General features: G+C 48.8%; 43 protein-coding genes, 2 pseudogenes and 1 other annotated feature. Of the genes and pseudogenes, 24 read left to right on the top strand and 21 right to left on the bottom strand.

Going from position 1 to position 43628, the window contains the following annotated elements:
* Positions 1 to 307: 307 nt before the first annotated feature.
* From Q320_RS0109525 to Q320_RS20800, 3 genes are read left to right on the top strand one after another with little or no spacing between them, the layout of a single operon-like run.
* Complete coding sequence (locus Q320_RS0109525) at positions 308 to 604, top strand: IS3 family transposase (RefSeq protein WP_027468801.1); 297 nt, start codon at positions 308 to 310, stop codon at positions 602 to 604.
* Positions 605 to 660: 56 nt separating this feature from the next.
* The gene (locus tag Q320_RS20805; protein ID WP_051534641.1) at positions 661 to 846 is read left to right on the top strand and encodes a hypothetical protein; all 186 of its coding nucleotides are present in this window, start codon (positions 661 to 663) and stop codon (positions 844 to 846) included.
* Positions 847 to 891: 45 nt separating this feature from the next.
* On the top strand, positions 892 to 1239 hold the full coding sequence (locus tag Q320_RS20800) for a DDE-type integrase/transposase/recombinase (protein WP_169734446.1): 348 nt from the start codon (positions 892 to 894) through the stop codon (positions 1237 to 1239).
* 9 nt (positions 1240 to 1248) lie between these two features.
* Here the strand turns inward: Q320_RS20800 and tnpC are convergent, their stop codons facing one another.
* The 13 genes from tnpC to Q320_RS19320 all read right to left on the bottom strand — a co-directional run bounded on the left by tnpC (position 1249) and on the right by Q320_RS19320 (position 18233).
* Entirely contained in the window at positions 1249 to 2826 is a 1578-nt protein-coding gene (gene tnpC / locus Q320_RS0109515) for an IS66 family transposase (protein ID WP_027468800.1), read from the bottom strand.
* Positions 2827 to 2909: 83 nt separating this feature from the next.
* Positions 2910 to 3251 carry an IS66 family insertion sequence element accessory protein TnpB gene (gene tnpB, locus Q320_RS0109510; RefSeq protein ID WP_027468799.1) on the bottom strand — a complete coding sequence of 114 codons (342 nt, stop codon included), beginning with the start codon at positions 3249 to 3251 and terminating at the stop codon, positions 2910 to 2912.
* The gene (tnpA, locus tag Q320_RS0109505) at positions 3248 to 3673 is read right to left on the bottom strand and encodes an IS66 family insertion sequence element accessory protein TnpA (protein ID WP_027468798.1); all 426 of its coding nucleotides are present in this window, start codon (positions 3671 to 3673) and stop codon (positions 3248 to 3250) included. The genes tnpB and tnpA overlap by 4 nt, the downstream gene beginning before the upstream one ends.
* A 126-nt stretch (positions 3674 to 3799) precedes the next feature.
* Positions 3800 to 4579 (bottom strand): transglutaminase-like domain-containing protein, encoded by a 780-nt coding sequence (locus Q320_RS19340; protein WP_051534639.1) that lies wholly within the window; start codon positions 4577 to 4579, stop codon positions 3800 to 3802.
* Between the two features lie 483 nt (positions 4580 to 5062).
* Positions 5063 to 6295, bottom strand: a complete 1233-nt coding sequence (locus Q320_RS0109495) for a DUF1302 domain-containing protein (protein ID WP_027468797.1) — start codon at positions 6293 to 6295, stop codon at positions 5063 to 5065.
* An 8-nt stretch (positions 6296 to 6303) separates the two neighbouring features.
* Positions 6304 to 9459 carry an outer membrane lipoprotein-sorting protein gene (locus Q320_RS19335; protein ID WP_051534638.1) on the bottom strand — a complete coding sequence of 1052 codons (3156 nt, stop codon included), beginning with the start codon at positions 9457 to 9459 and terminating at the stop codon, positions 6304 to 6306.
* Positions 9460 to 9540: 81 nt separating this feature from the next.
* The gene (locus Q320_RS0109485; protein ID WP_027468796.1) at positions 9541 to 10593 is read right to left on the bottom strand and encodes a flavin-containing monooxygenase; all 1053 of its coding nucleotides are present in this window, start codon (positions 10591 to 10593) and stop codon (positions 9541 to 9543) included.
* Positions 10594 to 10956: an acyl carrier protein gene (locus Q320_RS19330; RefSeq protein ID WP_035853359.1), complete on the bottom strand. Its 363-nt coding sequence runs from the start codon at positions 10954 to 10956 to the stop codon at positions 10594 to 10596.
* Positions 10953 to 12734, bottom strand: a complete 1782-nt coding sequence (locus Q320_RS19325) for a fatty acyl-AMP ligase (RefSeq protein ID WP_051534637.1) — start codon at positions 12732 to 12734, stop codon at positions 10953 to 10955. Before Q320_RS19325 ends, Q320_RS19330 begins: the two co-directional genes overlap by 4 nt.
* Positions 12712 to 13917, bottom strand: coding sequence for a cysteine desulfurase family protein (locus Q320_RS0109470; protein ID WP_027468795.1), 1206 nt, complete (start codon positions 13915 to 13917; stop codon positions 12712 to 12714). Before Q320_RS0109470 ends, Q320_RS19325 begins: the two co-directional genes overlap by 23 nt.
* A 10-nt stretch (positions 13918 to 13927) precedes the next feature.
* The gene (locus Q320_RS0109465; RefSeq protein ID WP_027468794.1) at positions 13928 to 14293 is read right to left on the bottom strand and encodes an iron-sulfur cluster assembly scaffold protein; all 366 of its coding nucleotides are present in this window, start codon (positions 14291 to 14293) and stop codon (positions 13928 to 13930) included.
* Positions 14294 to 14305: 12 nt separating this feature from the next.
* Complete coding sequence (locus tag Q320_RS0109460) at positions 14306 to 15481, bottom strand: LuxE/PaaK family acyltransferase (RefSeq protein ID WP_027468793.1); 1176 nt, start codon at positions 15479 to 15481, stop codon at positions 14306 to 14308.
* 520 nt (positions 15482 to 16001) lie between these two features.
* Positions 16002 to 18233 (bottom strand): heavy metal translocating P-type ATPase, encoded by a 2232-nt coding sequence (locus tag Q320_RS19320; protein ID WP_084282537.1) that lies wholly within the window; start codon positions 18231 to 18233, stop codon positions 16002 to 16004.
* A 137-nt stretch (positions 18234 to 18370) separates the two neighbouring features.
* Between Q320_RS19320 and Q320_RS22255 the strand changes: the two genes are divergently transcribed.
* From Q320_RS22255 to Q320_RS0109420, 8 genes are all read left to right on the top strand, one after another.
* Entirely contained in the window at positions 18371 to 18634 is a 264-nt protein-coding gene (locus Q320_RS22255; protein WP_211251215.1) for a MerR family DNA-binding protein, read from the top strand.
* Positions 18582 to 18749 carry a hypothetical protein gene (locus Q320_RS21850; RefSeq protein ID WP_211251216.1) on the top strand — a complete coding sequence of 56 codons (168 nt, stop codon included), beginning with the start codon at positions 18582 to 18584 and terminating at the stop codon, positions 18747 to 18749. Before Q320_RS22255 ends, Q320_RS21850 begins: the two co-directional genes overlap by 53 nt.
* A gap of 273 nt (positions 18750 to 19022) precedes the next feature.
* On the top strand, positions 19023 to 20702 hold the full coding sequence (locus Q320_RS0109445; protein ID WP_027468792.1) for a TnsB C-terminal domain-containing protein: 1680 nt from the start codon (positions 19023 to 19025) through the stop codon (positions 20700 to 20702).
* 2 nt (positions 20703 to 20704) lie between these two features.
* Positions 20705 to 21613 (top strand): TniB family NTP-binding protein, encoded by a 909-nt coding sequence (locus Q320_RS0109440; RefSeq protein WP_027468791.1) that lies wholly within the window; start codon positions 20705 to 20707, stop codon positions 21611 to 21613.
* Positions 21610 to 22830: a TniQ family protein gene (locus tag Q320_RS0109435; RefSeq protein ID WP_027468790.1), complete on the top strand. Its 1221-nt coding sequence runs from the start codon at positions 21610 to 21612 to the stop codon at positions 22828 to 22830. Before Q320_RS0109440 ends, Q320_RS0109435 begins: the two co-directional genes overlap by 4 nt.
* A gap of 60 nt (positions 22831 to 22890) precedes the next feature.
* On the top strand, positions 22891 to 23505 hold the full coding sequence (locus tag Q320_RS0109430) for a recombinase family protein (RefSeq protein ID WP_027468789.1): 615 nt from the start codon (positions 22891 to 22893) through the stop codon (positions 23503 to 23505).
* Positions 23506 to 23648: 143 nt separating this feature from the next.
* Positions 23649 to 24290, top strand: coding sequence for a recombinase family protein (locus tag Q320_RS0109425; RefSeq protein ID WP_027468788.1), 642 nt, complete (start codon positions 23649 to 23651; stop codon positions 24288 to 24290).
* Positions 24283 to 24558: an HU family DNA-binding protein gene (locus tag Q320_RS0109420; protein WP_027468787.1), complete on the top strand. Its 276-nt coding sequence runs from the start codon at positions 24283 to 24285 to the stop codon at positions 24556 to 24558. The genes Q320_RS0109425 and Q320_RS0109420 overlap by 8 nt, the downstream gene beginning before the upstream one ends.
* A gap of 243 nt (positions 24559 to 24801) precedes the next feature.
* Here Q320_RS0109420 and Q320_RS0109415 read toward each other — a convergent pair whose 3' ends face one another.
* Both Q320_RS0109415 and Q320_RS19310 read right to left on the bottom strand, forming a co-directional pair.
* Positions 24802 to 25200 carry a hypothetical protein gene (locus tag Q320_RS0109415; protein ID WP_027468786.1) on the bottom strand — a complete coding sequence of 133 codons (399 nt, stop codon included), beginning with the start codon at positions 25198 to 25200 and terminating at the stop codon, positions 24802 to 24804.
* Positions 25201 to 25254: 54 nt separating this feature from the next.
* Positions 25255 to 26407 (bottom strand): annotated as a pseudogene (locus tag Q320_RS19310) (IS3 family transposase).
* Positions 26083 to 26172: a sequence feature (AL1L pseudoknot), on the bottom strand. Its footprint overlaps the pseudogene before it by 90 nt.
* 494 nt (positions 26408 to 26901) lie before the next feature.
* On the opposite strand from Q320_RS19310, the gene Q320_RS0109400 reads away from it, so the two are divergent.
* The 5 genes from Q320_RS0109400 to Q320_RS0109375 all read left to right on the top strand — a co-directional run bounded on the left by Q320_RS0109400 (position 26902) and on the right by Q320_RS0109375 (position 31751).
* A complete protein-coding gene (locus tag Q320_RS0109400) occupies positions 26902 to 27699 on the top strand; it encodes a ParA family protein (RefSeq protein WP_027468785.1) in 798 nt (265 codons plus the stop codon).
* The gene (locus tag Q320_RS20795) at positions 27692 to 28648 is read left to right on the top strand and encodes a ParB/RepB/Spo0J family partition protein (RefSeq protein WP_051534635.1); all 957 of its coding nucleotides are present in this window, start codon (positions 27692 to 27694) and stop codon (positions 28646 to 28648) included. Before Q320_RS0109400 ends, Q320_RS20795 begins: the two co-directional genes overlap by 8 nt.
* A gap of 199 nt (positions 28649 to 28847) precedes the next feature.
* On the top strand, positions 28848 to 30071 hold the full coding sequence (locus Q320_RS0109385) for a replication initiation protein (RefSeq protein ID WP_051534634.1): 1224 nt from the start codon (positions 28848 to 28850) through the stop codon (positions 30069 to 30071).
* Positions 30072 to 30161: 90 nt separating this feature from the next.
* Positions 30162 to 30536 (top strand): hypothetical protein, encoded by a 375-nt coding sequence (locus tag Q320_RS0109380; protein ID WP_156939035.1) that lies wholly within the window; start codon positions 30162 to 30164, stop codon positions 30534 to 30536.
* 297 nt (positions 30537 to 30833) lie between these two features.
* Positions 30834 to 31751, top strand: coding sequence for a DNA-binding protein (locus Q320_RS0109375; protein ID WP_027468782.1), 918 nt, complete (start codon positions 30834 to 30836; stop codon positions 31749 to 31751).
* 604 nt (positions 31752 to 32355) lie between these two features.
* Here the strand turns inward: Q320_RS0109375 and Q320_RS0109370 are convergent.
* The gene (locus Q320_RS0109370) at positions 32356 to 33276 is read right to left on the bottom strand and encodes a LysR family transcriptional regulator (protein WP_027468781.1); all 921 of its coding nucleotides are present in this window, start codon (positions 33274 to 33276) and stop codon (positions 32356 to 32358) included.
* 42 nt (positions 33277 to 33318) lie between these two features.
* Between Q320_RS0109370 and Q320_RS0109365 the strand changes: the two genes are divergently transcribed.
* From Q320_RS0109365 to Q320_RS0109345, 5 genes are all read left to right on the top strand, one after another.
* A complete protein-coding gene (locus Q320_RS0109365; RefSeq protein ID WP_245590991.1) occupies positions 33319 to 34254 on the top strand; it encodes an NmrA family NAD(P)-binding protein in 936 nt (311 codons plus the stop codon).
* A gap of 1120 nt (positions 34255 to 35374) precedes the next feature.
* Complete coding sequence (locus tag Q320_RS19295; RefSeq protein ID WP_051534633.1) at positions 35375 to 35827, top strand: plasmid mobilization protein; 453 nt, start codon at positions 35375 to 35377, stop codon at positions 35825 to 35827.
* A complete protein-coding gene (locus Q320_RS20790) occupies positions 35817 to 38042 on the top strand; it encodes a relaxase/mobilization nuclease domain-containing protein (protein WP_051534632.1) in 2226 nt (741 codons plus the stop codon). The genes Q320_RS19295 and Q320_RS20790 overlap by 11 nt, the downstream gene beginning before the upstream one ends.
* 47 nt (positions 38043 to 38089) lie before the next feature.
* Positions 38090 to 38392: a hypothetical protein gene (locus tag Q320_RS19285; protein ID WP_035853351.1), complete on the top strand. Its 303-nt coding sequence runs from the start codon at positions 38090 to 38092 to the stop codon at positions 38390 to 38392.
* A 14-nt stretch (positions 38393 to 38406) separates the two neighbouring features.
* On the top strand, positions 38407 to 38673 hold the full coding sequence (locus Q320_RS0109345) for a BPSL0761 family protein (RefSeq protein WP_027468779.1): 267 nt from the start codon (positions 38407 to 38409) through the stop codon (positions 38671 to 38673).
* Between the two features lie 206 nt (positions 38674 to 38879).
* Here Q320_RS0109345 and Q320_RS21845 read toward each other — a convergent pair whose 3' ends face one another.
* From Q320_RS21845 to Q320_RS21555, 3 genes are all read right to left on the bottom strand, one after another.
* Positions 38880 to 39119 (bottom strand): hypothetical protein, encoded by a 240-nt coding sequence (locus tag Q320_RS21845; protein ID WP_211251213.1) that lies wholly within the window; start codon positions 39117 to 39119, stop codon positions 38880 to 38882.
* A gap of 67 nt (positions 39120 to 39186) precedes the next feature.
* Positions 39187 to 39576 carry a type II toxin-antitoxin system death-on-curing family toxin gene (locus tag Q320_RS0109335; protein WP_027468778.1) on the bottom strand — a complete coding sequence of 130 codons (390 nt, stop codon included), beginning with the start codon at positions 39574 to 39576 and terminating at the stop codon, positions 39187 to 39189.
* A complete protein-coding gene (locus Q320_RS21555) occupies positions 39573 to 39737 on the bottom strand; it encodes an acetyltransferase (RefSeq protein ID WP_156939034.1) in 165 nt (54 codons plus the stop codon). The genes Q320_RS0109335 and Q320_RS21555 overlap by 4 nt, the downstream gene beginning before the upstream one ends.
* A gap of 381 nt (positions 39738 to 40118) precedes the next feature.
* Here Q320_RS21555 and Q320_RS0109325 point away from each other — a divergent pair, with 381 nt between their 5' ends.
* Positions 40119 to 40931: a DUF6216 family protein gene (locus Q320_RS0109325; protein ID WP_027468777.1), complete on the top strand. Its 813-nt coding sequence runs from the start codon at positions 40119 to 40121 to the stop codon at positions 40929 to 40931.
* 84 nt (positions 40932 to 41015) lie between these two features.
* On the opposite strand, the gene Q320_RS0109320 is transcribed toward Q320_RS0109325, so the two are convergent.
* Together Q320_RS0109320 and Q320_RS21550 are read right to left on the bottom strand one after the other, a co-directional pair.
* Positions 41016 to 41903, bottom strand: coding sequence for a hypothetical protein (locus Q320_RS0109320; RefSeq protein ID WP_156939033.1), 888 nt, complete (start codon positions 41901 to 41903; stop codon positions 41016 to 41018).
* An 83-nt stretch (positions 41904 to 41986) separates the two neighbouring features.
* A complete protein-coding gene (locus Q320_RS21550; protein WP_156939032.1) occupies positions 41987 to 42418 on the bottom strand; it encodes a hypothetical protein in 432 nt (143 codons plus the stop codon).
* Between the two features lie 87 nt (positions 42419 to 42505).
* Here Q320_RS21550 and Q320_RS19275 point away from each other — a divergent pair, with 87 nt between their 5' ends.
* Both Q320_RS19275 and Q320_RS21305 read left to right on the top strand, forming a co-directional pair.
* Positions 42506 to 42790, top strand: a complete 285-nt coding sequence (locus Q320_RS19275) for a helix-turn-helix domain-containing protein (RefSeq protein WP_156939031.1) — start codon at positions 42506 to 42508, stop codon at positions 42788 to 42790.
* 65 nt (positions 42791 to 42855) lie between these two features.
* A pseudogene (locus tag Q320_RS21305) lies at positions 42856 to 43538 on the top strand (IS3 family transposase); the annotation flags it as partial.
* Positions 43539 to 43628 lie beyond the last annotated feature (90 nt).

Genomic DNA, 43628 nt, shown 5'->3' with positions numbered 1-43628 from the left:
CAAAGGCTGGATGATGGGAGCCGGATGAGTCGAGAGGCTCACGTCCGGTTCTGCGAGGGGCCGCAGGTGAAATTCCTGCGGTCTACTCACCCCTATAGTACGCCCAGCCAGCGTAGCCTGCATTGATTGGGGTGATGCTGCTTGAGCATGTTTGGAATGCAGTATCCCAGCAAGTCGTGGATGTTACGCTGGGGGAATGCCCTTCTTCTGCTGCAAGAGGGAGTGAGCCGAAGCGGCGGTGACTTGTAGTGGTCTAATCCTAGCAGACACCTCGATAGGGTATTATTCATCCTAACGAGGAAAAAACATGGCTTCTAAACGTACTGATTACGATGCCAGTTTTAAGCTGGAAGTCGCCCGCATGGTGGTCGATCAAGGCCTGACTGTTGCCCAAGTGGTGAAGGATATGCGGGTTGGGCGCACTTCGGTTGATCGCTGGGTGGCGCAATATTTGGCGGAAAAAACGGGCTCACCTGGTATTGGTAAACCACTCACCGCCGAGCAGCAGCGCATCCGCCTGCTTGAATCCGAAAATCGCCAGCTTCGTTCGGATAACGAACTATTAAAAAAAGCGTCGGCCTTCTTTGCCCGCGAGCTGAAATAGCCTACCGCTTGGTAGATCAGTGGCAACAGAAGGCGTCGGTGAGTCAGGCTTGTCGTGTGTTAAATGTGAGTCGGGCTGGCTATTACGCGGCGAAAGCCAGCGCAAAATCAACGACGATTTGTGCGACTAGCGTGCATTTGAAGGCGGCATTTGCCGAGAGCCAGCAGACCTTTGGTAGCCGTCGTTTGCTGACTGAAATGCAGAGCAAAGGGTTTCAAATCGGGCGCTATAAAATCCGCTGACTGATGCGTGAAGCGCGCTTAGTGCCTGTTTGGAAACGGAAATTTTTGAGTACGACGGACAGTAAACATGCCTTACCAGTGGCTGAAAACGTGTTGAATCGACGCTTTAATCCTGAGCAACCCAATCAGGCGTGGACGGCAGATATCACATACATCCGCACGCGTTCGGGCTGGCTGTATTTGGCGGTAGTGCTGGAATTGTTCTCGCGCAAAATCATTGGCTGGGCGATGTCGGCGACGATGCCCGCTGATTTGGTGTGCCGCGCATTAAAGATGGCGATTGGTGCGAGAAAACCAGCGGCGGGGCTGATTATGCATTCGGATCGCGGCAGCCAATACGCCAGCTTTGAGTACCAAGCGCTGCTTAAACGTAAGCCCTCAGCCGCCCCATGACTGCAAAGCTTATTTTTCTGTTAACACTCGCAGTGGTAGCAGTTCATCGATTAGGCTGTTGGGCCAAGTCGGGAGTTTTTCTAGGGTGTCGCTGAGCCAGGCCTGTGGGTCGAGGCCGTTCAGTTTGGCAGTGCCGAGCAGCGTTTGAATCGCCGCCGCGCGTTGACCGGCGCGTTCGCTGCCGGTAAATAACCAGTTCTTCTTGCCAATCGCAATCGGCCGTATGCAGTTTTCAACTGTATTATTATCAATCGGCGCGATACCACTTTCGACGTAGCGCGTCAGGGATACCCAGCGTCGCAGGCTGTACAGGAGCGCTTTGGCGATGGCGCTATTGGGGGCGACTTGATTCGCCATCTCATCGAGCCAGATTTTGAATTCGATCAGCTTGGGCTTCGCAGCCTGCTGCCGTAGCCGTAAACGCTGTTCTGGATTGAGGTCTTTGCCTTGCGCTTCAATCGCGTACAGCTCGCCAATCCGTCGCATCGCTTCAAACGCCACCGGACTTTGGTTGGCTTTGTGCAGATCAACGAATTTGCGCCGTGCATGCGCCCAGCAGGCCAATTCGGTGACGCCCGCTTTGAATAGTGCTTTGTAGCCGCCATAATCATCGACCATCAATTGCCCTTGCCAATCTTGCAGGAAATCGCGCGCGTGCTGACCTGCGCGTCCGGTTTGGTAATCGAACACGATGATCGGTGCTGTGCCGCTGAGGGGCGTACTGCGGTACGCCCATAAATAGGCGGTTTTGGTTTTGCCTTTGCCCGGATCGAGCTGCCGTAGCGGGGTTTCGTCGGCATGCAACGTCTGCGCCTGCAGAAGCCGCTCAATCAAACGAACCACCAATATTTGCAGCCACCAACCCGTGGTGCCAACCCAATTTCCCAGCGTCGATTCGGCTAAATTCACACCGCTGCGCTCGGCAATCTGCCGAATGCGGTACAGCGGTAAATGATCGACGTATTTGCTGACCATCACCCACGCCAACGTGGCATTCGTCGGTAGGCCGCCGTCGATAATACTCGCCGCAACGGGCGCTGCGCTCATGGTTTGGCAACAGCGGCAAGCGTATTGCGGGCGAATATGCCGAATTACGCTAAAGGCGGCGGGTTGCACATGCAATTGCTCGCTGATGTCTTCGCTGACTTTGATCAAATCATTGCCGCATTCACCGCAAGTACAGGACTCAGGCTCGTGAACGACGTCGGTGCGTGGCAAATGCGCAGGTAAAGGCTGGCGACCGGCACGAATACGGGATTGGCGCGGTGAGGGATTCTCTTCTGCGTGCGCTGCCGCAGCGAGTTGTGCCTCGATAGCTGCCGCACTGACGTTGAACTCTTCATCAAACAGACTCCGCTGCTCGGCGCTCATCGCCTCGGTCTTGGCACCGAACTGCATGCGCCGCAAATAGGCCAGCTCAAATTCCAACTTCTCGATCAGCAGGGATTTGGCTTTAATCAGCGCCGCCTGCGCTGCGGTTTTGACGGCCAAATCGGCGTGCGCTTGATTCCATTCAAGCTGCGCCAAAATCGCCGCGCGGACAGCGGGCGACAGGTTTGAGTTGGCGAGTTCGGCGGTGAGATCCATATCGCCATTTTACCAATGTATTGCCCTGCAAGCCATACTAATCAATAGCCATAAGGCAATACATCGATGATGATAGCGAGCGTTTAATACAAACGCGAACCCAAAGTCGGAGGCGATAAACGTTGCCAATCCACGCCCATCGTCAACCATTGCCACTGCGCCGCATCGAGCACAAACGACGCTGATCCGCTTTGCGGCCAAACAAAACGCCCCTGATGCAAACGGCGCTGCAGCAGCCACACGCCCGTCGCATCCCACAGCAACACTTTGAGTCGATTGCTGCGCTGATTGCGAAACGCATACGCGGCCCCATCGCAAGGCGATCTTTGCAAAGCGGCATGCACTTTGGCCGACAAACCCTCAATGCCCAAGCGCATATCGACCGGCTCGACAATCAAATGCAGAGAAGTCAAAAGCGGCGTCATGACAAACCCAGCAACAGTGTAGTGAGCCAATCGGCGGAAATATTCAAAGGCAGCGTCAAACGCGCGCCACCTGGCAGGAGTAAACACATCGGCGGATGGGGATTCAAAGGCAACTCGGTCGCGACCAGCGTTAAGGCGGACAAAGAGGCGCAAACCACAGGCGTTGCAATGCGAGCAGGATTGGCGGTGGCGGCTGGTACTGGCGCGGTCGGTGTTGCTGTCTGTGTTGGCAATGGCGCAGAGTTTGGCACAATGAAGTCGCTCGGTTCACCGGCTGCGTGCTGCACATCCCGCTTGACCCAAGCGGCCAATGTGGGACGTTTTAAATCGTGCCACCGACAAAAATCCGCCATCGACAAACCGCTGCCACGCCAATCCCGAACCCGTCCAAACCAAAGCGCCCGACGCTGCTGATGAGTCATGATGCTGCCCCGCATTGAAAAAATGCAGGATGCCTGATTTAAAACCTCAAAAGGAGTGGGGGCGCTGGTGGCTTACGGAGTGGGTAATCAAGAGCACGATTTTGTCTCAATTTAAGGTGCACATATTTAGCGGCCTACATCATAGTGGTTACATTGTTGCTCATGAATAGGTGGTTGGGTAGAACCGCTGCGGATGTTCGATATATTTTCGTTCAAGCGCTTATAAAAGTAGTTACGATAAAGCCAGCCTTTTATTCCTTGTAGGTTTGTGCTGTGCTTTTCGTAAAAAGCATCGGGTGATTGGAATATCCCTAACTCTCTCGCAATACCATCACGTTGAATGAATGTATCGCTCCCTGTCCACTCCACTCGCGGTCTTTGTAGATTCTCTGTTGCTATAGCGTAGCCAAGAAAGGGGTGAGAACAATGAACAAATCGATGCTGGACGGCCTCAAGATAGCCGCTATCTAGAATCAATCCTTCTAATGCTACCCATTGATTCCCAAGCTTAGCCTCCGTCCAGGTATGAATGATTTCGTGCGGAGCCATAAAGTAAACAAAGGGGGTGAGTGCCCCACGTTGTAAGCTCTTTTTTATCGTGAAAGCATTCAACCGACATGGAATGCCAACTGATCGCAACAAGGCCATAAGTAAAGTTGCTTTCGTGTTGCAGTGGCCGATCCCTTCCGAAAGTACTCGCGAAGCTTGCATGTCGTCTGCGTCAGAGTTATAACCAAACAGAATTTCTTCCCTGCAAAACTCGTAGACTGCACGCGCAGCATCTACTGAATTTCTTTGCCGCCATCCTCGTTCATCCACAAGGGCGCGAATGTTTTGAGCATGAAAATCAAGAATTTTTGTAGGTTGTAAGAGTTCGTGTGAACCTAGTAAATATTCGTCCTTCATAGTTTATGCTTTTTCTCTTTAGGGGATAGGGTTTATCGAGGTTGAAGCCACATTGTTTTTTATTGAGCAACTAATTTTGGCCGCGTCGTTTATAACCAAGCCAATACCTGCGTTCGGTTTCATTTGGGGCCAGACCTCCGTTATGGTGGTGCGGCCTAAGCTAGCTGTAGCGTATTCAGTATTTCTTGCTCAGCTTGGGCAAATGAGCTGTAGCCTAGGCTAGCATTGGTTCAGTACAAGTTGTGCACATTCGATACGAAATTCAGTGCTGAATGTTGGTCTTTTTTTTTATCATGTCACCTAATTGGTTACGAGGTGCTGCGTAACACTTCTAATCAGGTGGTCAAATTCAATGTGCTACTACAGATGCACAGCAAATGTATAAATCAATGACTTAGCAATCTAGCATTCAAAGCAAACTAGGCGGACTGATTTACAGATTTATATGGATACTTCTTTATTGTTCTACTTTTTGGGTTGAAATCAATAAACCAGACTCAATTCAACGAAAGCAGTGTTGTTCTTTTTTTTGCTACCAAAGAATGTTTGATTATCTCCATGAAAATGGTCGGCTCCAACGCCGAGCTTAATTGAGTCATTGAATGCGTAGTTGGCACGCGGACGCAATACCAAGCTTTGGTTCGTAATGTCTACTATTGCTGCCAACTCTAGCTTGAGTCGATCATTGAGGACGCGGTTTGAAATGCGGAAAGTAGTACCCCACTCCTGAGCTGCAAACTCAGAATTTAGGCGATCTAAGGCTAGAGAATAAGGTTTTCGTACCGCTGGTACCCATCTAGGGTCTTGGTAGCTATTGCGAACGACAGAGAACAATTGGGCATTAATATTTGCAGTTTCTCCAAAATCACGATCGACTCCAAGAACTGCGCGTGTCACCTTGCGCCGACTTAACTCACAGGTGGTACAACTCTGCTCGAAGTGGGAATAAGAAAATTCGCCTCGCATCGTCCATGCTCCTTGTGCCCATGCGAAGTCTGTACCTAGAATCTGCGCCCGTTCGTAGGTACTATGGAACATTGGCTTGGTTGGCTGCGCGAAATCGATCCTATACCGCCCAAAGCTATCAAAACCATCGAAATAAGAAATGGACCAATCGATGCCTCCACCAGATTGATCTAACTTGAGTGCCAATTCAGGACGGCTAGGTTTAGTGGCGCGGATCAAACTCTTAGGTAAAGAGCCTTGCGGAACTTTGTTTGCCTCGAACTGCGCAACAATGGCTGTTATCGAACGTGAATGAGTGAGGTTATAGCGAACAAGCGCTGCATTAATACCGTTGCGCTGTTCATCATCATCTGGTACCAGTAGTGTTAAATCACGCGGCGATAGGTTATCAGTTGGGTTTATTCGATCCGAGCGTCCCCAAGCGATAATTTGACGTCCGACACGCCAAGTGAGTGCGCCCGACTCTATCTCTAAGAAACTTTCGCGAAGTCGCCCATTGATGCCTTCGCCATCGCCGGCGTCATGAGCCCCTAAGCGGGCATTCACCCCTAGCCGGATACTCTCGCCGAGAGAAGGGCGCCAGTTTACAAAGCATGTAGCTTTTGATAACGAACCGTTGTCATCTAAGTTACGATTTGATGACCAGTAACCTGCACGACACTCACCGAAAGGCATGCCCTGTGCAAATATGGGAAAGCTGTGAAATAGCATTGTAATACAGCCTAATTTGAGCAAATATCTGATCTGCATACCTCTGCTTACTCCTCTTTTTCAAGATAGCGTACAGAAAAATACTCGTCGCTGATTTTTGTATTGGCTTCAAATTTTTCCATCCTCACAATCGTGCTACCACCTGTTTGATGATTCTTAACTTGAACTAACATTGGTTGCCATTTTCTATTTTTTGCATCAACTTGTTTAATGTCAGAGCTATCCACTGTTTTTAGTAGTGCTCCTGCTGAATCGTAGAACTCGACTTTAAGAGCTACGAAGCTATCCCTATCAATCCAACTTACTCGCTTTGAATAACCTGAGTCTGCAGCGACATCAGGTGACTTTGGTATTGACTCAACTACGTAAGTCGCAATACCGGCGTGTTTGTCCTGGCGTATAAACTTATGAATCCAGTTCTGTGGTTTATGACCAACTAAATCACCATAAGATAGGTCAGTGCCAACGAAACTGCTTTTTTTGTTGTTACCAGCTAGTCGCCTAGGCTTCTTGAGCGTTGGTAGATAAACCCAAATCTCATCTTCATTAGTTGCATTTTCCAATAGCAATGTCGTCGTATTGCGCACATCGCTCGGGGACAAGAAACGAATTACGCGTCGGTTATCCATACCGTTAAGTTGTAGCTTTGTTGCACCGAAAGTTTTTCGCACACGTTCTTGTCCAGATGAACTAACTAAGCGAAAAGTTGCCTCCGACAGTGAGCTATCAACCCTTGTAGCCTGATAGTTGTGCTCCATTATCTCGTTACTCTTTAGTTCCTGTGCCAGAGCGGATTGGTGTGGCATTACTACAACTAAAGCCAGTAACACGACAGCAGTTGATGCAAGCGCAGGGTGAAGAGGTCTGCATACCCCACGACGGAGAAAATTAGGCGGAAAAGCTTTAAGTAGCGCAGGCACTAAGATTAGTGCTGACAATGCACTGATGATCATTGAGGTGACAATTAGGACTCCAAACCAAATATGCACATAGAAGTTGAAAGACAGTATCAACACTGAATATCCTCCAGCTATTGCAGTAGCGACATAAACTACTGCCTTCCCTGCTGTGCGTAACGTTTCACGCAGTGCTAAATCGAAGTCTCCGAGTCGCTCCAGCTCCTCCCGCATACGATATAAGATATAAATTGCGTAGTCGGCACCAATGCCGATGGCCATCGCTGAGGCGACGGAGTTGGGCGTATTTAGCGGAATTCCGGTTACACCCATGACTCCAAAGTTTACCAATACAGTTACCACTAATGGGACGATCAAGTAGATACCTGCGAGTAGCGAACGGAAGATAACCATTCCAGCCACAAATACGACGAAGATCATCTGCGCGATATTGAGGATCTTCCCATGTACAAGTGTTTCGCTTAATGCTGAAGACTGCGGAACGCTACCGCCTATTTGAATACTTATCCCCTTTGGAAGTCGTGTCTGCAAGTGATCGCGAATACTTGTAACGATGGACGCAGCGTACTTGCTGCTGTCGTTCTTCATCCACACAATAAGGTTAGCGTTGCGGTATTCATAGTCGATATAGGAATCGAAGTCAGTTGGCAGCCCAGACATTGAATACAGCAGAAGATACTGAGAAACCATGTCTTGCGAAGCTGGAAGTACATTGAACTGCGCTGCACCAGCATTCATCGACTGATTCATTTTTTTGATCAGATCGACGATAGAAACTGTTTTACCTACGTCAGGTAATGTCTCAATATAGCGTTGTGCCTCTTCGATGGACTTGAGGACGGCAGGGTCCTTCATGCGATCAGGGTGATCAGCCTGAAATATTACGTAAAGCGTGTTGGTTCCCGCCATCTTGCTATTGAGAAAGTTATCCTGTTGGCGTACCGGTAAGTTCTCACCAAAATAGCTTTTAGTGGAGTTTTCTTGGTTGATGAACAGCAGGCCAATAGAAGAGATCGCCCCTATTAACAAAAACGCCATAACAATAGTTTTTCTACGGGCAAGTACCGTAGTAGCCAGTGCATTGGATAGTCTGTCCCACAAGCGGCATGATTCTTGTGTGCTTACCTGCTTGGTTTTGGGTGGTGCAGGTAAGTAGCTGCGTAGTGCGGGAATGAAAGTCAGCTCGATTAGCAGTGCACTAAGGATACCTATCCCAGTGAAAATACCAAATGTACGAATGGTGGCCACGTCGAATGTAATTAAGGAAAAGAAGCCTAGAGCTGCCACAAAGCCTGCTGTCAGCATTACTGGAGCCACCTTCGTCAAAGATCTGATGATTGCCTTGTCGTTGGCCACGGCTGGAGTGTCATCAGGATTTGCTAGTGTAGTTCGGTCATATTCTTCATAGTAACGCTTGAGAATTTGTACGGCATGACCTGCCGCGACGGCAAGAATTAGGATCGGCGTTGTCGCGTTGAATGCATCCATTGGCACCTTGGCGGCGCCCATAATCCCCAATCCCCAGATGACAGCCAGCAACGCGGTTACTAAGGGTAATAGCAATCCTTGTACGGTGCGAAAGGCCTCGAAGTGGATGAGACCAATCAATAATAGAGCGATTGGAAATAGAAATATCATGCGCTGCGCGAATCGCTCGACCGCAGCGAAAAAAACTGGTGGGCCGCTTGAATTAATCGTGATCGTAGCGCTACTTTCTTTTTCTGTCACCGCTTGGACTTTGTCCATAATTTCGCGGAAGCCACCTTGTCCAGACTTGATCGCAAAGGAGATCGATGCTACTGACCCATCGGTCGACACCAGCGTTCCCTGATAAATAGGGTTGTCTGCAATACGCTTTTCAAGTAGAGCTGCTGCTGCTGCATTGATTGGCGAATCTAACATGGGTTCAACGCGCATTTCGGTTTCTGATCCTGAAATCGATTTAGCTCTGTCTACCGAAACGCTCATTAGCGTGTGTCTTTTTACGCCAGGAATGTCAGCTATTTGTGTCGACATTCGAGCAACTACCGATAGAATTTCTGGGCGCAACGCACTCCCCCCATCGGCAGCACTTACGCCAATCACGACAACGTGTTTAGATCCAAACAAGGACTCTGCAATATTGGTTCCAACGACGTTAGGGTGAGACTTGGGCAGCATTGTGTTCGGATCTATCACAATAGTTAGGTTTCGAATTTGAGTCCCAAAAAAAATTGTAAGTAGCGTAATAGCAGCGATTACCCAGAATTTTCGTCGAATGATAAATACAATTGAATTTCTAAGCATTGGTTTATACCTATTCGAAAATCACTACACCGGCATAATGCGTTTTGTAGTTGTTTATAGAGTCAAGTGATTATGCAAATTTCATTTTTCTTGTATGTTCTTAAGAACAAGATCAACCACCATATTTGCATCACGTTCACAGCCAAGTATTAGCTCCGATGCACGGCAAGTGAGCCATTTGCGTCCGATCACGAAAAAACCATTTTCTGACGTTTTTCCGTAGTGTTCGCTTAAGTATTTCTCACGTTCAATTGATGGTAAGTCGATCCAGTCCGTATTTTCTTGGTACCCGACACACCAGACAACAGCATCAACGCGTTCGTGTGAACCATCAGAGAAATAGATGTGGTCGTCTTGTATATCGACGGCGCGAGGTTTTAGTTTGACACCTCGAAGTGCTAGCTGTTGGTTATTGGCAGACGCCACAGGAATTGGATCGCGCTTCCTAATTATTTTGGCAACTACAGAGTCACGTTCGGCAAATAACAGACCAATTTTATCCAGCCACCAAAACACGTCGCGGCCGAACACTATATTGGGAACATGTTTGCGCACTCGACCCTGCGCAAGATAGACACGATGACGGTCGGCAAGCTCCAGCGCGATTTGTCGTCCACTAGCACCATCACCGATTACGCCAACGTTCCAGCCATCTGGAAATTGGTCGGCATCACCGAATTCTGATGCGACTATTTGTCGAACCGTAGAAGCTATTTTCTTCGCAAATACAGGGTAAGTGGGAACTTGGTTTGACCCCGTGGCATTAATTACGGTCTTGCTGTTCAATATACTGCCGTTCTCAAGTTCAGCTATAAATCCATTTCCGGATCGAAACAAGCGAACGATTCGTGTGCTAAATGACACATTGATCGCTTTGTTGATATAAAATCGCTCAACGTGATCAGCAAATTCTTCGCCTGATGGAAAGCCATTTGGATCATTGAGCATGGACAAATCAGCAAGGCGACAAAATTGGCGAGATGTGAAGAGACGCAGGTTGCGCGGTCTATTTCGCCACACATCACCAGCGCGAGCTGATGCGTCGATGACTAAGTAGTTTGCTCCGGCTCGTGCAAGTAAATGACCGCACATGAGGCCACTTTGACCGCCACCAATGACAAGACAATCCAGCATTTAAATTGCCAACACTTTTTTAATATCCATCGGTGTGCTGCTGACCACCGACCAGACGAAATCTGCCAGTGCTTGCACGGTGACAAAGTCGTATGCTGCGGTAGGGTCTAATGGCACACCAAACTCTTTCTCTAATCCAACGAGTAAATTTACGCGCGCAAGAGAATCGAGGCCGATGTAATCGAAAGACATGCCATTGTCGATGGATTCAATGAAATCGTGTCGTTCCTCAATTAAATATTTTTGCAATAGGAACTTAATGCGCTCGCCAACTTGTGCTGCATTTTCTGGAGTTGATACGGCAGATGGAGAGTCCACTGAAGTATTGTATGTGTTTTTTTGTGAGGTTAGTTTGATAGTCATAGGTCAACAGATTTAAGTTGTAGGTCCGCTAGCGGGCGAGTAGAGAATAAAGTGTGCGCGCAAAGGTCGATTTCGCTCGAGGCATACATCGCTGCACAGCGATTGCGTTGAGTTTTACCGCTTGAAGTGCGCGGAATCTTTCCATATGACAGAAAATAGATGTCACGCAGATGCACGTCATGAACTTGGGCTACCGCAAAGCGCAATGCATGAGCTATTGACCGAAATTCTTGGTCAAGGTAAGCCTTAGCACGACGTGGTAGCTCGATATACGCCACTACGTTTGATTCGCCGCCTGAGTCGGTTGCAAAGACAGCAGCTTGTACGTCACTGAAGATGGCGGATGCCTTGATAAGCGTAGATTCAATATCATGTGGATACAGATTGCGCCCGCGAAAAATTATCAGTTCTTTGATTCGTCCTGTGATGAACAACCCTTCATTATGTAGGAATCCGAGGTCGCCGCTACGCATAAAAGGCCCATCACCACACGCAGTCATAGCTTTGAATATCGCTATAGTTGCTGCCGGATTACGCCAGTAGCCGGAAGCCACACTGCCTCCTGAAAACCAGACTTCCCCTACTTGGTTATCATTCAAGATGCGCCCAGTGGCTGGGTCGACGATTATGGTACGGTGCCCCTCTACTGGTCGGCCACAGCACACGATTACCTGTGTTGATTGTGTCGGGTCGTCTGACACTTTGGCCAGTCCTGTTGTTAAGGCATCGCGACTCAAGAGCAATGTCCGCAAATTGTTCTGGGGGGCTCCACCGGACACCATTAATGTTGCCTCAGCTAATCCATAGCATGGCTTGATAGCGTCATTTCGCAGGCCAACGCATGAAAACCGCTCTTCAAATCGTTCAATAGCATCTGCGTTTACCGGCTCCGCTCCACAGAAAATCGTCGATAAAGTGGACAAATCCAGTGTCTCTAATTCGGTATCCAGTTGTGCTTTCACGCATAATTCCAGCGCGAAATTTGGCGCTGCGGTTGCTACCGCACGGTAGTGGCTAATCATCTTCAGCCAGCGTAACGGACGTTGAAGGAAGTGAAGTGGTGACATGAAGACATAATGTCCACCAAGTGCGACAGGCTGTAGCGTGGCACCAATCAATCCCATGTCATGAAATTGTGGTAACCAGCCGGCTCCGACCAAATATTCAGGTAGGTCTGCCGAGCGCTGGATTACTCTCTCATTAGCCAGCAGTTGAGCATGTGTAATCATTACGCCTTTGGGGTCACCAGTTGAACCAGAGGTGTACTGCAAGAACGCCAATTGTTCCTGTGCTGGTAATGTTACAGAACAGACAACGACTGGTGCATCGAACTCGCAGAATAGCGCGACATGAGATGTGTCTAAACCTGAACCAAGTAATCCTTCTCCGATCGAGTTTCGGAGATCTCGTGTGGTAAGAACCGCTCGAGCTTCAGAGTCCATAATAATCTGTCGCAACCGAGCGTAGTGCTGGCTGTTGCGCGCCAGATTCGCAGGCACGCTAACTGCACCTGCATAGGCGCATGCGAAGAAGGCAATAATGAAGTCTAGACCGGATGGAAACAGTAGTAGTACCGCTTGACGCGATAGTCCAATATCTCGCAGATGTTGTCCATATGTAACGGCACGACTGCGAAGATCGCCGTAGGTTAGGATGCATTCTTGCTCGTCTCCATTAACTAAAAACGTGTAGGCACGCTCTTCTGGACGTATCTTAGCGTAGTACTCTAGACATTCCAGAATGGTATTGCTCGAATCAAGCGGAAGTTGTCTGTTCATTATCTATGGCCTTACTAATACGTTGAAGGGAGCGTACGCCTTGCGCCATCACTTCTGCGAAGTGTTTCAAGTCCTGCTCCTCTGTGTACTGACCAAAGCTCACGCGAAAAGTGGCCTTGATAGCTCGTTCGCTCAGGCCCATTGCCACCAATACATGCGATAGCGATACTGTCTTGTTATTTGCACATGCCGACCCAAGCGATACCTGAATGCCATGCATCTCATCAAGTATTGCGGCGAGAGCCTCTGCACGGATACCATCAATACAAACGCTGAGTGTGTACGGCACTTGCTGATTGGGATCGCTCGGCTGATGGAAGGACACCCCTGGAATACATTCGATCAGCAGACGGCTGAAGGTAGTGCGATAGTTGGTGGCTCTAAACACGAGCTCAGGCAGCGCTGCATTGATCGCTTCGGCTGCTGCCCCCATCGCAACGATTAGGGCAACGGCTTCGGTCCCTCCTCTAAGCCCGTCTTCCTGGCCACCGCCGTGTAGCAGTGGCTCGATGGTTATGCCATGCTTGATATAGAGTCCACCGACCCCCTTGGGTCCGTAGAATTTGTGAGCGGCGAATGACATGGAGTCAACGCCTAGCTCGTGTGCATTGACACAGATCTTCCCTATAGCTTGCACACCGTCGACGTGAAAGTGAATGCCACGCGCTTGGAGCAATGTAGAAATTTCACGAATGGGCTGTATGGTTCCGACTTCATTGTTCACCAACATGATTGAAACCAGTTGAGTGTTTGGACGCAGCGCAGCCTCAATCGCTTTAGCTGAGACCATGCCTTCAGCATTTGGATTGATCCGTGTCACTTCGATGCTAAATACGCGCTCTAAGTAAGACGCGATCTCAAGCACTGAGGAGTGCTCAATGCTGGACACGATGATGTGTGCCGGTTGCGAATGAGCAATGGAATAGCATGATGTCAACACACCTTTTATCGCCCAGTTGTTCGCTTCGGTTCCTCCTGAGGTGAAAGTAATTTCTGACGAGTTGCATCCTACAAGCTGAGCGACCTGTCTGCGGGCATTTTCCAGTCGCTGTTTCGAGATATTTGACAGCGAGTATTTGCTGGATGGGTTGCCAAAATTGTGTATTACGCCAAAAAGCGCATCGATCGCTTGCTGACACATCGGGGTTGTAGCGTTATAGTCAAAATAGCCTTGCAGCGACATGAAGGTATCCTTATTTCGCCGAAGCATAAAACTGCTTCAGTCTATGAAACAGTGTCCTGAGCATTTCCAGGCAATGGTGTTGCGAAGGTTCCAAATCACCGAGCATCGTCTCGATTTCTTCGTTAGAAGTGTTTAGCACCACGCTGAGTTGTTTCCCGTTAATGCATGCACAGAAAACGTTACCAGTGGCAAGTGAAGTCGCGCACCCCCAAGCCTGATAGCGCGCTAACTTGATGAGACCTTCAGTCACATGGAGTTGCACTCGAATACGGTCGCCACAAACTGGATTTCCGATTTCTATCGATGTGTTTGCCTCGTCGAGTTCCGAGGCGAATGCTGGGTCTGAGAAGTTTTTGACGATAATTTCATTAAACATATAGATAGGCTCTCAGTTTGCGACTGGACATACATCATGAGACTCTTCGTCCATTTTTTTCTCAAGGTTTACGGCACAACAACCAAACTCTAATGATGATGGAGCGCGCATGATGTATTCCAATCGCTGGCCGCTACGTCCTGAAGGACTATTGCCCGGAACCAGAGAAACAATATCTTCGGTAAGGATCATTCCTGGAGTAGCTAAAGCAAGAGGGTCTAGGATACCGAGTACACCTTTTTCGCCAATGGGAACTTCTTTGCTAAGGTCGTTTATGTCACGAACTGTTAAATGTACGTAGGGAGAGACATGCTTAATTTGGTTTTCGTCGTCTATCGCCATTACGTTCGATTCTACAAGCGCATAAATATCACGTACTCCATTGGGCTCTAGACCAAGGTACTCCTCACACATGAGATTGAATTCGCGGCGGGATATCATTTGACCGGTAAATCGTTTCCATCCACCTAAAGTGACTACACGGCTACCGCGGTCGAGCTTAATACGCTGACCTGTTTGCTTGAGAAACTGAAGTAGGCGATAAATGAGGAAGGGGGGGCCAATGATGTGGCGGGTGAATTGGTTTTCCCAAGTTTTGAGTTGAGTCAACGCATCTTCCGGCACAAATCGCTCTTGTTTGACCATGAAGCGATGAGTGTCAAGTAGGCCTGCAAGCATGTTCAACGCCTTGATCATTCCCATTTCCGGTATTTCTTCTGTAGATGGGCAAATATACAAACCCGCACCTTTAGAAATACCTAGGAACTCGCGATACATCCCGTAGATTGCAATAACGGCTACATCGACTGTATCACTGCAGCGACGCGAAATACTGGGCAAACCACTGGTTCCAGTGCTACGCATCTCATGCTCGATTGTGTGTAGCGGCTTTGACAATAATTCGTGGCTGCTCGCAGATTTAAACTTTGCAATCGGAACCAGTGGAATTCTGACTAGATCCTCAAATGTAAGAATTTGGTCGGGATGTACGCCTTTGCTGTCGCAGGCATCGCGATAGTAAGCATTATTCTGATAATGATGTTTAAAAGCGTCGGAGATAAGAGCTAACTTAACGCTATTGAGATCATCCTGTGGCATTCGATAAAGATCAGAAACTGACGCGACAGCCGCAGCTAACGGATTAAGTCCAAGCTGGCGAATCGCCGTAACAAACGTGTGACTAATCATCTTACCCCTCACTCTACAAAAAAAGCCGCAATCATAACCCATGCAGATTCTTTCTTGAGTATTTTAAATTATTTCACTTGCTTTCTTGTGTCTTTTTTGGTTATTTCTTTTTGTTTTTTATTTCGCAAGTTTTTTATTGGCTTATTTGCGCATCCTTTCGTTCACATTAATTCCTTGTAATGATGAGCTAAAGAGTTGTGTATTACGAAGTGCTATTGCAGATTCACGTTTAGTGAGTGACTGAACTGGCAACTAGTCCAAATTTTTATGGTCAATTTACATCCAGTGAATTATTTATTGGCCGTTACAATGAAAATTGCTCGCATCTATCTATATCTATGCGTCAGTACAGATCAGTAGAATCTAACCCGACCTGGCTTGATTGAAGCTCAGAGCGAGTTGAGATATTGGCCTCACTTAGGGTCCCCGCTAGCCAAAATACACACCACATAGATTTGCGTTGGTGCTCACTTATTGCTGCGCGGTTTGTGTCACTGGCAAAGCTGTCCAATTTTGCTACCTATTTACGCAATAGTCGCAGGCCATTGGCTACGACCAATAAGCTAGCGCCAACATCAGCAAAGACGGCCATCCACATCGTGCCGTTGCCGGTCAGAGTGAGGACCAAAAAGACGATCTTAATCCCCAACGCCAGTGCAATGTTTTGCAGCAAGATGGCGTGAGTTTGCCGCGATAGGCGAATAAAGCGCGGTAATTTGCGTAAATCATCGTCCATCAGCGCTACATCTGCGGTTTCAATCGCCGTGCCGGTGCCAGCGGCCCCCATTGCAAAACCGATATCAGCGCGCGCTAGCGCGGGTGCGTCATTAATACCATCGCCAACCATGCCGACTTTACCGTTTGAACTTGCCAACTTATCTTCGATCACTTGCAATTTATCAATCGGCAACAAATCGCCACGCGCTTCGTCGATGCCGACTTGATCGGCAATCGCGCGCGCGGTGTGGGCATTATCGCCAGTCAGCATAATGGTTTTGATACCTAGCTCATGCAGCTCGGCAATCGCTAGTCGACTACTATCTTTAACCGTGTCGGCAACGGCAAACAACGCCATGACGCCCGCTTCATTGGCGAGCAAAATCACCGTTTTGCCTTGCTGTTCCAGTGCAAAGAGTTGCGTTTCTAGCTCGGGCGAGCACCAGCCTAAATCGTGTACTAAGCGGTGATTCCCCAGATGATATTGCTGGCCGTTGATAATGCCCTTGGTGCCGCGCCCAGCCAGTGCTTCAAAATCACTGACGTTTTGGACGGTAATGTCTTTCGCTGCTAACGCGACGGCGCGTGAAACCGGATGATCGGAACGACTAGCAAGGCTCACCGCAAGACTTTGCACTTCCGCCTCATTGTGCGAGCCGAGCACGATGAAATCCGTTTGCACCGGCTTGCCGTGCGTAATCGTTCCGGTTTTATCCAGCGCCAGCCAAGCCAGCTTGCGGCCTTCCTCTAGGTACACGCCACCTTTGACCAAAATCCCTAGTCGCGCCGCTTTGGCAAGGCCACTAACAATGGTCACCGGCGTTGAAATCACCAAAGCGCATGGGCAAGCGATGACTAAGAGCACTAGCGCTTTATAAATCCACGCCAGCCATTCACCACCGAAAAATAGCGGTGGTACAACGGCAATCGCGAGCGCAATCGCAAATACAATCGGCGTGTAAACGCGGGCAAATTGATCGACAAAACGCTGCGTCGGCGCGCGCGCACCTTGCGCCGCTTCAATCGCATGGATAATCCGCGCCAAGGTGCTGTCTCCTGCCGCTGCTGTCACCATGTATTCGAACGAGCCCGATTCATTGATCGTGCCAGCAAACACCGCATCGTCTATGGTTTTTTCGACCGGCAAGCTTTCGCCAGTAATCGGTGCTTGGTTAATGCTCGATTGCCCGCTGACAATCACACCATCAAGGGCAATCCGCTCGCCCGGTTTAATCCGAACTCGCGCTTGCGTCGCTACCGATTTGGCAGCGACTTCCTGCCAGCTACCATCAGCCTGCTGCACCGTCGCCACTTCAGGCGTCAGTTGCATCAAGCCAGAAATCGCATTGCGCGCACGATCGAGCGATTTGGCCTCGATCAACTCGGCCATCGTAAACAGCACCATCACCATCGCCGCTTCCGGCCATTGGCCGATTAAAAAAGCGCCAGTGACGGCGATACTCATCAAGGCATTGATATTTAAATTGCCATTGCGAATCGCGATCCAGCCTTTTTTATACGTTGTGATACCGCAAGCCAACACGGCGATCATCGCCAGCACTGCAATACTCCAGGTGGGTAAACCGCTCCAATGCGCTATTTCTGAGGCGATGGCGGCAATACCCGCCAAGGCCAAAGGCCACCAAGGTTTGGCGGGTTTGGCTGCTGGCGCTGCGTCGCTGGCGAGTTCTGGCGTAAAGCCCAAAGATCGAATCGCTGCCAATACCGCATCCAGCCGATCTGGCTCGTGCGTTACCGTCAGCACGCGCTGCATTAAATTGAACTGCATGCCGCTCACGCCCGCCATGCTGCCAAGCTTTTTGCGTAGCAGGCCTTCTTCGGTCGGGCAATCCATTTGCATAATGCGAATAGGGGTTTGTACGCCATCTTGGCTGTTTTCTGCCGTAGCGACTTCTTCCAAATCCACAGCGGTATTTTTGCTTTCGTGTGAATGTGCATGAGCACCACAACACGATGGCGCGTGCGGCTTGGCATTGTCCTCAATTGCATCTTGAAAGAGTTGGTATTTGGGCATGGTCGACTCCTCAGGCTATGATTCAGGATATTAAAAACCCTGAAGCAACTATAGGGTCAAGTCTTATTTGGGGTTCGTTATGAGAATTAGTGAGTTAGCACATATCACACAATGTTCGGTTGAAACCATTTGTTTTCATGGAAAAAAAGCCTTATATAGCTGCGCCTGCTCGAACCTCTGGCAATTTCCGTAGCTATAACACCGAACACGTCAAGCGTTTACGTTTTATTCGCAACTGTCGTGCACTCGATATGAGCCAGGAAGAAATCCAAACTTTATTGCGTTTAGCAGATCAGCCTGTTGCTGGCTGCTGTGCAATTAATTCAGTATTTGATCAACATATTGAGCATGTTGAAGTACGCATTAAAAGAATTGGCGTATCTCAAATCGCAATTGGCTGACTTACGCCAGCAACTCCAAACGGAGCAAGCAGAAGATCCTTGCGGCATTTTGCAAGGTTTGGCCGATATGAATATCGAAGCTAAACCAGTTAAAAAGCATACGCATTTAGGTTAGAGTCGGTATGTCCTACCCTGGCATGATTAACTTACGGTTTGCGCAGTGCTATTGCAGATTAATTTTGAATGCCAATAGGAATGTGACTGTCAAAGCCAAATTAAGTAGTCAAGTTAGTTGTGGCTAATTTACTGTCATTTTCAGAAGACGATTGCACCAGTTAATTGGGCGTAACGGCTGTCGTGCAGGCGACTTCTGACAAGCTAGTATCAGCAGTCGTCTGCACCAATCTCGACTATGCTCAATACTAGTGTGCACCAAAGCGAGCTGATCATGGCGACCGATACTCCACGGATTTCCGAGCACGGCGTGGCAACCTTGTCCGACGAGGCATGGGAACAAGCCCGACATCAAATGGAAATTATCAGGCCGCTGGCATCGCTTGAAGTGGTCGGCCATCAGGCCGCCGATGTTGCCGCTCAAGCACTAGGGGTTTCCCGGCGACAGATATACGTTTTGATTCGTCGAGCCCAGCAAGGCTCCGGCCTGATGACAGACTTGCTACCCAGCCAATCTGGAGGTGGGAAAGGTAAGGGCCGTTTACCAGAATCAGTCGAGAACATCATCCGTGAGCTATTGCAAAAGCGCTTCCTAACTAAGCAGAAACGCAGCTTGTCGGCATTTCACCGCGAAGTCGCGCAGGCTTGTAAAACACAAAAGCTGCGAGTGCCTGCGCGTAATACCGTGGCCTTACGAATCGCCAATCTCGACCCGCTAAAAACGACTCGCAGTCGAGAAGGCGAAGATGCCTCCCGTGACTTGCAAGGTGTCGGCGGTGTTCCGCCGTCAATTACCTTGCCACTGGAGCAGATACAGATCGACCACACCGTGATTGACTTGATCGTTGTCGATGAGCGCGATCGGCAACTGATTGGCCGCCCGTACCTGACTATCGCTATCGACGTGTTCACCCGCTGCGTGCTCGGTATGGTCATCACACTGGAAGCGCCGTCCGCAGTTTCTGTCGGTCTGTGCCTTGTGCATGTTGCTTGCGACAAGCGTCCTTGGCTAGAAGGGCTGAAAGTGGAAATGGGCTGGCCTATGAGCGGCAAGCCAAAATTACTTTACCTAGATAATGCCGCTGAGTTCAAAAGCGAAGCTTTGCGACGTGGTTGCGAGCAGCATGGCATCCAGTTGGATTATCGCCCACCTGGGCAACCGCATTATGGTGGCATCGTGGAACGGATCATCGGCACGGCGATGCAGATGATCCACGACGAATTGCCGGGCACGACCTTCTCAAATCCTCGCCAGCGCGGGGAATATGATTCAGAAAACAAGGCCGTTCTGACACTACGCGAGCTGGAACGCTGGCTCACATTGGCGGTCGGTACTTATCACGGCTCCGTGCATAATGGCCTGCTCCAACCGCCTGCCGCGCGCTGGATCGAGGCGGTAGCGCGTGTCGGAGTACCGGCCATCGTCACCCACGCCACAGCTTTTTTAGTTGATTTTCTGCCCATCATTCGGCGCACGCTGACCCGTACCGGCTTCGTTATCGACCACATTCACTACTATGCTGATGCACTCAAACCATGGATTGCGCGACGTGATCGCTTGCCCGCCTTCCTGATTCGGCGCGACCCGCGCGACATTAGCCGTGTCTGGGTGCTGGAACCAGAAGGGCAGCATTATCTGGAAATACCCTACCGTACTTTGTCGCACCCGGCTGTCACCTTGTGGGAACAACGGCAAGCGCTAGAGAAACTGCGGCAGCAAGGGCGCGAACAGGTCGATGAATCGGCACTATTTCGCATGATCGGGCAGATGCGTGAAATCGTGACTACCGCACAAAAAGCTACGCGCAAGGCGCGGCGCGATGCTGAGCGACGTCTGCATATCAAGGCGTCGGTTTCGCCGGGCAAGCTGACGCCGCCGGAAACTGACGTTGCTGACCGGCAGACAGGCAACTTGTTAGCGGCCAAACCGTTCGACCAGATTGAGGAGTGGTAGCCATGGATGAATATCCCATCATCGACTTGTCGCACCTGTTGCCAGTGGCGCAGGGGCTGGCTCAACTGCCGACGGACGAGCGCATTCAGCGCCTTCGCACTGACCGCTGGATCGGCTATCCGCGCGCGGTCGAAGCGTTAAACTGGCTGGAAACCCTATATGCATGGCCGAACAAGCAGCGCATGCCCAATCTGCTGCTGGTTGGCCCGACGAACAACGGCAAGTCGATGATCATCGAGAAGTTCCGGCGCTCGCATCCGTCTAGCGCCGATGCAGATCAGGAACACATCCCGGTGCTGGTTGTGCAGATGCCATCCGAACCGTCGGTAATTCGCTTCTACGTCGCGCTGCTCGCGGCAATGGGCGCGCCACTGCGCCCGCGCCCACGACTGCCAGAAATAGAACAACTGGCATTGACCTTACTCCGGAAGGTCGGTGTGCGCATGCTGATAATCGACGAGCTACACAATGTCTTGGCTGGTAACAGTGTTAACCGCCGAGAATTCCTCAATCTGCTGCGCTTCCTCGGCAACGAATTACGCATACCACTGGTCGGCGTTGGCACGCGTGACGCCTACTTGGCCATTCGTTCGGATGACCAACTGGAGAACCGGTTTGAGCCGATGATGTTGCCATTGTGGGAGGCCAACGAGGATTGCTGTTCGCTGCTGGCCAGCTTCGCCGCATCGCTCCCGCTGCGGCAACCCTCGCCAATTTCCACATTGGACATGGCTCGCTACCTGCTCACGCGCAGCGAGGGCACGATCGGAGAATTGACACACTTGCTAATGGCTGCGGCGATTGCCGCCGTCGATGGCGGTGAGGAAGCGATCAACCACCGTACGCTCAGCATGGCCGATTACACTGGCCCCAGCGAGCGGCGTCGAAAATTCGAGCGGGAATTGATGTGAAGCCAGCTTCACGCTGGCCGTTGCATCCGGCACCAAAAGAAGGGGAAGCCCTATCTTCATGGCTCAATCGTGTTGCAGCTTGCTACAAGATGGATGTGCACGACCTACTGGAACACGATCTCGGTCATGGGCTTGTTGATGATCTGGACACCGCGCCCCCCTTGTCGCTGCTGATGGCGCTCTCACAACGGAGCGGTATCGAATTGGATCGGCTGCGCTGCATGAGCTTCGCTGGTTGGGTGCCGTGGCTGCTGGACAGTCTCAATGACTCGGTTCCTGCTGCTTTGGAAACTTATGTGTTTCAGTTCTCGGTGTTGCTGCCGAAGCGCGACCGTAAGACAAGGTCAATCACAAGCTGGCGCGTGTGGCAGCCTTGCCTACCTCTCCAGCGGGCTTGCCCGCTCTGCCTGAATGACCCAGCGAATCAAGCTGTATTGCTCGCGTGGAAATTACCATTGATGCTGAGCTGTCCGCTGCATGGCTGCTGGCTGGAATCCTGTTGGGGCGTACCGGGGCAATATATCGGCTGGGAAAACGCCGACGCTGCGCCGCGTATGGTCGGTAACGCGATGGCGCTGATGGATCAGCGTACCTGGCTGGCGTTGACGAAGGGATATGTGGAGCTGCCGCGCCGACGAATCCATGCAGGGATCTGGTTTCGGCTGCTGCGTACATTCCTCGATGAATTGAACACCCCACTCTCGCAGTGTGGGGGCTGCTCAGACAGCATTCGCTACGTCTGGGAACGTAGTGGCCATTCGCTGCGCGCTGGGCAAAGTCTGTGGCATCCCTACGAAATTCTGGATCAGGCGATACAGTTGCAGATGCTCGAAGCGGCGGCCACCGCAATGGAACTGATCGAATCTCGGGTGTTAAACCCACGCGGGGAGCAGGCTGCGTTGTTCCTGCCGGAGCAGCAGGCCGAGTTCACCAATGGTCTACCGGTAGTCGGGCGAAAAAAGGAACTGGTCAACTACTGGCAGGCAGCGGTCAAGGCGATCAACGAGGCTGTCGCCGAAGCGCGATACAACGCTGAAACCGCCCGCTCCCTATTCGCGCTCGCATCTTATGGACGACGACACGACCCCGAATCGTTGGAGAGCTTACGCGTCACGTTTGTCAAGGATGGCGTCCCTCCTGAATTCTTGTCACATTATGTTCCCGGTAGTCCCTTTACATGTCGTAGACAAAATGACGTGTTAAGTGACGAATTTTGACTGAGAAAATTTTCTGGCTCACACTGTCACATAATCGAACGTCTAAGTGACAGGTGAAATATGCTGATTGGCTATATGCGGATCTCGAAAGATGATGGCTCGCAAGTTACGGACTTGCAGCGCGACGCACTGATAGCGGCAGGGGTAAATGCTGAACAGTTGTATGAAGATCAAATTTCAGGAAAGAAAGACGAGCGTCCTGGCTTAACCTCTTGTTTGAAAGCATTACGGGATGGCGATACTTTACTGGTCTGGAAGCTGGATCGGCTTGGGCGCAACTTGCGTCACTTGGTTAACACGGTGCACGAACTGAATCAACGTGGCGTAGGTTTTAAAGTTTTGACCTGCCATGGTGCCGATATAGATACCACGACCGCCAGCGGCAAACTGGTGTTTGGCATTTTTGCTGCGCTGGCTGAATTTGAACGAGAGCTTATTTCAGAGCGTACCAAAGCGGGTTTGGCTTCAGCACGAGCGCGAGGCCGTAAAGGTGGCGCTAAGTACAAAATGACGGCAGCTAAACTGCGACTTGCGATGGCAGCAATGGGACAGCCTGAAACCAAAGTCGGTGATTTATGCAAAGAGCTGGGTATCACGCGGCAAACGCTATACCGGCATGTCTCGCCGAAAGGTGAATTACGGGGTGATGGTGAAAAGCTGCTTTCTCAGGTTTAAATGCAATACTCGCAGTGCTTGCACGCGACTTCTGATATTGGTGCAATCGTCTTCTGAAAATGACAATTTAAATTGCGTAGAGAGTTATTGGCTACATGCTATAGTAGTGGTCAAGTTACCTATACTCAAATTGGCCATCGCTCATGAAAGTTGCCCGAATTTATCTGCGTGTCAGTACCGACGAGCAAGACCTGACCCGACAAACAGAAATCGAACACAGTACCCGAGCTGCTGGTTTCTATATCGCGGGGGTGTATCGAGAGAAGGCATCAGGCGCACGTGCAGATCGACCAGAACTACTGCGACTGATCGCTGATCTGCAACCGAACGAAGTTGTCGTAGCTGAAAAAATGGATAGGATTAGCCGCTTACCCTTAGCTGAAGCGGAACAATTGATTGCATCGATCCGCGCCAAAGGGGCAAAGTTGGCAGTACCAGGTCTAGTTGATTTGTCTGACTTGGCCGCTGAGACCGACAGTATTGCGAAAATTGTGTTGGAATCAGTGCAAGAATTATTGCTTAAACTTGCTCTACAAATGGCTCGTGACGATTATGAAACTCGCCGAGAACGTCAGCACCAAGGTGTGCAATTGGCTAAGGCTGCAGGTAAATACACTGGTCGCCAATCAGATGCGGTAACTCATCAGCGTATCATTGCATTGCGAACATCAGGACACACGATCAAGCGCACTGCTGAGTTAGCCGGTTGTAGCGAAAGCCAAGTTAAGCGCATCTGGGCGCTTCATCAAAATCAAATACCACCATCAGGATCGAACCATGAATAAAGCAGAATTGATTACCGCACTTCAAAACCACTCTGGCCTAGCCAACAAAAAAGACATCGAAGCGGTACTTGAAAGCTTGGCTGCCGTGATTACTGAAACCCTAAAAGCTGGTGATGAAGTGACTTTGATTGGCTTGGGTAAGTTTTCTGCTCAAGCTAAACCAGAGCGCCAAGGTCGAAATCCAAAAACTGGGGAGGCTTTGACTATTTCGGCTTCGAATGCCGCGAAATTCACCGTAGCCAAAGCACTTAAAGATGCGTTGAATTGATCTTCTGCCTCCATGTGGTTATTACCTTGAAGCTGATAAATCGACCAAAGCTGTTTGCCAGTGATGCCATGAATATGACGATTGCTGACACTCATCATTGTATATGCACGCTTCAGCAATTCGGCCAAGGCGGATGCAGCAATGATGTGTCTTAGCATGAGCTGAAACCGATAGAATATAAATTTGGCTTACAAAGTCACCTTTCGCTCAGTTGGATATTTCATCCAAACAGTTCTTCAACTTCTAATTTTGTTGTGTAATATATTTGTATGCTCTCTGGTATTCGATAGCAACAATTTGTCTTTTTTGATCGTCAGTTAGGGCTTGTATGCTGTTTCCACCTGCGATTGCTTGGTATTCAGTACCACGTTGATTTTTAAACACGTCAAAAAAACCTAGCCCAGGAAACCCTATTTTTGAGCGTAAGACACAGGTAACAATTGCTTCTTGGATTGGAGCTAAATCATGTCCAGCCTCTTCTAAAAGCTTATGTATCGCCGCATTTTTTAGATTCTCCCCACCGAATAGCTGTGGACTTACGGAGTCAAAAATTTGGTAAAGCTGAGAATAATGCACTGTTTCTTTCTGTAAAAGTGCTGCCCGTAGAAGATTAACTACCTGCGGCTTATAAGAATCGATCATAAATTATCCATAAAATGAACCGCACCGGGTTTCGCGGAGACTGTTTGGTTTGAGTCAGGCCAACATAGCCTGCTCGCTTTGATTACGATAATAGTTTGCTTCTGCTTCCGCTGGTGGAATGTGGCCAATCGACCCAAGCAAACGACGGTGATTGAACCACGAAACCCATTCCAATGTCGCTAGTTCCACCGATTCTAGGCTTTTCCAAGGCCCCAAACGATGGATCACTTCCGCTTTGTAGAGTCCGTTAATCGTCTCCGCTAATGCATTGTCGTAACTGTCGCCAGTCGTACCGACAGATGGCTCGATACCTGCCTCAGTCAATCGCTCGGTATAACGAATCGATACATACTGTGAACCGCGATCACTGTGATGGATCAGTGCCTCTCGCTCTGGCTGGCGCGCCCAAAGGGCTTGCTCCAGCGCATCCAGCACAAACTCGGTCTGCATGCTGCGACTAACCCGCCAGCTCACAATGCAACGGGCAAATACATCAATGACAAACGCCACATACACGAAGCCTTGCCAGGTCGATATGTAGGTAAAATCCGACACCCAGAGCTGGTTCGGTTGTTCTGCGACGAATTGCCGGTTCACATGGTCGCGTGGGCAAACAACGGCTGGGTCTGGTCGCGTCGTTCGCATCGCTTTACCACGTGATACGCCGCGCAAACCTTAGCTGCGCATCAAACGCTCAACCGTACACCGCGCCACAACATGCCCCTCCCGTTTGAGTTGCCGCCATACTTTTATTGCACCGTACACCTGATGATTCATCTGCCAGATGCGCGCAACTTCACCGCTCAGTTGCTCGTCACGGACTGCGCGCTGGCAACGCAACGCTGGATTGCGCTGCCGAGCTGCATAACGTTGATAGGCAGACGGGGCGACCCCGTGCTGCTCACGATGGGAATCGATGAATGTCCTTACGATTTCAAGCGGCGGTCGAGCTCCGCCTGTGCGAAATACGCGCTGGCCAGTCGCAGAATTTCGTTGGCCTTTTTAAGTTCACGCACTTCGCGTTCTAGCGCTTTAATGCGTTCGGCCTCTGCTGAATTAGCATTGGTTCGCTGACCGGTAGCGCTGCTCTGCTGGCGATACCATGTACGCAGCATTTCGGGCTTGCAGCCAACTGAAGCGAGAGTTGCCCATTCGAAGGGTATTCGGCACGGTGCTCAATGACTACATGAACAACCTGTTCGCGGATTTCGGGAGGAGAAAGGGGGCTTTATAGCACCATTCTCTTAAGAGTTAGTGCTCCGCGAAACCCAATGCGGCTCACTGTTGAACCCATTATTTTTATGCAGAGACAAATATGCAGTCTGATTAAGGCGAAAAACTGGATCTTGGTTGAAATATGACATGACATTTTTGCTATTTTCAAATGGATTTCAAAACTTCTATAGGTTAGTAAAGAGAGATGCCCAATGAATTCTTTTTTTTTGATGTATTTTGCGTGATTCAAGTGCGGTTGTTGCAGGATTGTGCGTTATTTTATGGGGTAAGTTATGTAGTATCGAGTCCGTTTGAAAAAAATAATTATGTCAGTTTTTGTTGTCGGAATTATTCCGACTTATAACATGTTGATTTATAAGTATTATTGTTTTTTTATTGTAATTTTGTTGACGTAATTTTATGGTTGCTTACTCTACGATATCGTGCCAAAATTCCCGTTGTTTATTGCGTGATCGGTGCGTCAAAATGGATGTTGTTGCTGTATTTAATCAAAAAGGGGGCGTAGGGAAGAGTACGTCTACGATTCAGCTTGCTGATGGATGTGCTCGCCGTGGCATGACTGTTTTAGTTATCGACCTTGACCCTCAAAGCAACTCATCAACTACGCTGAGTCCAACAAATCCGAAAAAACTGAATTACACCGCAGTTACGTTGATTCAACGGCCGGATATTCGAATTGAAGAGTGCATTTACGAATCTATTTTTCCTGGTGTTTCGATCTTACCCATGGTTATGAAAATGCGAGAGCTTGAGATTGAGCTATGGCGAAAAGATACCGATTTGATTGCGATGCACCTGGGACGGATTTCAGTCGGAACCTACGATTTGATCCTCATCGACTGCCCACCCAACTTGGGAAAACTTACGCTTATGGCGTTGACTGCGGCCACGCATTACTTGGTTCCCGTTAAAGCGGGTGATCAATATGCGTTAGATGGGATTGAGGATCTTGAAGCTACCGTCATTGAAGTAAAACGCGCTAAAAATCCGAATCTGCAGTTTCTTGGTGCACTTTTAACTATGTTCGATGGACGAAAAGGTGTCGACAAAGTAACAGAAACACGGGTTTTGGAAACGTTCCCCGGGATGGTGTTCGATGAACGACTCCCTGAGTCTGTAAAGGTCAAAGAGGCCATTATGCGTAGAGTGTCTGTGTTTTCGGAACCTAATACAGCGGTAGCCAAATCAGTATCGAGATTGTCAAAAGAATTTCTTCGAAAATTAGGCTACGAGGGTTTTGCTGACGAGGGTGAAAATGAATAAGCCAATTAAAAAGCCAACAAAGATTGATCAGCTTCTGGAGTCCTCAAGGCAAATTAGCGATGAGAATTCAGGTGGTCGTGAGGAAATTGCGAAAGGAATCGTTTCGGCTTTACTTGGTCCTGCTAGTCAAGAGACTCCGAGTATGAAAATTCCTCTTGGAAGAATTTTACGTAGCCCATTTCAGCCTCGGGTTGAGTTTGACCCAAAAGAGTTGAAGGAGCTTGCGGACTCAATAGTTGAAGCAGGTGGATTGATTCATCCAATCATGACGCGTCAGCTGCCTAGCGGTGATTATGAATTACTTGCTGGTGAGAGACGTCTTCAGGCGCATGAGAAAATCCTGCAATGGCCTGAAATCGATGCAATTGTTCGTGATTTGGACAATGCAACGTCGGCTAAAGTTACGATTATTGAGAACTTGAATCGGGTTGATTTGAGTGACTTTGAAAAATCACGTGCGCTCCCAATTCTTCGCGAGCATAGCGCAGCCACAACAAATGTTGAGTTGGCTAAGATTTTGGGTTGTGATGAGAAGCTTGTTCGTTCTTTGTGGAAATTCCAGAGCCTACCTGAAAATGTCATTAGTCAACTGATGATATCACCTCGTGTATTGACGATTACATTTGTCGATGATGTTTTAGCGTGGTGTGAAAAAGGGTTTGGTTTGATTGTTCAGGAGGCACTTAGACTGGCCGCAGATGGCAAATTGAAAAATAAAGGTATTTTGACCTATATCGAGCGGAAAGCCGCTGGACCTAATGCGCGAATTACTAAAAAGGGGACCGATTTAAAAAATCTCGATCAGCAACTTATTGCGACAATGAACGTCGCTCGATCAAAGATCACGCTAGATATACCAAAAAATATTGAAATATCAATCGTTGAACAAGTCATTACTGCTGCAATCGCGGGAATGAATGCAGAGTCTGTGAAAAATGTAGAAAAATAAAAAAACAATATATAAAAAGCCACCTTTGGCTAGATGGCTTTTTATATTGATGGTGCTGTTGAAACGTGGGTCAATTTCAAAAGGTTTGGCGACCTTTGAAATTCATAGTCGTAGATTCGAAGCTAGCGATGAATTTTGATTCTACGTTCCCACACCCTTTTTAGCAAGATTTTTGCAACCGTTCAGCGGGTGGCAGGGTATGGCGCAATCTTTTAAAAGTGAATCAAGTACTTCAGTGGTTGAAAACGAGCTGTTGCCGCGCTTCCAGCAGGAAGGCACTGCGTTGCACCGGTTGCTGCAAGAGGCCGCCTATCTAGCGCGCTGTAGCGATAACAAGACAGCTGCACTAATCCGTCCCCGCGACTACGCGATCAAATACCCCTACATGCAAATCAACCGGGCTGGTTTTGTTAGCTGGTTGATATTTGACCTTGACCATGACAATGCAATGATCTGGCAAGACAAAGGATTGCCCGCACCGAATCTGATTGTTCAAAACCGGCAGAGCGGCCATGCGCATCTCTATTACGGCATTGCTCCCGTTTGTACGTCAGAGCGTGCTCGATCCAAACCGATCCACTACATGAAGGCGATCTACTCGGCACTGTCACGCGAGCTGAATGCCGATCCTGAATATCACAGTGGTCCTGTTGCCAAAACACCTGGGCATCAGTGGTGGCGTACTTCGGAACTACACAATCATGTTTATGAACTATCAGAACTAGCCGGTTGCGTTGAGTTGGCCAGCGCTTCACCGTGGTCAAAAGGTCCAAATCTGGATGCAGTTTCTCATTCTCGCAACTGCATCATGTTTGAGAAGCTACGTTTCTATGCCTACTCAATCGTTAATCGGCAGAAGGAAGACGGCTCATTTTTGAGCTTTACGCGCCTGCTTGAAGCCTTTGCGCACAATCACAACGCGTTCCGGAGTCTTGGTTTTTCGGCTGATTTGAGTCAGTCCGATTTGCGCGCCACTGTGAAATCCGTCGCTCGCTGGACGTGGGACAAGTACACCGGCTCAGGCCGTTGCCACCGCGGCGTGATGGTGCTAGATCCAAATTTACCGCTTCCAGAAAAGCAGGCGCTGGCAGCTGAACGCACACATTCCGCACGCAAGGAGAAAACCGCAGGCCGCATTCGTGCTGCGTGTCGGGTATTGCAACAACAGGGGAAAGCGCTGTTGCATGAGGCCATCGCACAAGCTGCAAACCTATCTCGGCAGACGGTGGCCAAGTACAAGCATGTACTGGAGGAGGTCAAAAAACCGTTTTCTTTGGTGCCGCTTCGGGCTATTCAACCTGTCGATAGTGATGTTAATTATGCTGTGCATCAGGTATCTGCCCCGCAAGGGGGGGTTTTGAGGGTAGGGGAGTTAGTTGTTCTTGAGAGTGAATTTGGGTTAGTACGACTTCCTGAAATATAGTGATCTTTCTTGTTTTGTCTGGTTACGATGGGTTTACTGTTTATAACTGATTGAAATTGTCGTTAGCTCTTATTTTTTAGGTCTTTTATCATGTTGAATCAGACATTTTCAAATTTAGAGCATGCTCGTGTGCTTACTAAGGCCGCGTTTAGGGCTAGTGACCGGTTAGGTATTGATCAATCGTATTTTTCTCAACTTTTTGAGATTGATGCTGCTCGCATGTTGTTTTTGAGTAGTGCCCAGGATGTTTTTGATTTTGAGCAAGCTGAGTGGGGTCATGCTATTGCACTTGTGGCGTGTTATTCGGCGTTGTGTATTTTGTTGGGTGATGATGATCCTATTAAAACTTCTGCTTGGATGAAAAGCTATCATTTGGATTTAGGTAAGGCTCCAATTCAACTTCTTATGGCACCCAATGGCATTGAGCAGTTGGAACAGTTTTTATTGAATTTTCGTGGTGTTTAGGTCTTTGATTTTTTTGGAATGGTATTTTTTGATCGGTAGTTATTAAGATTGAGAGTGTCATAGAATCAACACTTTTCATTACGCTGTACGTATGTTTTATAGTGCAGCTTCAAATCTAGTTTTTCCTTTTTGTTCGTGGGTAATATTAAAATCGGGTAGCCCACTCGTATTTCATTATTTTCAGTTCACGTGGTTGTATTTTGTGTCTCGCGTCACTCATACAACATTCAGATAATGATTGTGTAAGAAGAATAATAAGAATATTCTTCTTCTTATATTATTTCTGGGGTTCTAGATATGGACATCGATCAAGCAATTCGTGAACGGGTACTCGTTGCAGCTAAAGCATTGTATGAAGAGTCTGGTCGGGTTGATTTTCCGACTGTTGCAGCCGTTCGATCTAAGGCTGGTGTTGATATGAATGCGGCATCCGTGGTCATGAAAGAGTGGCGTCGTCTTCAAACCACGACTGCGGCGCCGGTTGAGGTGGTGGTGCCACCTGCAGTTCTTCAGGCTGCGCAAGTGTTGGTGGCGAACCTGTGGAAAGATGCCCAAGACTTGGCCAATGAAAGTTTGCTAGCGGCTCAGTCAGGTTGGGATGCTGAACGTGCTGAAGCAGAAACGCTGCGTTCTCAGTTGAGTGAGGCTTTTGAAGGGGTTCTTGCTGAATTTGAAGCGCTGCAAGCTCAACTAGCTGATTGTGAAAAGGCATTAGATGACGCTCAACTACTGATTCAACATGAACAAACTGCTAATCGTGAATTGCAATCTGAAAAATCGGCGCTGCAATCGGTATATGGCACCGAGATCGCACGTAACGAAGAGCTTGAGCGTCGTATTGTCGATTTAAGAGCTGAATTGGATCGTACGCACATGGATAAGCAGTCTGCTGATCTTGATCGTCAGTCCGCTATCGCAGAGCGTGATGAACTAAGGGTGCAGTTTGTTGATTTGAACCAACGCTTAAATGTGGCCGTGCAGTCAGCTCATACGGCAGCTGCGTTGTTGAGCCAAGCTGAGTCTCGTATTGTCGCGGCGGAAGGGCGTGAGGCTGTTCTTTATTCTGAGCTGAGAGAGGCGCGGACTCTCCAAGAGCAAATTCGTACAGAGGCTGCTCATCATGTAGAGGTCGCCGCGCAGCGAGCAGGGGAATTGGATGCGTTGCGTGGATTTTTAGCGCGTTTCACGCCACCATCTACGGCTTTACCAGGCTAAATGGTTAGGTGCGCTCGATTTTAGTCAGGCGAGTGCTAGATGCCATATTTTGATCGCATCAGAGATGCGTAATTAGAATTCGATTGGAAGGCTATAAAAAGGCCGAACTTGACCTTTTTATAGCATCGTTTCAACATCATAATTTCAAATTATTTTTTGTTACTCGGTGCAGTTTTTGGTTTTCCCGCGTCGCTACGTTTTTCACGAATTTGACCATCGTTATTACGTGATCGAGGCTGTTCTCCACCACCTGGTTTTGGTACGTTTACATCTTTATTAATTGGTCTTCTATCAGTCATATTTTGTCCAATTTATATGCGGTTAGCCATCAATTATCTCGTTCGTCTTAAGCCCTAAAATATTGTTCTTATGACAATAGGAACAATACACGAACTCGTATTTTCTTTATTTTTTTTACCGCACAAATGAAAGCAAAAAGATAAAATAATTATTTTTTTTGAAAGTAACTTCTTTGTTTTGAGAAAAATATTGCTTGTTGCCGAATGCGGAGCTGCCAGTTTTAAAACAGACAAATATTCCGTTGATTGAGGGTATACCGTTTGTTGTTGGTGGCTGTACGATTGCTACGACCGTTTTGGAAACCTTACCTATCAGTATTCATCGTAGTAACGACGTCGATGAGCTGTTGTCTGACCCAAATATGAGCGGGGTCGCTGTGGAAACGCTCGTGCCAGATCATTGCTGGCGACAGGGGAGCAACCTGTAGTGGCAGATTCAAGAGTGCGAGAGGGAGATTTTTCGTGAGTAGGCGTGCCAATCGGCTTGGTAATGTAAGAATCATGTCGCTATCCGCCACCAACATTGCACCAGTAAGGAAGTGAGGAACTCGCAGCGCGACGCGACGAGTGAGCCCCTGCGTTAAGAGAGCAGTGTCGACTGCGCTCTGTCCTACTCCAGAAATAGTCACGGCGATGTGGCGCAAGGCCACATAACGCGCCAGACTGAGTCCGTCTGCCACATAAGGGTGATTGGCCCTCACCATACACACCAAAGTGTCGGCGTAAAGGCTGCGTCGATGGAGACTGCCGGGCAGTCCATCGAAAATGCCCAGCGCCAGATCTGCTTCCCCTTGTTCGACCAGCCGCACGTTGTCCCCTGCTGGTTGCGCGATATGGAGATTTAGTGCTGGCGCATGGCGCTCTAAGCGGGTAATCAAACCAGATAAGACCATCAGACTCAAGTGATCGTGTGCGGCAATTGTGATCCGACCCATTGCTGAGGAAGGATCGAAGGCTGTTGGCGAGACGATGCCACGGGCATCATCCAGCAGTTTAGCCACTGGACCTGCCAACGCTTCACCACGTGGGGTTAGCTCTAGCCCGAGCTTGCCGCGGACTACCAAACGATCACTCAACATAGTGCGCAGCCGACCCAGCGCGCGGCTGGCGGCGGGTTGGCTTAAACCCAGTCGGAGACCGGCTTGGGTGACGCTTCTTTCTCGAACGAGTGCTTCGAACAGCTTTAATAGGTTGAGGTCGATTGTAGATAAATCCACTTGGTGCATTTTAACTATACCTTTCATGCTATGGATGCATGTTCAGTGATCATGCATCCTTACATCTCATCTGAAAAGGAGTTTTTAATGGTTGCTTCCTCCCCTCTTCCTTATGTTGTATTCGGCGTAACTGGTCGAACCGGCGCTGCTGCCGCTGATGCACTTTTACGTTCTGGCCACCCTGTACGCGTCGTGGTACGCGACTCAGCAAAAAGCCAACAGTGGTCCGAACGTGGCGCAGAAGTTGTCGTGGCCGATATGACCGATCTGGCCTCAATGATCGAGGCGCTCAGTCAGGCTCAAGGTGCCTATGTCGTTAGTCCGCAGCACTATCACCGTGAAGACTTATTTGAAAGAGCCGACTTTATTGTCGATAACATCGCGCGCGCTGCAGTTGCGGCCGCAGTGCCTAGACTTGTGGCTCTTTCCTCGGTTGGGGCTGACCGTGAACGTGGAACGGGATGGATCAGGATGAACCACAGGTTCGAGCAGCGTTTAAGCGAAACTGGTGTGCCAACCATTTTTCTGCGAGCGGCCTATTTCATGGAGAACTGGATGCCGATGATTGAAGAGGCCATCCGTAGCGGTATTCTGCCAACGTTTCTGGCGCCATCACAGCGGTCTATCCCGATGGTCGCGACTGTGGATATTGGTCGCGTTGCCGCTGCTTTGCTGCAAGAAGAAAGAATGAGCACTGGCGTTGTCGCGCTCTCGGGTCCCAAAGACTACGCTCCGAATAATGTCGCTGGCATTATTTCAGCGATGCTTGCGAAGCCTATTAGCGTCACAGTCCTGCCAGAAACTGAGTGGCCGAAAGCGTTGGTGGATGCCCATTTCTCAAAGGCAGCCCTTGCGGGCTTCACCGAAATGACCCGTGGCTTGAATAGCTCGTATATCGATATTAAGAGTGATTCTGGTGTGGTCGAAATGCTGGGGACGACGATGCTTGAACAAGTGATCGTCGAACTGGTGCAGCGTCAGCGCTAAAAGGCCGTAGGTGTTATTTGGCTTCTTGTTGATTTGTCTAACTGATGAGTGACCTACGTCGTAGGGGCGGTCTGAGTCGCGCGTTTGTTGTGGCCAAATTATTTAGGGTGGTCGGTACAAATTAAGGCTCTGAGCGTGATTTTTTCTGGTCAGTTTGGTTTCTGGGTTTTAAAAACGCGGGCGCTACTACCGTGGTGGTTGATCAAACCGCCGCGTTACGCGCCCGCTCGACATGGCTTCATCTCAGAATCTGCGTATTGTGTTCAATATTGTGAATGGTACTCAAACCTAAAAAATGATGTTGTTCCCAAGTGGAACAGTTGCTCTGCCGAGGTTGTTCTGGTTTCAAACAATTGAGCTGGTGTGTTTGTTTCATTTAGGAACAATGTTACTGAGGAATTTGTTCTGTTTTAGAACAGCAGTGCGTAGGGGCGAAATCGAGTAAACCGCAGTCAAAAACTTCGGGCGCTCTTGGACTGTGTGGACATTCGGCCGGAAGCGCGTCGCGCCCGTTTTCCATCGCGACGGATCAACGCAGAAATATGTTGTTCACAATTGTTCGTATTGGGAACAATGCGGGATGGAATTTTGTTCCGTTTTGGAACAGTATTTGGCGTTGTTTTTACGTGATTTACTTTCCGCAAAGAATAGCACTTTTAATAATATTTAGTGACTTTTTCAGATTGTGATTTTGCGTTTTTTGATATTAATAGCTAACACCCGGAACGTACAGATAGTAAACATATAGCACACCTAAAACAGACCCAGAATAGGCATAAAATGTTATTTGTTCGCAGATAGTCTAAACATTGTTTGGAAAATGTTTACACCCAGAGCGCGCACAGAACGTTATGGGTCTTTTATGTGTTTGTTTTGTATTGGGAAATATTGATCCCAAGATTTGTATTGGAAGCAATTCCCCGTCCTTTTTTACGTTTTCAGATGACTTTCAGCAGAGTCCGCGCTATATTAACCATCACTGCTGATATATAGCTAAGCCAGCTTACCCCGTATTACATTTCGCCGCGCTTCGCGGTCTTATGTAAACGGGGGCTGTCGAGGGGCTCCGCCCCTTCGATCCCCGCGCTGCTGCGCGGCTTGGTATTGGGAACAATCAGATATGGTCAAAAAAGAAACTACAACCAGTTTGCGCTTAAGCTCAGAGAAATTGGCCGATTGGCGCTGCCAAGCTAATGCCGCGAATTTGAGCCTATCGGATTGGATTCGAGCCAAAGTAGACTCTGGCGAGATGACCGGTAAACCCACGCCGAGTCGGCAGCGTGAAACGGCGAATTATGCCTCTGTTGATCCCCAGCTGATGGGCGAACTCGGCCATCTTGGCAACAATTTGAACCAGATCGGAAGGGCGCTTAACACTGCGAATAAAACCGGTCGACAGATTGATACGGTCATCGTTACGATCAATTTGATCGCGATCGAGCAAGAAATCGCACGCCTGTTACCCGCGCTCGCCGCAGCCCCAAGTCTGACACGTAGCGACGAAACAGTGCGGCGAACCAAAGCGCGTTACGCCGCGCAGCGTGCCGCAAAGGCGAAAGCTCGTGCTGATTAAATTTCTGCCGCATGGATCCGGTGACGCTTCGAAAGCTGCGGCCTACGTTTTGGATGAGGCCGACCACCTTAATGTTCGCCGGGAAGGGGTCAGTGTATTGCGCGGGAATTTGCAATTGTTCGCCGCGATTGCCAATAATCTGCCGTTTCGGCAGCGATATACATCGGGGGTGGTCGCCTGGGCAGAAGGAGATGCGCCGACTGACGAGGACATCGAAGCCGTGCTCAATGAGTTCGAGCGCGTTGCTTTCGCCGGTCTCGATCCGGATGAATATCAACTTAATGTGGTGCAGCATGTCGAGCCAAACGGCTCGAAACACGTTCATATTCTGGTGCCTCGCGTGAATTTGCGGTCTAAAAAGAGCCTGAATATTGCCCCGCCAGGCTGGGAGGGGCTTTTTTACCCCCTACGCAATGCCTGGAATAATGAGCAAGGGTGGGCTCGGCCAGATGACCCTTTGCGGAAACGCGATCATTGCCCTGATTTTCACGCCTATATTGATGCGGCTGCGCTGCGGGCTGGTTTACAGGTTGAGCCTCAGTCCCGCAGTGAGCTGACCAAATTTATTAAGCAGCAAGTGGAAAACGGGCAGATTAAACATTGTGATGACGTGCTGCTTGAGCTTCAGCAGTTCGGTAAGGTCAATCGTAGTAAGAAAGGCGATTATATTCGCGTAATTCCGCCTGGTTTTGATAAAGGACTGCGGCTTAAAGGCGCATTTTTTGAAGCGGATTTCGATCCTGCAATATGGATCGCAAATGAGCAGCAGCGGGGAAAAAATCAAAACCGTTATAGCGGTCGTGAAAAAGTGACTCTTGATCATCAAAAACGGGCTAAACAGGCTCGGCGTGAACTAGCCGAGGCGGTTGAGAAACGCAGGCAGTATCACCAAGATCGCTACCATCGACCGGCCAAAGGTGTGTCCGATCAGGCGGTGATACCTGATCGTGAAGTAGGTGCTGACGCGGATCCAATGGCTGCGCTCGATCAGTTGCAGATCCCAAATAAAGGAAATACCAGTGACGGAATTAGAGAAGATTCTTACTCAGCAGCTCAAAGCGCTGGACGAGCAGTATGTGAGGCAAGCGATGGAGTTTCAAACGCTGCTGCAAAACTTGGAGCAACGATTGAGCGCCACGACCGAGCTACAGAGCGCGATGGCCAAAGAGTTAGAGCAGTTGCGCGAGAATCAGGCCGAGCTGCTCAAATTATTCGCCAGCTAGATGAGCACAATCGTGATGAATTGGTACGGTTCAAAACAGACGTCAGCTTGATTGCGGTTGCGAAATCGTATGGCTATCTCCCCCAAAAAAATGGCAGTACGCCTGGCAGCGTTTTACTGAAGAAGGGGTCAGAAACGCTACTGTGCGTCACAAATTCCGATAATAACAATTACGAACAATATTACAACCTCACCGATGGGCATGATTCTGGCTCGGTGATCGATTTTGTACAGCGGCGGGAACCGCATCTGAATTTGGGTCAGATCCGAAGAAAATTACGGCTACATCTGAAGGCTATGACATCTGATCGTTTGGCTGAATTTAAGCCGCGTGCTGTGTCACGCCAGCATATTATCCAGGCGTTGGAGTGGCATCGTTTACCGCCATATCAAGGCGATTTACTGCAACATCAGTTCCATATCGATGGCGAAAGCATTGAAGTCTTTGCGGACAAATTACGGCAAAACGAATCTGGTTTACCGTGCTTTAGGCATGTGGATAGGACGAGTATTGTTGGCTATGAAATTGAAACTGGATCGGGCATCGTGTTTTCGACGTCAGGTCCGGCGGGGCTGTTTACGCATCGAATAGGCCAGGATGTCGATCGTGTCGTCATTGTGAGCTCAGCGGTCGAGGCTATGGCCTACCATCAACTGAATGCTCAGGAAGATACGGTTTATATCGGTCTTGGCAATGCGTTAAGCGAGTCACAATTGGGCATGTTGTTTGGGTATTTTGCTAGGGACGATCGGCAAAAAACACCGGTTGTTATTGCGCTGTCGCACACCGAGCAGGCGCTGAAGTTTGCAGAAAGAATCCAAGCTGAACGCCCATCTGCGAGCTGTGTTTGGCCTAATTCAGTCACGTGGAGCGATGAGTTAGGACGTTCGGTCGGCAAAAAACCGGTTCGGAATAAGAATGCTAGGATCGAGGTACGACACGATTTGAATTCTGATTCCTATCCTCGTAGCGATTTTGATGTGGATTGGTAGTCGACAATTAATTGTGGTATGTCACATTAATTTGTGCCGAATCGAAAATGGATTCAGGTCTCGATGAGCTGATTTCGGTTGCTACTTTGGGAGGGGTTTTAGTGACGGCGAGTGAGCTTTTATCGGTCGTTTCGGTTCATACGAACCGGCACGGGCAGCCCCATTTTATTGTGCTTAATGACATTCCAGAACCTTGGCATACGCAATTTAAACTGGCGCTGCGCGGTAGTGCTTGCCCGCAAGTGATGGGATTTGCGGAATGTGCTTTTGCCGTTGATTGGACTGACTGGGTCAATGGGGAGTGGCGAGATCGAGCCGCAAAACCGATTGGGCTTGATGACGTGAAATAACTTGGAGCGACAAAATGACAACAGCAGCTGAACGCACGATTTCAATACTAACAACCCTACAATTGCTTGATGACTTGCGTGCAAGAACGGATGTACCAGAGGAATTGCGGGCGCGAGCCGAGCAGGCGTTGCGGCATTTTCCGAGGGCGGGGGACATCGCGTCTTTGGCCAAGTTTTGTGATCAGCACACGTTAGCGCCACATGTTTTTTGCGTCGAAGATCCGTCTACGTCTGAGTTGGCCAAGCATTTTAAAGCCGCGAGCAAGTTTGATTTCAAATAAACGACGTAGGTTCGATTTTCCACCCAAACGCAGTTCGGCCTTAGCTTAGTGGTCCTCATGTACTTCTGCAGCCACATCGCTCGATGACTTTAAACTGGTCGCGAGGTAGCAACGTCGATTTGGGGAATGAATGGATGACTAGGGATGAACGTCGCACATTTGCGGTGAAGCTCAATGCGTTGGAATACGGTGAAAGATAAATAGGACTACAAATCGTCTATGTTCACTTGAATCAACGGCCGCCCATCCTGCAATCTGTCGTTTGCTATCTTGGTCAAGATTTGATCTTCTAATTGATCCTCATCTGTGGTTTTCCTAAACTGTAAATGACCATGACTATTCATTTCATAAACTAAAAGGTCGCCAGCTTGCCAGCCGAGCTGAGCCAATAGCTCAGGTGGAAATTCTAAAATTGCGTCGCCACTACCGTCATCAGTATCGAGCAACTTTACAGTCCATTTTTCTTGTCTCATAACACGCTAAAACCAAAATTCAAATTTTGAAAATGCCTGTTTAAAGTTCGGTCGAATTTACTGCATCAAATAACAAATCAGCTAATGCGTCCCGATCAACCTTGCCCTGGGCAACATCAACCATGATTTCTTCAAGTTCAGCATCACGGTCTATGTCAAACCCCTGAAGCTGTAAATATGTCAATGCCGTGACCAGTGCTGTGCGCTTGTTGGCATCAGCAAAACAATGACCACGTGAAAGCGAAATGGCGTACATTGCCGCAATTTCAAACACATCATCCAGCCCATCATAGTCAACCGCATGCATGATCCGACCTAGCGCCCCTTCTAGAGCCGCGCTACCGTGATAACCATGAACACCCGCTTCAGTGGTTAAAATCTCATCATGAATTTCACAAACAAGAGTCGCAGTGATGAGTGAAGCAATCATCGGTCAGCCAATGCTTTAATGACTTTAGCGTGTTTCTTAATCACGCGCTTTGCTGTTGCCAATACTACACGCTTGCCTGCATCACCATTCAAGTCCATCTGAGCTGGTTTCTGTGGTGTACGCCGTGTATGGGGCAATCCATATTTCTTAACATTTTCCATGGTTTGTTCCAGTTAACTTTTTCAATGGCATGAGGCCATTAAGTATATTTCGTCAAAATAGCATTGAGCAACGCATCATCACTGCTCAGTATAGCACCCATCATTAAATCCATTTTTAAGGAGAAATGGGCGAAGTGGTAAGCCATATTTATTGTGTTGGATGATATTCCAGATCCGTGGCATTAGTAGTTCAAGTCGGAATTTTCCAAGAACGGGTGGCATCGCGTCATTGGTCTGGTTGTGTGACCAGCACACTTCAAGTGCCTACTGGCGTTAGTGCTGCCGCACGTGAGGCATTAATTCTGTTTTGGTTCTTGTTCCGGGTTGGTTGTTTTTGCCGTCTGACATATTTTTTGTATTCAAAATTTTAAATGGAGCATTATGGATAAGTTAAATTATTTTCTGCAGAGCCCGATTTTATCGGCCTCTGGCCCTGTTGCACTCATTCTGATGATCTCCTTGTTTTGGTGGCGAGCGGGATCTGTTTATTCGTTACTTGAACGGCTTTGGCGGTTAATTGCTGGCAGCACTGATGTTTCTGATGCAAAGTTAAAGGCGTTTATGCGGGATGTTCGGGATTTGGAACGTTTCCGCTTCATGTACGGCCTTCGCGTTGAAAGTAAAATAGAACTTCATGCCATGCTCGATTGGCTTAAGACACATTCAGTAGGGATTGCTGATGCGCAACATGCAAAGAAATGGATAAATATTAAAAATGAATCTGTTATCACTAAACCAACACCTAAATACTTTTTGAAAACTGTAGTGATAATTTCTTTGTCGTTAGTTGTACTGGGGGTATCGAAGGAACTAGGCTCAAGCAAGTATGCGTGGTTAACAATGAAAGAAACAAAGACGTCATTCTTAACGGACGGACAGACAGTAAAAGCAATATGGTCTGATTGGTCTTTTAATGCTGGCCAATGCGCTTTAGACCAGGTTCAATCGATGGAAACAGGGTTTTCAGATAAAGAAATAACCATATTGTGCAATGCAATCAAAACGAATGAAATGGCAGAATTTGCCAAGTCATCAGTGAAGCTTCAGCAGTCAGTCGCTTTCGCTGTCGGGTTGTCTGCATTTTTGCTTATGTTTATACAATTTATCTTGCTGCATGCAGCACAAAAGGCCGATGCAATTTATTCTAAGGTGTCAAAGCTCAAACTGTCAGAAAGTCAAAATATTCAGAGTTAGTTGCTTGCATTAATAGTAAATTAAAAAGGGCGGTTATTTCCGCCCTTTTTAATTAACGCGATTGAGAAATTGCAGCCATTGGAGTTATTGAATATTGATGGTGGTTTTTGCAGGTTTTGCTGCTTTTGCCGCAGCAGCTTTAGCGGCAATTAATTTGTTTTGCTGCTCAAGTCGGCGGTTTACGTCTACTAAAGCTAATCCGTAGCCGGTCAGACTCGTTTTATTCATATCGCCTTGCACGGCAGGATCCATCGTGATGCGGAGCACCATACTGGCTTTGCAGGTGGGGATACTCATGGTGGTTAGATCTTTGTCGCCATACAGCTGACGCTCATCCAGTGAGCGATCTGCGACGCCATACAGTTGATAAAACGGTTGAATGTTGGTTTTTCGGTTAGCGAATGGCGAAAATGCGCCGTTGCATGGGCTTCCAGCCGGAGCGCCGAAATACTGTTTGCCGTTGGTATTGAAATCCCAATTGAGGTAGACAACCGCCGTTGAGTTTTTCAGTGGGCGATAAGTGTACGAAGGTTGGCCAAATTTATTTAAATACGAGCTGATGACCGCATTGGGTGACAACATCATAGTTTTGAAGCCTTGCCCAATAAAATAAGCTCCTTGAGCATCATACAGTGCGCTGACCACTACCCGCCCCAGTGGCCCTTCTCCACCACTGATATAAAATTCGGCCTCACTGAATTTGTCGAAGCGGGGCGATAGTGCTTTTTTGTCGATGATGAGTGGCTCTTGGCCTTGTTTGGGGCGCTTGGCGTCATAGGCACTCACGGCCGCGTTAATTTCAGAAAATGAGCTATTCAATCCAAAACCCATGATTTTTAGCTTGCTCATGTCGTAGTCTTTGTAGCTGCCCGCCTCTACTGCGGCAGGCTCACTGCCTACCGTTGCGCTGCTATTACCGGATGTCGCCACTTTAATTGGGTTTGCGACGCAGCCGCTGAAAACAAACATCATTGATAGCGCCGTAAAAGTACGAATTTTCATCATGTCCTTGTGATGCAGTGAGTTGTGGATTGAGGCGGGTTGAATTTCTGTATTTACAGCAGCTGCTTCCATTCAATGGCTGCGGGATCGTCCGGATTCTTACTTATAATATTGAGCGTCTCGCCATTGCAAAAATTAACTCTAATTGCGTTAGATGCCTTACTGCCCTTGCTGTATTCGCCGTGCCAAATGGATTCCACCCGTTGACATTGCCATGCGGCATTTTCAGTTTGGTCAGGATAGAAAATCATCGACAGATTGTGCTCTGCGAGTGAACCCTCAATTGTGATCATCGCAAGCTGCACCTCGTTCAATCCAGATAGCAGCATTGGGCGAGTGCCAATACCGGTTTGACTGTTGCAAGGTATCTCTAAGAGAAAGAAGGGCGCGCGATTCGCTCGTGAAATGCTGGTGAAGCTGAGTAATGAGAGGTTGGAGTTACTATCTGTGGATTTGGTCGCGTTTGGTTGGGCTGCGTAAAACATATTTAGAATGCCAGAGTTATAAACCATAGTTAATTGTACTATAGTTTATAGAGTGGCTTGATATCCAATCGATTCGGGGAGACGATTTTGGATACAAAAGCTGCATTTTCAATTGCGTTACGCAAACTTCGAAATGCCAAAGAGATGAGCCAAGAAGATTTTTCAGATGTTTGTAGCCAGGTCTATATGTCACAGCTTGAGTGCGGAAAAAAGAATCCAACGCTGAGTATGGTGGATTCTCTTGCGCGTGAAATGCACATTCATCCGCTGACATTGCTACTCAAGACGTATGCAGAGTTGGAGCCCAGTAGTAGCCCCGAGGAGTTGCTTGCCCAAGCGTTGGAAGAATTTAAGCGGTTGACAAAATCTTAATAGTGAATCGCCCCGGGTTTCCTAGACACCTAAAGAGCCTCAAAATGAGGTTATTAGGAGGTCTTATGAGTAAATCCAATCGCTACACCGAAGAATTCAAAATCGAAGCAGTCAAGCAAGTTACGGAACGCAACTATCCTGTCGCAGAAGTCGCCGAGCGACTTGGGGTTTCAGGGCATAGCATCTACAGCTGGATTAAGCGCTACACCACACCCTTACCAGAACAAGCGCAAACAACTGCTCAGCAGGATGAAATTCGGCAACTTAAAGCTGAACTACGGCGAGTGACTGAAGAGCGCGACATCCTAAAAAAGGCCGCCGCGTACTTTGCCAAGCTATCCGGGTAAGGTACGCCTTCATTCGTGACCATCAAGCGCTACATTCGGTTCGACGGCTCTGCCAGATGATGCAAGTCCATCCCAGTGGCTACTATGCTTGGCTGCAACGACCACAATCATTGCGCACGATTGATGACCAGCGCTTGACTGGCATCATCACTGAAGCGTGGCAAGAAAGCGGCGGCGTCTATGATTATCGCAAGATTAATGATGACTTGCGTGATATGGGCGAACAATGCGGCAAGCATCGCGTTGCACGCTTAATGCGCTTCGCTGGCCTTCGCTCACAAACGGGCTATCGTCGTCGACGTGGGTTTTATGGAGGTAAGGCCACCGTGACAGCCCCAAACCATTTGGCTCGGCAATTTAATGTCGATACACCTAATCAGGTTTGGGTGACTGACATTAGTGTGCCGCAGCAAGCGGCGTAAGAGATGAGGGTATGGCCCCTCGCAATCGGCTTGCAGGAGCGGGTTGCAAACCACCATAAGCGGCGTTGG

Source organism: Deefgea rivuli DSM 18356 (assembly GCF_000620145.1).
Classification (GTDB): Bacteria; Pseudomonadota; Gammaproteobacteria; order Burkholderiales; family Chitinibacteraceae; genus Deefgea; species Deefgea rivuli.
This window is presented reverse-complemented; position numbering and strand designations above follow the sequence as displayed.

Bases quoted from the DNA above. Each gene is read 5' to 3' on its own strand.
- Q320_RS0109525 (WP_027468801.1), top strand. From the start codon at position 308: ATGGCTTCTAAACGTACTGATTACGATGCCAGTTTTAAGCTGGAAGTC.
- tnpC (WP_027468800.1), bottom strand. From the start codon at position 2,826: ATGGATCTCACCGCCGAACTCGCCAACTCAAACCTGTCGCCCGCTGTC.
- tnpB (WP_027468799.1), bottom strand. From the start codon at position 3,251: ATGACGCCGCTTTTGACTTCTCTGCATTTGATTGTCGAGCCGGTCGAT.
- tnpA (WP_027468798.1), bottom strand. From the start codon at position 3,673: ATGACTCATCAGCAGCGTCGGGCGCTTTGGTTTGGACGGGTTCGGGAT.
- Q320_RS19340 (WP_051534639.1), bottom strand. From the start codon at position 4,579: ATGAAGGACGAATATTTACTAGGTTCACACGAACTCTTACAACCTACA.
- Q320_RS0109495 (WP_027468797.1), bottom strand. From the start codon at position 6,295: ATGCAGATCAGATATTTGCTCAAATTAGGCTGTATTACAATGCTATTT.
- Q320_RS19335 (WP_051534638.1), bottom strand. From the start codon at position 9,459: ATGCTTAGAAATTCAATTGTATTTATCATTCGACGAAAATTCTGGGTA.
- Q320_RS0109485 (WP_027468796.1), bottom strand. From the start codon at position 10,593: ATGCTGGATTGTCTTGTCATTGGTGGCGGTCAAAGTGGCCTCATGTGC.
- Q320_RS19330 (WP_035853359.1), bottom strand. From the start codon at position 10,956: ATGACTATCAAACTAACCTCACAAAAAAACACATACAATACTTCAGTG.
- Q320_RS19325 (WP_051534637.1), bottom strand. From the start codon at position 12,734: ATGAACAGACAACTTCCGCTTGATTCGAGCAATACCATTCTGGAATGT.
- Q320_RS0109470 (WP_027468795.1), bottom strand. From the start codon at position 13,917: ATGTCGCTGCAAGGCTATTTTGACTATAACGCTACAACCCCGATGTGT.
- Q320_RS0109465 (WP_027468794.1), bottom strand. From the start codon at position 14,293: ATGTTTAATGAAATTATCGTCAAAAACTTCTCAGACCCAGCATTCGCC.
- Q320_RS0109460 (WP_027468793.1), bottom strand. From the start codon at position 15,481: ATGATTAGTCACACGTTTGTTACGGCGATTCGCCAGCTTGGACTTAAT.
- Q320_RS19320 (WP_084282537.1), bottom strand. From the start codon at position 18,233: ATGCCCAAATACCAACTCTTTCAAGATGCAATTGAGGACAATGCCAAG.
- Q320_RS22255 (WP_211251215.1), top strand. From the start codon at position 18,371: ATGGAAAAAAAGCCTTATATAGCTGCGCCTGCTCGAACCTCTGGCAAT.
- Q320_RS21850 (WP_211251216.1), top strand. From the start codon at position 18,582: ATGTTGAAGTACGCATTAAAAGAATTGGCGTATCTCAAATCGCAATTG.
- Q320_RS0109445 (WP_027468792.1), top strand. From the start codon at position 19,023: ATGGCGACCGATACTCCACGGATTTCCGAGCACGGCGTGGCAACCTTG.
- Q320_RS0109440 (WP_027468791.1), top strand. From the start codon at position 20,705: ATGGATGAATATCCCATCATCGACTTGTCGCACCTGTTGCCAGTGGCG.
- Q320_RS0109430 (WP_027468789.1), top strand. From the start codon at position 22,891: ATGCTGATTGGCTATATGCGGATCTCGAAAGATGATGGCTCGCAAGTT.
- Q320_RS0109425 (WP_027468788.1), top strand. From the start codon at position 23,649: ATGAAAGTTGCCCGAATTTATCTGCGTGTCAGTACCGACGAGCAAGAC.
- Q320_RS0109420 (WP_027468787.1), top strand. From the start codon at position 24,283: ATGAATAAAGCAGAATTGATTACCGCACTTCAAAACCACTCTGGCCTA.
- Q320_RS0109415 (WP_027468786.1), bottom strand. From the start codon at position 25,200: ATGATCGATTCTTATAAGCCGCAGGTAGTTAATCTTCTACGGGCAGCA.
- Q320_RS0109400 (WP_027468785.1), top strand. From the start codon at position 26,902: ATGGATGTTGTTGCTGTATTTAATCAAAAAGGGGGCGTAGGGAAGAGT.
- Q320_RS20795 (WP_051534635.1), top strand. From the start codon at position 27,692: ATGAATAAGCCAATTAAAAAGCCAACAAAGATTGATCAGCTTCTGGAG.
- Q320_RS0109385 (WP_051534634.1), top strand. From the start codon at position 28,848: ATGGCGCAATCTTTTAAAAGTGAATCAAGTACTTCAGTGGTTGAAAAC.
- Q320_RS0109380 (WP_156939035.1), top strand. From the start codon at position 30,162: ATGTTGAATCAGACATTTTCAAATTTAGAGCATGCTCGTGTGCTTACT.
- Q320_RS0109375 (WP_027468782.1), top strand. From the start codon at position 30,834: ATGGACATCGATCAAGCAATTCGTGAACGGGTACTCGTTGCAGCTAAA.
- Q320_RS0109370 (WP_027468781.1), bottom strand. From the start codon at position 33,276: ATGCACCAAGTGGATTTATCTACAATCGACCTCAACCTATTAAAGCTG.
- Q320_RS0109365 (WP_245590991.1), top strand. From the start codon at position 33,319: ATGCATCCTTACATCTCATCTGAAAAGGAGTTTTTAATGGTTGCTTCC.
- Q320_RS19295 (WP_051534633.1), top strand. From the start codon at position 35,375: ATGGTCAAAAAAGAAACTACAACCAGTTTGCGCTTAAGCTCAGAGAAA.
- Q320_RS19285 (WP_035853351.1), top strand. From the start codon at position 38,090: ATGGATTCAGGTCTCGATGAGCTGATTTCGGTTGCTACTTTGGGAGGG.
- Q320_RS0109345 (WP_027468779.1), top strand. From the start codon at position 38,407: ATGACAACAGCAGCTGAACGCACGATTTCAATACTAACAACCCTACAA.
- Q320_RS0109335 (WP_027468778.1), bottom strand. From the start codon at position 39,576: ATGATTGCTTCACTCATCACTGCGACTCTTGTTTGTGAAATTCATGAT.
- Q320_RS21555 (WP_156939034.1), bottom strand. From the start codon at position 39,737: ATGGAAAATGTTAAGAAATATGGATTGCCCCATACACGGCGTACACCA.
- Q320_RS0109325 (WP_027468777.1), top strand. From the start codon at position 40,119: ATGGATAAGTTAAATTATTTTCTGCAGAGCCCGATTTTATCGGCCTCT.
- Q320_RS0109320 (WP_156939033.1), bottom strand. From the start codon at position 41,903: ATGATGTTTGTTTTCAGCGGCTGCGTCGCAAACCCAATTAAAGTGGCG.
- Q320_RS21550 (WP_156939032.1), bottom strand. From the start codon at position 42,418: ATGTTTTACGCAGCCCAACCAAACGCGACCAAATCCACAGATAGTAAC.